Below are 57,671 nucleotides of genomic sequence, written 5' to 3'. Positions count from 1 at the left end.
AGTCTTTAAAAGTAGTTGCCAAACAAGCGGCTGATTTTGATAGAGCGAAAGGATTATCTGTTATGGAAAACATTTTGCAAGCAAATAGCGATATTAAAGCCGTGTTTGCGCATAACGACGAGATGGCATTAGGTGCACTTGAAGCATTGAAGTCTGCTGGAAAAACAGATGTAGTCGTTGTTGGATTTGATGCAACTGAAGATGCTGTGAAAGCGGTTAACGATGGGCGTATGGCTGCAACAGTCGCTCAAAAACCGGAATTAATCGGAGAGAAGGCGATGCAAACAGCAAAAGAGATAACACAAGGTAAAAAAGTGGACAAATCTATTCCGATTGAATTAGAGCTTATTAAGAAAAATAAATAAATATAAAATGAAAATTAGGAAGGAAGAATAACAAATGAAATTCTTTATTGATACAGCAAACATTAACGAAATTAAAGAGGCAAATGCATTAGGCGTAGTAGCTGGAGTAACGACAAACCCATCACTTGTAGCAAAAGAAGGCGTAGATTTCCATGAGCGTATTCGTGAAATTTGCAGCTTTATAGAAGGACCTGTAAGTGCAGAAGTAATTAGCTTAGAAGCTGATAAAATGATTGAAGAAGGAAAAGAATTAGCGAAGATTGCTCCAAACGTTGTTGTAAAAGTTCCAATGACAACAGAAGGTTTAAAAGCAGTAAAAGCGTTCTCTGATTTAGGAATTCGTACAAACGTTACATTAGTATTCTCAGCAGTTCAAGCATTACTTGCAGCTCGCGCTGGTGCAACATATGTTTCACCATTCTTAGGTCGTTTAGATGATATCGGTCATAACGGTATGGATTTAATTCGTCAAATCGCAGAAATCTTTGCAATTCATGGCATCGAAACAGAAATCATTGCAGCATCTGTACGTCACAGCGTTCACGTAACTGATGCAGCATTAAACGGTTCACATATTGCAACAATCCCAGCAAACGTAATTGCTTCATTAGTGAAGCACCCATTAACAGATCAAGGAATTGAGAAATTCTTAGCTGATTGGGAAAAAACACAAGAGAAATAATAGAAAATCAAGAATCCTAGTTTAATTGACTAGGATTCTTTTTTATTTAAAAGAATTTTCATGCAATTTTGCATATTGTCTTTTAAATTTGTTATATAAGATATTTAATATATATCACATAACTCTTTATTTTTCATATTTCGATATAAAGTGAAACTTTAATCAGTGGGGGCTTTGTTCATCAGCACACTGATTATTAGTTGAACCAAGGGATAAACAGATAGAGGGTCTGACCAGAAAACTGGAGGGCATGATTCTATAACAGAAAGTTCAATGTTTATAGAATTATGTCTTTTTATATAGGGAGGGTAGTAAACAGAGATTTCGACAAAAACGCACCGATTTATCTGAATTTTAAGTTTTATAAAAGGAGAGAAATGGAATGAGAAGAAAAGCCCCATTTAAAGTGTTGTCATCATTAGCAATTGCAGCAATTATCGGATGCACATCTGTAATGAGTGCGCCGTTAGCATATGCAGAAACGCCAGCAAAAGAGAAAGAGAATGTGTCTACAACGCCAATTGATTACAATTTAATTCAAGAAGATCGTTTAGCGGAAGCTTTGAAAGAAAGAGGAACAATTAATCCAGCATCTTCTAAAGAAGAGACGAAAAAGGCTGTCGAGCAATATATTGAAAAGAAACAAGGAGATCAGGCGAACAAAGAAATTCTTCCAGATGCTCCCTCACAAGAAACGTCTGATTTCACAAAAAAAGTAAAAGAGAAAAAGATGGAAGAAAAGGAAAATGTAAAAAAGACTGAAAAAAATATTAATCTTGAGCAAAAGCCAGAACCAAATAAAAAGCAATTGAATGGGCAAGTTCCAACTTCAAAAGCAAAGCAAGCTCCATATAAAGGATCTGTTCGATCAGATAAAGTATTAGTGCTACTCGTTGAATTTAGTGATTATAAACATAATAATATTGATCAAACACCAGGTTATATGTATTCGAAAGACTTTAGTAGAGAACATTATCAAAAGATGTTGTTTGGTAAGGAGCCTTATACATTATTTGATGGTTCAAAAGTAAAAACATTTAAACAATACTATGAAGAGCAGTCTGGTGGTAGTTATACGACAGACGGATATGTAACGGAGTGGCTAACAGTTCCAGGAAAAGCATCTGATTATGGAGCTGATGGTAGCAGTGGTCACGATAATAAAGGTCCGAAAGGTGCACGTGATTTAGTGAAAGAAGCTTTGCATGCAGCTGCTGAGAAAGGACTAGATTTATCTCAGTTTGATCAGTTTGATAGATATGATACAAACGGGGATGGGAATCAAAACGAACCTGACGGTGTAATTGATCATTTAATGGTAATCCATGCTGGTGTTGGTCAAGAAGCTGGTGGCGGTAAATTAGGTGATGATGCGATCTGGTCACATCGTTCAAAATTAGCAGTAGATCCAGTAGCGATTGAAGGTACAAAATCAAAGGTAGATTACTTTGGTGGAAAAGTAGCAGCACATGATTACACAATTGAACCAGAAGATGGAGCTGTAGGTGTGTTTGCGCATGAATTTGGACATGATCTTGGATTACCAGATGAATATGACACGAAATATACTGGAAATGGTTCACCTGTCGAAGCTTGGTCATTAATGAGTGGAGGTAGTTGGACAGGAAAAATCGCAGGAACGGAGCCGACAAGTTTTTCACCACAAAATAAAGACTTCTTACAAAAGAATATGGGTGGCAACTGGGCAAAAATATTAGAAGTAGATTACGATAAAATTAAGAGTGGTGTGGGAGTTCCTACCTATATTGATCAAAGTGTTACGAAATCAAATCGTCCAGGCGTTGTACGTGTTAACTTACCAGGTAAAAGTGTTGAAACGATTAAACCGGAGTTTGGAAAGCATGCATATTATAGTACAAGAGGCGATGATATGCATACAACGTTAGAGACACCTTTCTTTGATTTAACAAAAGGAACAAATGCAAAATTCGATTATAAAGCAAATTATGAGTTAGAAGCAGAGTGCGATTTCGTCGAAGTACATGCAGTAACAGAAGATGGAACGAAGACGTTAATTGATAGACTTGGAGAAAAAGTAGTCCAAGGAGATAAAGATACAACAGATGGGAAATGGATTGATAAATCATATGATTTAAGTCAATTTAAAGGCAAAAAAGTGAAACTACAATTCGACTATATTACAGATCCGGCTGTAACATATAAAGGTTTTGCGATGGACGATGTAAATGTAACTGTTGATGGACAAGTTGTATTTTCTGATGATGCAGAAGGACAGTCTAAAATGAATTTAAATGGTTTTGTTGTTTCTGATGGGACAGAGAAGAAAGCTCACTATTACTACTTAGAATGGAGAAACTATGCGGGATCAGATAATGGATTAAAAGCAGGAAAAGGTCCAGTGTATAATACAGGTCTTGTCGTTTGGTATGCAGATGATAGCTTTAAAGATAACTGGGTGGGGGTGCATCCAGGTGAAGGATTCCTTGGGGTTGTAGATTCTCATCCAGAAGCACTTGTTGGTAATCTGAACGGGAAACCAGCGTACGGTAATACGGGCATGCAAATTGCAGACGCTGCATTTTCATTTGATAAAACACCAGCATGGAGTGTAAATTCATTAACACGTGGCCAGTTTAACTATTCTGGATTACAAGGTGTTACAACTTTTGATGATTCAAAAGTATATAGTAACAAGCAAATTGTAGATGCAGGAAGAAAAGTTCCAAACCTTGGACTTAAATTCCAAGTTGTTGGACAGGCAGAAGATAAATCGGCAGGCGCTGTTTGGATTAAACGTTAATAACATAAAAGCACATTCTTCATATGAAGAGTGTGCTTTTTAATTTGTACAGTAAGTTATTATTTTAGTTTATGTAATACAAATGTTTATTCATGTGTAGTGTATCAAATTATGTGGAGAAAGGAAATATTTCCGAGGAAATTGTCGAAGTATCGTCGTTATTTATAAACTTTCTTTTTAAAAGAAGTAATGTATTATTGCCTTTACGGCTCAATTTATTTACATTGTTATTTGGTTATACACAAAAGTAATATATTGGGCAAAAAAGAGTTCTATTCAATATGGCTCTTTTTATACATAGAAAGGAGTAAGCGATAAATGAAAGAAGTTATTGGATGTCCACAGTGTGAAGGGGATATTACTGTACAACATATTATTGATCTCCCACATCCTTTTTCATTAAGGTGTCCACATTGTAAGGTGAAGTTGAAAGAAATAAGGGTAACGTCATGTTTAATATTAGCGATGATTTGTATAATTCCATTGTTTATTATTATTGGAGAGAGTATTAAGGAATTACTAGTAAAATATTTTTCTATTGTAGACAATGTACCAACTGTACTTATTTTCTTTTTATTTTGTTATCCATTGTATTATTTCTATGAAAAATATAATGCTATATTGTTTATTAAATATGGTTTGCTGAAAGTTAAAAGTTGAATTGAATAGGAGATTATCATTATGCTTTGGAAAATATATTTAGTTATTGTAGCAATGTTAGCTATTATTTCGTTAGTAAGGGGTATGTTTCAAACACCAATTCAAAAGTTTGACTTTGTAGTATCTATTATTACGTGGATAGGGCTCTTTGGTTTTGTATTTGATATACAAATATTAACCTCGATTGTTTGGAAATGTATCTTCTTGTTTAGCGTCATTTGGACTTTAACTGCAGTTTTTGTTTTTCGTTTATATGAAGAGCGAGATGAGCCATTACCTTTTATATTTAAATTAATTGGAATTATTCCAACGCTTCCATTATATTACGGATTATATCAATATGCATTTTAAAAAAGACAACGATGGATTATCCCATCATTGTCTTTTTTACTTTGCTTCTTACATAAATCATCCCAGCAAATGTTAATAAAAATGCTGTCCCGATAATGAAGCTGATGCTAGGTGATGCTCCGATTGCGCCGACTGTAAAGGAGCCAGCAACAACTCCTAATGAGAAGAAGGCATAAAATAATCCGAATGCCTTTCCGCGATTATCGTCTGTAGTATTTTCAACGAGTAAAGCGTTAATAGACGGAAAGAGGATTGCGAATCCAATTCCATAAATCATCATTACAATAAAGAGCATACCTTTTGTAGCAAATAATCCGAGTAAAGATAATGCGAATGCCATAACTGCAATTCCGATTAGCATTAGTTTCGAACGATTAAATCGATCGTAAATACGATTTGTTGGAAGCAAGAAGAAGAGGATAGCAGTAATACCAAATACACTTAACATCATGCCTGTTGTAGATGCTTTAAGCGCTAATGCCTCAACTTTTACTGGTAACATATAAGTGACAATTCCTTGTGAAAACATTAATGTGAAAGCACCAATATATGCTTGTAATAACGGTTCTGATTTTAACAGTTCAATCATATCTTCTTTGTTCATCATTTGCGTTCTTGATGTATCTTTTCTTGATACGTTATTTGGTAAGAAGAATAGAGATACGATTGTACCAAGAGCCATTAAAATAGAAATAGTAATGAAGACCCATTCTACGCCAGCTGTTGCTTTCATAATACCGCTGAAAGCAGGTCCTACGATTGCCGCTGTTCCAACAGCAGCACCAGATAGAGCCATTGCTTTTCCTTGTCTTTTTGCATTTGTTTGTTTTGATAAAAATGTAAAGGCAGCAGGAATTAAAAAGCCATCACTAAATCCATGCATAAAGCGCACAACTAATAGTTGTTCACCACTTTGAACAACGGTGTATAACAAGACTATGAAACTCGTAATTCCCATGCTTATATAAAGGATTTTTTTTGCACCAAATTTATCGACAGCGGCTCCAGCAATAATATTACCAATCATATTAGCGAATGAGTACATACCGACAACTAGCCCGATAATAAGAGGAGTTCCTCCAAGGCTTTGAGCGAAAGTACTCATAATAGGTAATTGTGAAAATGTATCTAAAAATGCCACGATAACGATAAAGTAAATAAAATATTTCAAGCGATATTCACCTCTCCAATGCTATTATGGCACAATGCTAATTTCACCTGCAATGAAATTGAATTAACAGATGTGGAAAAAAGTACAAAGTGACAAAATATTGAACGTTATTTGTAAAAAATTAGTAGGGATGTGATTGTTTTTTTGAAATATATGGATAGAAGTATTATAATAGATTTGTAAACTTCACCAGGTTAAGTATATACATAGAGAGGGATGTATAAAATGAAAGCACTACTTTGGCATAATCAACGTGATGTACGAGTAGAAGAAGTACCAGAACCAACAGTAAAACCAGGAACAGTGAAAATCAAAGTTAAATGGTGTGGTATTTGTGGGACAGACTTGCATGAATATTTAGCAGGGCCTATTTTTATTCCAACAGAAGAACATCCATTAACACATGTGAAAGCACCTGTTATTTTAGGTCATGAGTTTAGTGGTGAGGTAATAGAGATTGGTGAAGGAGTTACATCTCATAAAGTGGGAGACCGTGTTGTTGTAGAACCAATTTATTCTTGTGGTAAATGTGAAGCTTGTAAACATGGACATTACAATGTTTGTGAACAACTTGTTTTCCACGGTCTTGGCGGAGAAGGCGGCGGTTTCTCTGAATATACAGTAGTACCAGAAGATATGGTTCATCACATTCCAGATGAAATGACGTATGAACAAGGTGCGCTTGTAGAACCAGCAGCAGTAGCAGTTCATGCAGTACGTCAAAGTAAATTAAAAGAAGGGGAAGCTGTAGCAGTATTTGGTTGCGGTCCAATTGGACTTCTTGTTATCCAAGCAGCTAAAGCAGCAGGAGCAACTCCTGTTATTGCAGTTGAGCTTTCTAAAGAACGTCAAGAGTTAGCGAAATTAGCAGGTGCAGATTATGTATTAAATCCAGCAACTCAAGATGTGCTAGCTGAAATTCGTAACTTAACAAATGGTTTAGGTGTAAATGTTAGCTTTGAAGTAACAGGTGTTGAAGTTGTATTACGCCAAGCGATTGAAAGTACAAGCTTCGAAGGACAAACTGTAATTGTTAGTGTATGGGAAAAAGACGCAACAATTACTCCGAATAATTTAGTATTAAAAGAAAAAGAAGTTATTGGTATTTTAGGATACCGTCACATCTTCCCAGCTGTTATTAAATTAATTAGCTCTGGTCAAATTCAAGCAGAGAAATTAATTACGAAAAAAATTACAGTGGATCAAGTTGTTGAAGAAGGATTTGAAGCACTTGTAAAAGATAAAACACAAGTGAAAATTCTTGTTTCACCTAAATAAGATAGAATCGAAAAGAGTAGCCCTTTTCTAGAAATAGAAGAGGGCTACTTTTTTCTATACTGAAAGGTGATAGACTTTCCTGTAACTAAAGGTATTTTGTTTGGAAGGGGAAGTCTAATGCTTTCATTTATATTGACATTGAAACGGATGCTAAAAGCTTGTTTGCGAGCATGGAAAGATAAAGAATTTCAAGTGTTATTCGTATTAACAATTTTGACATTAATATCTGGTACAATCTTTTATAGTACAGTGGAGGGGTTACGTCCTCTGGATGCTTTATATTTTAGCGTTGTGACGCTGACTACTGTCGGTGATGGGCAATTTAGTCCCCAAACTGACTTCGGAAAGATATTTACGATATTATACATATTTATAGGGATCGGATTAGTGTTTGGATTTATACATAAGTTGGCAGTTAATGTACAATTGCCAAGTATATTATCGAATAGAAAAAAAGAGTAAAGCATGTGGGTGCTTTACTCTTTTTTTACATTAGTTTAGACAAGCCTTAATAATAGTTTATTAAAATGAAAGTGTATTCATTCATTATATTCACTGTGTATAAAGTTATAATGATATGAACATTTGCATATTTTAATTTAGTGATAGAATTTTCATGAAAGGTGGGATATTCTAGTCATAGGTTAACCGGATGACATCATAGGATCCTAACAAAATGTTTACAATAATTCAATTATAAAATGGAGGATTTTATATGAAAAAGAAAGTACTTGCTTTAGCGGCAGCTATTACATTAGTTGCTCCATTACAAAGTGTTGCATTTGCTCATGAAAATGATGGGGGACAGAGATTTGGAGTTATTCCGCGCTGGTCTGCTGAAGATAAACATAAAGAAGGCGTGAATTCTCATTTATGGATTGTAAATCGTGCAATTGATATTATGTCTCGTAATACAACACTTGTAAAACAAGATCGAGTTGCACTATTAAATGAATGGCGTACTGAGTTAGAGAACGGTATTTATGCTGCTGACTATGAAAATCCTTATTATGATAATAGCACATTTGCTTCACATTTCTATGACCCTGACAATGGGAAAACTTATATTCCGTATGCAAAGCAGGCAAAGGAAACTGGAGCTAAATATTTTAAATTAGCTGGTGAGTCTTACAAAAATAAAGATATGAAACAAGCATTCTTCTATTTAGGATTATCTCTTCATTATTTAGGTGATGTAAACCAACCGATGCATGCGGCAAACTTTACGAATCTTTCGTATCCACAAGGATTCCATTCTAAATATGAAAACTTTGTAGATACGATAAAAGATAATTATAAAGTAACGGATGGAAATGGGTATTGGAACTGGAAAGGTACGAATCCAGAAGATTGGATTCATGGAGCGGCAGTAGTTGCGAAGCAAGATTATGCTGGCATTGTAAATGATAATACGAAAGATTGGTTCGTAAGAGCAGCTGTATCACAAGAATATGCAGATAAATGGCGCGCTGAAGTTACACCAATGACAGGTAAGCGTTTAATGGATGCACAACGTGTTACTGCTGGATATATTCAGCTTTGGTTTGATACGTACGGAAATCGTTAAGTATTTGAAGAAGGTCAAATCTCAGAATAGAGTATTTGGCCTTTTTATCACTATACAATACATGGAGGTATGAAACGTGAAAGGTAAATTGCTAAAAGGTGTACTTAGCTTAGGTGTTGGTTTAGGAGCTTTATATAGCGGAACGTCAGCTCAAGCAGAAGCATCTACAAATCAAAATGATACATTAAAAGTGATGACGCATAATGTATATATGCTATCAACAAACTTATATCCAAACTGGGGACAAACTGAGCGTGCTGATTTAATTGGGGCGGCAGATTATATAAAGAATCAAGATGTTGTTATATTAAATGAAGTGTTTGATAATAGCGCATCAGATCGTTTATTAGGTAATTTGAAGAAAGAATATCCAAATCAAACAGCAGTATTAGGTCGTAGTAGTGGAAGCGAATGGGATAAAAAGTTAGGGAACTATTCATCTTCAACTCCTGAAGATGGTGGCGTTGCGATTGTCAGCAAATGGCCAATCGCTGAAAAGATTCAATATGTATTTGCAAAAGGATGCGGGCCAGATAATTTATCGAATAAAGGATTTGTATATACGAAAATTAAGAAAAATGATCGTTTCATTCACGTAATTGGGACGCATTTGCAGGCTGAAGATAGTATGTGCGGAAAAACTTCACCTGCATCTGTACGTACGAACCAATTAAAAGAAATTCAAGATTTTATTAAAAATAAAAATATACCAAATAATGAGTATGTGTTAATTGGTGGTGATATGAACGTAAATAAAATAAATGCAGAGAACAAGAATGATTCAGAGTATACATCTATGTTTAAAACATTGAACGCTTCTGTACCATCTTATACTGGACATACAGCGACTTGGGATGCAACGACAAACAGTATTGCAAAATATAATTTCCCTGATAGTCCTGCCGAGTATTTAGATTATATTATTGCAAGCAAAGACCATGCGAACCCATCGTATATAGAGAATAAGGTGTTACAGCCGAAATCTCCACAATGGACTGTTACATCATGGTTCCAAAAATATACGTATAATGATTACTCTGATCATTATCCAGTAGAGGCGACTATTTCTATGAAGTAGTTTCAAAAAGTTTCTTCGTAAAGAAGAAACTTTTTTTATTTGCAAACAGGAAAATCACACTTTCTTTCCAATATGTATAAGACATATTGAGAAGAGGAGAGAAAAATGTGGATCGAGGAATTTTTAAAGAAGTTCCATTACCGTGTGCATTTTTGGATGAAGTGGCTTTAGATAGAAATATTCAATCAATTATAGAGTTAAGTGGAAATAAGAAGATTCGTATAGCGAGTAAATCGTTACGTTCTGTTCCGATTATGCAAAAGATTTTAGCTGCAAATGATCGATTTCAAGGTATTATGTGCTTTTCACCTAGAGAGACTTTATTTTTAATAGAACAAGGATTTAATGATTTATTGCTTGGATATCCTGCTTATGATGAAAGAGCTTTGTATGAAATTAGTTTGCTAACAAAGAAAGGTTTCATTATAACTTGTATGGTGGATTGTGAAGAGCATATTGTGTATTTAGAAAAAATTGCTGAGAAATCTAAAGGATGTTTTCGTGTTTGTTTGGATATTGATATGAGTAGTCGTTTCTTTCAATTTCATTTTGGTGTACAAAGATCCCCAGTAAAAAATGTGCAGGATGCGTTGAAAGTAGTAGAAAAGGTGAGAAGGTCATCATATTTAATGTTAGATGGTGTGATGGGTTATGAAGCTCAAATTGCTGGGGTGGGAGACCATATACCGAATCAATGGCTGAAAAGTAAAGTGATTTCGTATTTAAAGCAGAAATCAGTGCTAGAAGTTAAAGAAAGAAGAGAATATATTGTAAAAGCAATACAAAAACTTGGTATTGAGCTAAGGTTTGTAAATGGAGGCGGAACAGGAAGCATAAAAACAACTGAGAAAGATAATTCAGTTTCAGAGATTACAATAGGTTCTGCTTTTTATTCTCCGAAGCTGTTTGATTATTATAAAGAGGTGAAATTTCATCCAGCGGTCGGATTTGCCTTACCAGTTGTGCGTAAACCAGTCCCGTTTATTTATACTTGCCTAGGTGGTGGATATATTGCTTCAGGAGCAGTTGGAAAAGATAAAGAGCCTGAAGTTTGGAGACCAAAGGGTGCAAAACTATTAGCTTTAGAAGGTGCTGGTGAGGTACAAACGCCAATATTTTATAACGGCGAGGAAAGAGTGGACATAGGAGAGTCCATTTTGTTTCGTCATAGTAAGGCTGGTGAATTATGTGAACGCTTTCCTTTTTTGTATCGTGTTAAACAAGGAGAGATTGTTGGGGAGTATTCAACATATCGGGGGGATGGCCAATGCTTTCTATAAAGGGACAAAGGTGGAGGAATTGGACAGGGAATGTAGAAGGGACGCCGCATTATACGATGTATCCAGAAAGTATACAAGATGTAGTAGAAGTAGTGGGGGTTGCACGAAAAAAGGGGCAGAAAATTCGTGTTGTTGGTTCAGGACACTCGTTTACACCCCTTGTGCAAACGGAAGAAGTTTTAGTTTCTTTAGATGAATTGAAGGGCATTGTGAATATTGATGAAGAGAAGATGGTCGCTGAAGTGTGGGCAGGAACAAAGTTATATGATTTAGGGAAGTTACTTGAGGAAAAAGGTTATGCGCAAGAAAATTTAGGAGATATTGATTCGCAATCTATTGCAGGAGCGATTAGTACGGGGACTCATGGAACGGGTATTACCTTTGGGAGCTTATCAACACAAGTTATAGAGATTACGGCAGTTTTATCTAATGGTGAGAGTATAGTTTGTTCGGAAGCTGAGAACGTAGAATATTGGAGAGCGTTTCAGTTGTCACTTGGAATGTTAGGTATCATTGTAAAGATAAAATTGAAGGTTATTCCAGCGTATTCACTCGTTTATGAAAGTGAAAAACAGTCATTATCTACTGTAATGAACAAACTAGAAGAGTATAAGAAGCATCGTCACTTTGAATTTTTCGTTTTTCCTTATTCTGATGAAGTACAAGTAAAACTTACGAACGAAACAACGAATACAGGCAGTGATTTGAAATGGCATAAACTAAAGGTGGAGTTACTTGAAAATAGGATGTTCTCTTTACTATCTAAAGGGTGTAAATGGTTTCCTTCTATAAGTAAAGGAGTGAGTCGATTATCAGCTAAGGCTGTACCAAACACAAAAATAATTGGCCCGAGCTATGAAGTATTTGCTACATCACGTACGGTACCATTTTATGAAATGGAGTATAGCATTCCTTCAAAGTATATGAGGACTGTGGTAGAAGAAATCTCAAATCTTATTGAAAAGAAAAAGTATAAGGTGCACTTCCCGATCGAATGCCGCTATGTGAAAGGTGATGATATATGGCTTAGTCCAGCCTATGGAAGAGATTCAGCGTATATCGCTGTTCATATGTATAAAGGTATGAAATATGCTGCTTACTTTGGCGAAGTGGAAAAAATTTTTATGAAGTATGAAGGGCGTCCGCATTGGGGGAAAATGCATACATTATCGTATGAGCAATTACAAGATATATATCCAGAGTTTCATTCGTTTTTACAGGCGAGGAAGTCTCTAGATGAACTTGGAATGTTTTTTAATCCTTATGCAGAAAAGTTATTTATCCCGCATTAACGGGCAGTAATACTCCCATCTCAAAATTCGGTGGGAGATAACCGCTCGTTTTGGGAGGGTTGATTAAAGTTTCACATTATGTATATGAAAAAGCTGACAAATAATTATTTGTCAGCTTTTTTTAGTGTAATTGCATTTCTTGTATGACTAATATGCTCATAAAATAGTAGTTTATCACGGCTAAATACATGCAGTAAAACATGAATAATAAACAGGCCGTTAATGATGAATAGGAATAACAATGTAACGAGTAATACTAAAGGTTCTGTATGATTTAACATAGAACTACTAGAAAGAATATAATTGATTCCGCCTAACGCAAAATAAAATATACCGTATCGAATAAATAGTTCTTTTAATGTAATACGATCTGATTTTCCTTTCAGGTGAATGCGAAGCAATGCTTTCCCAATTGTTTTTCCATTCGTAAAGTATGGAATAATAATAAAGTAAATAAGGATTGAACACGTAATGAAAATGAGTTCATACATATTGGTGTAAGATTGCATATTAGAAACGAAGAAAGAATTTCCTTTGTTTTTAATGACAGGTACAACGATAGATAAGAAAATCCAATCAATTTGCATCGCGATAAGGCGACGAATGAATCCGACTGGTTTCGTTTCTAAATTAATATGACTATCTAACTCGTTTGTTTTTGGAAGGAAGTACGTAAATATTGGTGCAATGATAAAACCAATTACGCCACCTAATGTATTTAAAAACAAATCATCGATATCAAATAATCGGTATGCACAATTGTATATACCGTATAATCCAGTCACTTGTGTTAGCTCGAAAAATAGTGAAAGGAAAAAGGAAATGTAAATTGTTTGTAGGAAACTACGTCGGAAATAATAACGTAAGTAAATACCGAATGGAACAGTTAATAGAACATTAAATGCAACTTGTAAAAAAGCAGACTCTTTTAATAAGTAGAAATAAGTAGCCGGTTTCGTTAAAACTGCCGATGTATGACTACTAATCTCTTGTATGAAATAAAATGGTGAGAGTTGCATGTGTTGTGTATTAGCCGATTGTAGGCTACAAGTATCAAACGTTTGTGGCAACGGCAAAATAACAAGAAAATAGGCATTTAATAAGTAAAGTAATAATGAGTATAAAATAAATGAGCGCCATTTATTTAAATAACCGTATTTTCGATAATTAAATATTAGAAAAGGGATTAAAAGAAACATTGCTAAAAAAGGAAATAAAATAAATGCTGTTTTTACTGGAAATAAATATGCAGTCAAAGTGAAACTCCTTTCAATAAAAATTCGTTTATCATTATAGCGCTAAAAATATTTAAATACAAAGTTAAAATCTTTCGAAATAGAAATAATTACTAATTTTATAGGAATTAAGTTATAATAAATTTAATATGAGGATATTATGATTATGTAAGTTGAGAGAGGGTACAAGAGATGCGATATGAACTTTTTTCTGTAAGTGGGGATCATATTACGACTTTTGAAAGTGCATGGCGTTTTCAGGAGGGAGAACAGATTTTTGTTCATGATGATCAAACAAAACGAAACTTTATTATTATTCGTCTGACGCATGATGTATTTCAACAAAATAAACATGTTATTCGTTTGTATTGTCAAGAAAAGAAAGTGTATGCATAAGAGAAGCCCTCTTACAGTATGAAAAGTAAGAGGGCTCTTTATCCCGCTATTTGTGGGAAGCACGATTGGTGAGGATTAAAGTTTCACTTTATCATTTTTCTCCTCGCAAGGAATAAAAAGAGAAGAGTTAATGCACATAGGTAGCATTTGATTTGGAAGAAAGGATATAGCCTTGTATTTTGTACTTCAAAGTTTCATGGCCTTTTCTTTGAGAAAGCCATGTATGGTAATCTTGTTGTGTTTTCCATAACATACGAAACATATATTCTGTCTTATCATTTGTACGATGAACATGTGAAAACTCTATGTTAATAAAACCGTTCGTTCCAGGGGAAGGATAATATTGTTTAAGCTCACAAAGTAGTTCACTTTCATATCCGTACTTAATGTGAATGAGTTTAGTAACTATAAGTATATAAACACCTCTTTTACGATAATAGTAGGAAAGATAGCTTTACTATAATAGTGAACTTAATAATTATTATAATATTCTGAAAATCCGAAGTGAATGATAGGTTTTAACTTAATAAAGGTATAAAAAAGCGAGTCATCTAGTGTAATAGAATGACTCGCTTTCGATTTGTAAGTTTCACTTTATAAGAAAATAAGAGTAAGTACACCTACGATAATACAATAGAAAGAGAAATACTTTAAATTTCCTTTTGCCATAATGTTCATAAACCATTTTAGTGAAATATACGTCATGATAAATGTTGCGATGAATGCAACGACATATGGTACGAATAATGTGTCTAGATTTGGATCATTTGCAATGTCTGTAATGCTTAACAATAAGCCACCTAAGCTAACAGGAATGTATAGTAAGAATGAGAAGCGAAGAGCTGTTTCTTGCTTCATACCAAGTAACATTGCTGCTACGATTGTGGCACCAGATCGGCTTATTCCAGGAATCAGTGCGCAAGCTTGTGCTAATCCGACGATGATTGCATCTTTCATAGAAAGGTCGCCATCATTTTTACGACCGCGTAAATTTCTAATAATCCAAAGGCCGACAGCAGTAATAAGAAGGGAAATCCCAACCATCTTCACACCTTTTAAGTACTGATCGATGTAATCTTTAAATAAAACACCAATAACACCTGCTGGAATGGTTGCAATAACAAGATAAATAATAAAGAAGAAATCTGATTTCGCGTCTTCTGCTCTTGTAAATATATAAGAGAGACCATTCTTCGTCAGACGAATTAAATCATTTCTATAAATAAGTAATACAGCTAATAATGAAGCTGAATTAACAAGTAGTTCGAAGCTAAATCCTTCTATTTTTAGTCCTAGCAAATGTTGTGCTAAAACGAGGTGACCACTTGAAGAAATCGGAATTGGTTCTGTTAGTCCTTGGAACAGACCGAGAATTAAATATTTTAAAACGTAGTAAAATTGTTCCATAATAACCTCCTTGTTTATTAGTTGAAAGAAACAACTTTTCCATTATAACAAAGATATGGATGAATATTGAAAAGAAATAAATATTCGAAATAAAATAAAAATCCCTTATAGCAGTATAAGGGATTTTTATTTTTAATTAAGAAGTTACTGTTCCTTGAAGACTTTTAGACAATTGAACATCGACTTTTTCAGCATCATGAATATGATTCATAATAGTAGTATTTAATTTTTGGAACATTTGTTGTGTATTAGCGAATTCTCGTAATATGTCATCATTACAAGACTTTTGGTTTTCAATAGCCTTAATAACATTTGTAGCGCCATTTTGTAACGTTTGAATCATAACTAAAATATTTTCAATTCTAGCGTTTGTATCGGCGCTCATTTCTACACCTTCATCGACTAAATGTAAATTATCTTTTGTATTATCGTATGCTTTTTCAATTTCTTCTTGAATTTTTTTCGTTAAGTTGCCGATGTTTTTTGTGCTTTCTGCTGTACTTTCCGCTAGTTTTCTTACTTCATTGGCAACGACAGCGAATCCTTTACCGTGCTCTCCAGCACGTGCGGCTTCAATACTCGCATTTAAGGCAAGTAAATTTGTTTGTGCTGCAATGTTTTGAATGACTTCTACAATTTGCTCGATTTCCTTTGAGCGTTCGCTTAGATGATTCATACTATTAGACGTGCGTTGAGATTGTTCACCTAATTTATTAATTACAATAAGTAAGCGGTGAACGGATTCTTTTCCTTCATTAGAGCAGTCAATAATTTCTGCAATAGACTGAATTAAGCTTTGTTCCTTTTGCAACATTTCATTATTTAACTCATTGGAATGTGTCGTGCGTGTTGAAACATTTTCGAAACATGAACTTAATTGTTGAACTAAATTTTGGAGTGTATTGTGTTGGTTATTTACAAGTTGATGCTCGTGTACAACGCTTTGTACACGATCGTGGATAGTCGAAATAGTCTCTTGTTTTTCAATATCTTTTTGTTTCAATTCTGCTTCTAATTCTTGTATACGCTCTTCTAATTGAGCAATTGTATGTTGGAGTGATTTCTTTTGAGTAAACATGTATTTATTTCAACCGCCTTCGAAAGTTATATTTTCTCTATATTTGGATTTTAGCATCTTTTGTATTTTTTAAATATAGGAATTGTTAAATATTTAAGAATCTATTACATTTTATTCATAATTCTCTTTTTTTTGTCACGAAAAATAAACTGTATTTAATCGTTTTGTAAACAAACTGTAAAATAAATCATGTATAACTGTATAAGAAGGGAGTCGGATTATGAACTATTTTAAGCGAATCAGCTGTCTAGTATTAGCAGGAATTATCGGTCTTTCTAGTACAGTCGCTGTTAAAGCAGAGTCAAACGACGAGAAACTTAACAACATGCAACAGCAATTGCAACAAAACGATGCAGAAATGCAAAAGAAAGAGCAAGAGAAGCAAGCTGTTAGTAAAGAAATTAAAGGTATCGAAAACGAACTACATAATTTAAATAATACAATTGCAAAAAATAAAGAGGATCAAGCTGCTATTCAACGTAAAATCGATGAAACACATAAGCAGATTGAACAAAAAAAGGAAGAAATTGTCGTTTTAGAGGATAAAGTCCTTGCTCGTAAAGACATTATGAGAAAACGTATGGTTTCTGTTCAAAACAGTTCAAATACAAGTTTAGTAGTAGAAGTTGTAGTAGAGTCAAAAAACTTTGCAGACTTCTTACAACGTATGAACGCAGTTTCTACTATTCTAGAAGCTGATAAAGAAATTTTACGTCTACAAGAACAAGATCTTCGTCAAATTGAAGAAGATAAGAAAACAATTGACGAAAAAGAAGCATCTTTAGTAGTAGACAAACAAAAATTAGCAAAAGCGCAAGCTGAACTGCAAGATAACTTGAAAAAACGTCAAGATAACTTACAAACAGTTCAAGCTAAATATAATGAGGTTGCAAGTCAGCTTAATTTAGCAGCGGAAGAGAAAGCTAAAATTGAATCAAATATGAAGGCAGTACAAGAAACAATTGCTCGTGAACAAGAAGCAGCAAGAATCGCAGCGGAAGAGCGTGCAAAAGCAGAAGCGGCTGCAAAGGCTGAGCAAGAAGCTTTAGCGAAAGCACAAGCAGAAATTGCTGAAAAGCAAAAGCAAGAAAAAGCTAGTAAACCGGCAGAACCAGTTGCTAATAATAATTCGAAGGTAGAACCTGCACAACCTTCTAAGCCAACTGCTGGTGGGAAAGAAATTTATGTAGAAGCTACAGCTTATACAGCTGATCCAGCGGAAAATGGTTATGCGTCAGGTCAACAAGTATTTTCTGCATGGGGACCAGGTGGTAAAGGTTATAATCTAACTGCAAACCCAGGAATGAAATTAATTGCTGTAGATCCAAGTGTTATTCCATTAGGCAAAACTGTAAATGTTGAAGGTTATGGAGTCGCAATTGCAGCAGATACTGGTGGAGCGATTAAAGGTAACAGAATTGATGTGTTAATGCCTGATAAAGGGTCTTCTAGTCAATGGGGAAGAAAAATCGTTAAAGTTACAATTTTAAACTAAAACGTAATCCAACTTTACAATACGTAGAGTTGGATTTATTACAATATTAATGTTAAGTTAAGTTTACATTTTGTTAAGGGTAGCATACAATAATGGTGAGAGGTGGTAAATTTGACCATTTTAAACAGAGTAAAAGAATTAAGAGCTCGTTTTAATTTTTCACAAAGTGTATTAGCAGAAAAGGTTGGAGTGACGAGACAAACAGTTGCTGCAATTGAAAAAGGGGATTACGTTCCTTCATTGTTACTAGCATTGATGATTTGTGATGTATTCCAGTTAAAGATGGAAGACGTGTTTGTTTTAAATAAGGAGGGGGAAGAGGATGAGTAGAATTGGTTTTTCTTATATTATAAATGTACTCTATACTGCACTAGCATGCTGGACATTTGTTGAATTTTATAGTGTTATTACAGAGTTAGCAGACATATTTAAAAACGAGAAATTCCCGTTTGAAGTAGCGGTTAATGGAGTACCATTTATTTTATTATTTATTGGAGCTATTATAGTTACAATTTTTTATAGAATTCAAAAGAAAAAATATAAGAATTTATCTTTTTGGATGTATCCATTATTATTTCCACTAGAAGATGAACGTGAAAAAGCGATTACGGATAAAGCTTGTCGAACAACATTTGTATCGTTATGGTTTGTGTTACCTTGTGCAGTTGGATTTTTAACTTTTTCGCCTATTATTAATGAATATCTTCCTGGATACCCATTATATATTCTATTTTCTATTTTCTTTATTCAAATGACAGTATTTCACGTATCATTATACAGAAATAAATTAGCTTAAAAAGAAACCTTCTTGCACCGGCAAGAAGGTTTCTTTTCAGCTAATACTTGTACATATGGCGATATTATTTTATCATTTTATATAGAGTAAGATTTTGTAAGGGAAAGGAATTGTATATGAATAAGCAAAGAATTTATAGTATAGTAGCAATCCTGCTATTTGTTGTAGGTGGGGTGTTAATTGGAAAGCCATTTTATGATGGATATCAGGCTGAAAAGAAACAGACTGAAAATGTGCAGGCTGTTCAAAAGATGGATTATGAAAAGCATGAGACGGAATTTGTAGATGCTTCCAAAATTAATCAACCAGACTTGGCGGAAGTAGCGAATGCATCATTAGATAAGAAACAAGTAATTGGTCGTATTTCGATTCCAAGTGTTTCAGTAGAACTGCCTGTTTTGAAAGCTTCTACTGAAAAAAACTTATTAACAGGTGCAGCGACAGTAAAAGAAAATCAAGTTATGGGAAAAGGAAATTACGCACTAGCAGGACATAACATGTCTAAAAAAGGTGTTTTATTTAGTGATATAGCTTCTTTGAAAAAAGGCGATAAAATTTATTTGTATGACAATGAAAATGAATATGAGTATGCGGTTACTGGTGTATCTGAAGTAACTCCTGATAAGTGGGAAGTTGTGGAGGATCATGGGAAAGATGAGATAACGCTTATTACATGTGTATCTGTAAAGGATAATTCTAAGCGTTATGTTGTTGCTGGTGATTTAGTAGGAACGAAGGCGAAGAAGTAAAAAAGAAGGTGAACTCTTTAAAGAGTTCACCTTCTTTTTTACTAATGTTGAGAAAAAATAGAATGTTTTGGTTTGTATTTAAGTATTCTTCTATTTATGTATAATAAAGTTATAATTCTATATTTTGGGAGGAACAAGAGTGAGACAACAGGTGAAGAAACTTCTTTTAACAACGAGTATAGCGTTATTGGTAGCTCCAATTTCAGCTTATGCGCATCCAGGGCGTACAGATGCTAATGGCGGACATACGTGTCGTACAAATTGTGAGAAATGGGGATTACAGTACGGGGAATATCATTATCACAATAAACCAGCTTCTAGTAGTGGTGCAACGAGCCCAGCTCCTAGCCAGAATAATAATAGTGCTGTAGAAGCTGAGAGACAAGCAGAAGCACAGCGTAAAGCTGAAGAAGAGAGACAACGTGTAGCCGAAGAACAAAGAAAAGCTGAAGAGGCACGTAAGCAAGAGGAAGCGCAGCGCCAAGCTGATATGGAAAAAGGTCAACTTGAAGGTCAAAAGAATGGAGAAACTGATTTTAAAGCAGGAAAAAATGATGCAGAAGTGCATGTAGCTGGAAAATCTGATGCATATAAACAAGCGTTTAAAGCGACTTATGCAGCCGCATGGTCTTTAGAAGAGCAGAAGAAAACGCATTTTGAAAAAGGAAAAGAACAAGCTGAATTAGGAGAAAAGACAGGGAAAGAACTAGCTGAAAAGAATCCTGGAAATAGAGAGAAAGAAGTATACGTGAAGGCATATGAAACAGCGTATGAAAAAGGCTATAAGTCTACAAAAAAGGCAGTAGAAAAGGCTGGCTATAAGTATGCATTTGAAAACTATAATTTAAAAGTTCCTGCTAAGTATGAAAGAAATGAATTGTTAAAGAAATGGTTTACTGAAGGGTTTAAATTGAATAAAAAAGCAGCAGAAATTCGAGAAGAAGGGTATAAAAAGGGAGACAGCTGGTTCTCATTCTTCTATAAGAGTTTCGTACCAAGTGAATATAAAGAACATAAAGAGCTGTACGAACAAGCAATAGAAAAAGGTAAAACGGCATAAAAAAAGATGAGGAGAAATTCCTCATCTTTTTTAATCCATCCATTTCACTAATTTCTTAGAAATTAATAATAAAACACAACCTAATACAATTGCCACAGCGCCAATAACCGTGAATACTTCAGCGTATCCAAGTGAGGTTGTGAAGCTTGCAAGTTGTCCGCCTAAAATGTTGGCGATACCTGAACTTGCTAGCCATACACCCATTAGTAAAGATGCTAATTTTACCGGAGCAAGCGCACTAACCATTGATAGTCCGACAGGTGATAAGAATAGCTCACCTAACGTATGGAAAAGATACGTAAAGACGATAAATAGTAAGTTTGCTTTTTCTGTAATGTTATGTTCATCACTACCTGTTTTTAATGTAGCGATAACGAGAATGATATAACCGATACCAAGCAAGATCATACCAAGTCCCATTTTAGTTGGGATTTTTAAATCACCGCGCTTGCGAGTTGCAAGTTTTGCCCATAATGCAGAAATGACTGGAGCAAGTAAAATAATAAATAATGGATTGACCGATTGGAACCAAGATGTTGGAACTTCCCATCCGAACACAGAGCGGTCTACAAATTTGTTTGTATATAATGTTAACGAGCTACCAGCTTGTTCAAAGCCAGCCCAGAAGAAGACAACGAAGCATGTTAAAATGACGATAACTGCGGTACGTTGTTTTTCTTTTTTTGTTAACGGTGTATCTCCTACTGATGGTTGTCCATCTGTTGTTTGTAAATCGCGAGTTGGTTTTTTACCGATATCACCAAGGAAGCGATTTGATAATGTTGTAAATAAAATTTGTCCAATAATCATTCCGATTGAAGCGGCTAAGAAACCGTAACGGAATCCGTAATGTACAACGCCATCAACTGTTGTTTTGAATAAATTTTCTGATAAAAACCCGCAAACGAGTGGAGCTAAAAATGACCCGACGTTAATACCCATATAGAAAATGGTAAATGCACTATCACGTTTTGGATCGTTCTCTTCGTATAATTCTCCAACCAGTGTAGAGATGTTCGGTTTGAAGAATCCGTTACCGATAATAATAAGCGCTAATCCGAGGTATAGGCCTAATTGGTTTTGCAAGGCAAATAGTGTAAGGTTACCGATTGCCATTGTTATACCACCAATTGTGATTGCTTTTCGTCTACCTAGAAAACGGTCTGTTAAGTATCCACCAATCATTGGTGTGAAATAACAGGCTCCAGTATAAAATCCGTAAATAGAGAGTGCCCATGCGGGACTAAACCCAAGACCACCGCTTACTAAAGCTGTCGTTAAATATAATGTTAATAATCCTCGTAATCCATAGTAACTAAATCTTTCCCACATTTCTGTAAAGAAGAGTAAGTATAAACCTGGAGGATGTTTCTTTTTTCTTTGTTGTTCTCTTTCTAGTTGTATCGCTGATTCCATGTTATTTTCCTCCTGACACAAACAAAAACAAAGTTAATAATTTTGTACATTTAATATTTTACTTTATTAACTATTATAAGTCAATAAAGGTTGATTTTTCAGAAGAGATTGGAAAAAGGGAATAGCTATAGAAGGGGTGTTTCTTTTGTGATAGACTATGGACTATGTTTTCTTTGTAAGGAAGCGGGTTATTGTACTTTTTTTATATGTGGAATTGATTTCATAAAAGATGAAATTAAAGAAGGAGAAAGAAATGAAATTGTTACAGAAAAAAGAAATTTTACTTATTAGTCTTATGTTATTCTCGATGTTCTTTGGAGCAGGGAATCTTATATTCCCACCTTTTCTTGGATATGAAGCAGGAGAACATGTGTGGATTTCGTTAGTAGGATTTATTATATCAGCAACAGGTCTTCCTATATTAGGTGTTATTTCTATTGCAAAAGCAGGAAGTTTTCAAACGTTAGCGGGTAGAGTTCATTCTTCATTTGCAATTATTTTTCCATGTATCGTGTATGTATTTATTGGACCTGGGCTTGGTATACCACGTGCGGGAAGTTTAGCCTTTGAAATGGGGCCAGGTCAGTTATTCCCTGAAGCAGGAAGCGGAGTATTATTGTTTTACACAGTTATTTTCTTTAGTATTGTTTACTGGTTAAGTTTATCACCATCTAAACTAATGGGGTTGTTTGGAAAAGTCTTGACGCCGTTATTATTATGTATGATTGCACTTATTTTTATAAAGAGTATGTTTACAACAGTAGGAGATATGAAAGAACCAATAGGGAACTATGGCCAAGCTCCTATGTTTCAAGGGTTTTTAGATGGATATTTAACAATGGATGCGTTAGCTGCTTTAATCTTTGGAATTGTTATTGCAAATGCATTACGTGCAAAGGGTATTGAAGATGATAAAGGTTTAGCGAAATATATGAGTATTGCTGGAATCGGGGCAGGACTATTATTATCGATTATTTATGTCATCCTTGGATATGTGGGGGCAATTAGTGGCTCATTAGGAACATTTGATAACGGTGCCAAAGTGTTAGCACAAGTTATGACTACATTATTTGGACAGGGCGGAGTCGTTTTATTAGGTCTTATTTTTACTATCTCATGTTTATGTGTTTCAATTGGACTTGTTACGTCTTGTAGTCAATTTTTTTCGAGTGCATTTCCGAAAGTATCTTATAAAGTGTGGGCATTTATAGTAAGCGTTGTTAGTATGATCTTAGCTAATTTAGGATTAACGCAAATTTTAAAAGTATCAGTACCAATTCTTGGATTTATTTATCCAATTGCATTAACGCTTATTATTCTAGGGTTATTCCATAAGTATATTGGGAAGTATGCATACGTATATACAGTAACTGTTTGGATTGTAGCAATATTTAGTGCAATTGATATTTTAAATAAAAATGTAATGATGAATCAGTGGACGTCAGTATTAAAATACATTCCGTTTTATACAGAAGGTGTTGGATGGATTGTTCCAGCTATTGTAGGCATGTGTCTTGGTTTCATCGTTAGCATTGCTTTAAATAAGAATAAATGAGTAAAAAGGTGTTTTCCTATTTTGGGAAGACACCTTTCTTTTTTTGGAAAAATACTATTGAAAATGAATAGACTAAGAGTATGATAAAGGTAATTGGTAATATATAGGTTTAATGAGAGTTACGAATAAGGGGGTAGCATATGAAGAAGGATTTGGATAAGAAAATAGAAGCACTCGAAACGGCAATTGAAACGATTCAAGAAGCACTTGCTGAATTAAAGGTGAAGCAAAGGGAAATAGAAGTAGAAAACGCTCAGCAACATGTTAGTAAGGATAAGAAAGAATATATTGAAACGGTAATGGAGGAAAAGCCAAAAGAAGAAATAGTTAAGATAAAAGAGCCTTTGCAAGAATGTGAGGTAAAACAAGTAGATATATCTGCTTTTAAACCAGAGCCATTTAATATTATTAAGTTTTGTCAAACGTGGTTACCGCGTGTATTTGTCGGTATTATGTTGCTTGGAGTGATCTGGTTATTTAAAGCAGGGGTAGATGCTGGTTTATTAACACCAGCAATACGAATTGTGTTTGGTATCGCATTATCTATCGGTTTGTATTATATAGGAGATATTCAAATTAAAAGAGAGCGGCAGGCGTTAGGATTAGTATTGGTTGGAGGAAGTATTTCGGGGATTGTTTTAACGACGTTTGCGGCACATTATTTGTATGCATTTATTCCGGCAAGTATCGCGTTTCTCTTTAATATTACATGGGTTATTTTAGGGATTTATTTAGCGAAAAGATATAACTCGGAATACCTTACTATCTTCGTAGCGGTAGGAGCGTTCTTCGTGCCATTCTTGTTAAATAGTACGACTCCTAATCCTTATATTTTCTTTGGATATGAGACAGTGTTAACACTTAGTTTATTATGGTATGGATTGAAAAATCGTTATAAATATTTATATATGATTTCTTACGCTGTTGCGGCCATTGTTCTTTTTGTCTTCTTTGCTGTTATGTCAATATTAGTAGAGAACTTGCAAATACAGTTAACGATTGTATATGGTTTGATTCATTTACTATTATTTTGGCATATGTTTACGGAGAGAAGTTTTATACCAGAACCGCGTTTGGCGATATTTAGTGCGAATGCAGTGTTCTTTATACTAGCTATTTCAAAAATACCTGATTTTACAACATGGGGATTAATTATTAGTGCAATTGTGCACGCTGTTATGTTTGTGCTTGAGTATAGGAAGAATAGACATTCTACATTTACAAATCTCTTATTTGGTTTCACAATGGGAGCATTTAGTTTAGCGATTTTATACGAGTATAGTTTAGTAAATGCAGCGATCGTACTATTATTACAAGGTTTCCTTGGAATGGTTACTTCTATTAAAGGAAAACAACAGATAAAATTGTATGTTAGTGCAACGATTTACGCGATTGGAATGATACAAACGATTTTTAGTCCGTTTGATCAATTTATTTCGGCAGGCTTTGTTGCTCATATTATTTTAATAGGAACATTCTATTATTGCATGAGACAAGCGAAAGAAGTGTTAGCGAGTTTTGGTAAGTATGTGTACTCTATAGCGCTCTACTGGTTAATGGTCATTGTATTTATTACAATTACTAGAATTGGTGAATTTCTTTCTACAGATGGAAGTATAATTAGCGTATCTGTATCGTTATTATGGATGATATATGCGTTATTTGCAGTTTGGTTTGGCCGTTATAGACAGATGAATGAAATATTATATGCTGGATTAATCGTATTAGTAGTAACGGTAGGGAAGTTATTCCTACTTGACTTACCGGAGGTTTCGATGATGATTAGGGCAGTGTTATTCCTAATCGTCGGTAGTATAGGTATCGTTATTTCAAGAATGTTTTTCTCAAAAGAAGAGAAGTGAAAAGAAGGCAATCCATGTATGGATTGCCTTTTTCATTATTTTTTATTAATCGTTACAGTTTCATTATATTTCGCTGTTGTATTTTGACGTAGACGAAGCGTTGCTTGTCCAGTTGTATTTGAATCAATCTGTACATTTACAACTTTTTCAGCAGAGCCTAAGCTGTTTGTTGTGAAAGAGAATGCACTACTATATCCGAAAGCAGATGGCCAAGTGCCGTTTGTATTTTGAACTTTTGCTACTTGTGTTCCACCAGTAGTGAATATACCTAAAGAATAGTTGTTATAAGTTGTATTAGGTAGTAAGTTGTTTACTTGAATCTTCATTTGGAAAATTTCATTGTTTGGTAGAATGCTAGGGTGTGTAACGACGTAGTCGCTTGTTGTTACCGCACCGTTATAACCGTATGAACCTGGTTTAAAAGTATTTGTATTAAACCATTGATAACCTGCATTTGGTGCACTCCAAGGTTCAGGTTGTGGTTCTGTTGATAAGCTTGGCTGTTCAAATGTTTGTAGAGCTGTAGGTGAATCAAGTTGTAAACCATTTACTTGATCTAAACTTGTAAATGTCTCTTTATTCGATAACCAATTTACGATGTTTTCTAATAAAATCGCATCGTTTTCTTCTTTATAACCATCGTAAGTTTTCTTTGTTTGGCCAGAATCTTCACGAACGTACTTTGGCGTTGCATCTTCAACAGGAGAAGAGTCACCAATAAAGGCAGCTTTTCCAAGTCCTATTTTTGCAATTGCAGCATATGGGCCTTCTGCAATACCACCGCCATTATAAACGCCACTATCAACAGCGTTATTCCATTTTGATGGATTTTCTGGAAGGTAAACAAGTCCTTTTGCTAGTTTTGGGTTTGTAATTGCTAGAGTAGAACCAGCATGCATTGCTACAGAAGAAACACCTTTTGTAATTCCGAAAGATTGTTCAGGCGATACAATTGTTTTCGCTGAAACATCACCAAGTGCATTGTAGCGGAAGCGAATACCGAAGTTGTCAGATAGCCAATCAGAGCTTTCTACTCCTTGCATAGCTTGTGAATTTGCTTCTTCATTAGACATTCCTTTTGCTGGATTATCCCAAGCACCGCGTCTATATCCATTAAATACTTCAGAAGAGTCCCAGCGATTTTTATTACGATCCGCATTGTAATGATCGGCAATAAAGAAGATACTACCACCATTTTTTACATATTGTAACATAGCGTCCTGCTCAGATTTTTTGTAAGGAATATTAGCTTCTGGAACGATAAATACATTGTAACCATTTAAGTCTTCGTACGTAATAGGTGTTGATTTACGAAGTTCTTTTACGTGATATCCGTTTTTTGCAATGCCGTTTCCGAAGTCAGAAAAGCCGCCGTCAATAACCCAGTCAGCTGTCCCAGCAGTTTGACCGTGTGTATTATCGAATAATACTTTCTTCCCATTGTTTTGATTTACAACTTTTGCAGCAATTTCAGGAGCTGGGTCTACAGAGCTTTCGGCATAAGTAGACGGTATGAACGAGGTCCCTATACTTAGTGTAATTGCTGTTGCTAAAGAAAATGTAATCCATTTTTTATTCTTCATAGAAGAATCCCCCTAATAATAAATATATGTGCTTTAATAATGTAATTTATTTTTCTGTAAAAATAAAGACGGAAAACATAAAAAATATTAAAAGATTGTAAAAATACCGTGAATTTTGTTGAGAAATATTTATATAGATATAAAAACACCCCTTCCAAGTAATAAGGAAGGGGTGTTTTGCTTAACTAATTTTTGAGTTAGGTGTTTCATCAATCTTATGAAACCCTTTCATGTAATATACGATTGCTAAGCCGATAAGCCAAATTGGGCCGACAATCAATGCAATTCGTGTATCTTCTGAATACGCCATTATACCTAGTACTAATACAAGGAAAACGAGTGAGAAATATGAGCTTAATGGGTATAAAGGCATTTTATATGATAACTTTTGTTTATTTTGAGTAGGTAAGCTTTTACGGAATTTAATTTGAGCAACTAATATAATTCCCCAAGTCCAAATTGCGCCGAAAGTTGAAATGCTAGTAAGCCATGTAAATACCTTTGCAGGTACGAGATAGTTTAATATAACACCAATGAGTAAAACGATAGCAGTTGCTACAATTCCTTGGCTTGGAATGCCGTTTTTATTTAAACGACCAAATCTTTCAGGAGCTTTTTTCTGCTGAGCTAATGTAAATAGCATACGGCCTGTACTAAATAAACCACCGTTACAAGAAGAAAGAGCTGCTGTTAATACGACAAAATTAATAATACCTGCTGCTTTTGCGATACCAATTTGCTGGAATGTTAATACGAATGGGCTTCCTTTCTCACCAAGTTCGTTCCATGGATAAATTGCCATCATAACGAATAGAGCTCCTACGTAGAACAGTAATATTCTCCAAAATACGTTATCAATTGCTTTTGCGAGTGTTTTCTTCGGATTTTGAGCTTCACCAGCTGTAACACCGATTAATTCAACGCCTAAATAAGCGAATAGTACCATCTGCATGGAGAGTAGTAACCCAGAAAAACCATTTGGGAACCAGCCACCATGTGACCAAAGGTTTGAAATACCAGTAGCGATACCACCGTTTCCGAATCCGAATAAAATAATACCAGCTCCGACTACTATCATACAGATAATTGTGACAATTTTAATGAGAGCAAACCAAAACTCAAGTTCTCCAAATACTTTTACCGATAAGAAGTTAAAAGCGCTCATTAACAATAGAGCAAGTAATGCCCAAGTCCAGCGCGGGATATCTGGGAACCAGTACTGCATGTAAATACCAGCTGCTGTAATTTCAGCCATACAAGTAACAACCCATAAGAACCAGTAATTCCAACCAGTAATATAACCAGCGAGTGGGCTGATATAATCATATGCATATTTACTAAAAGAACCGGCAACAGGTTGTTCAATTGCCATTTCCCCGAGAGCTCGCATAATGAAAAAAATAACGAGTCCGGCAATCATATAGCCTAGTAAAATAGAAGGACCGGCTAGTTTAATAGCGGAAGCGGATCCTAAAAATAGCCCAACACCAATAGCTGAGCCAAGTGACATTAAAGTAATATGTCGTTCTTTTAAACCACGATTTAAAGTTCCAGATTTGTTTGTGTGCTGCATAAGAAGAATCCCCCTTGTAGAGTGAACGATATTTGAATGCGTTTGCTAAATATTTAACTATTTCAAATTATAAAACATTTCTATCTGTTATGCTACAAAAATAATCATAATGAACTGTACTACATCTGTACTTGTCAGACTTAAACTTAAAATTCGAACTATTAGGGAATATATTGACTCTTCTTTTTATTGATTGTTAAGATTAAGTATTATATTTTCTCACATACTAGTAAGAAAAGAATGTGTGATAATAATTCAGGTGTAGGAAGGGTACATAAGCATGTTTCAATTACAAAAATATAACACTTCTGTGAAGCAAGAGTTTTTAGCTGGCATCACAACTTTTTTTACATTTGCGTATATTCTTGTCATCAATCCAAAAATATTATCTGATGCAGGTGTACCATTTGACCAAGCGTTTACAGCAACAATTATTGCCACCGTTGTTGGAACAGTAGGTATGGCAATTTTCGCGAATTACCCGATTGTTATTGCTCCAGCTATGGGAATGAATGCATATTTTGCTTATTCTGTTGTACAGAAGGCAGAAGGGATTACATATGTAGTTGCCTTTTCAGCTGTATTTGTAACGGGGATTATTTTTCTTTTATTATCTTTTACTTCGTTTAGGCAAAAGTTAATTTTAGCAATTCCTGATAGTTTAAAGCATGCAATTGCAGGTGGAATTGGACTATTTATTGCTTTTATTGGATTGCGCCTTTCTGGAATTATCGTAGATCATCCGTCTAATTTAGTTACGATTGGTGATTTTCATTCTCCAGCTGTTATTTTAACTTTAATTGGTTTAATATTAGCGGCGGTATTAATGGCATTACGTGTGAGTGGTGCATTATTTATTAGTATGATTGTGACAGGAATTATCGCCTTCTTTACAGGGCAATTGAAGTTTGCTGATAAAATTGTGGCGATGCCTCATTTGCCAGAGGGTATTATCGTTTCAAACCCAACCAATGCATTTTCAGATGTAATTGAATACGGATTATATGGTGTTGTATTTTCATTTTTACTTGTACTTTTATTCGATACAACAGGTGCATTACTTGGTTTAATTAAACAAGCAGGTTTAATTACAGACAATACAGAGAAGCGTTTTGGTAAAGCGTTTATTGCAGATGCAATTGGAGGGACTACAGGTTCTATCTTTGGAACAAGCCCAACAGCAGCGACGATTGAATCGTCAGCAGGTATTGCTGCAGGTGGGAAAACTGGATTAACAGGGATTGTTGTTGTTGGTCTAACAATTATAACGGCATTTTTCAGTCCTGTTATTGCTTCTTTATCAAGTGTGGCCGCTATTACAGCTCCTTCATTAATTATAGTAGGTAGTTTAATGGCACAAAGCATTCGAGATATTAATTGGAATGAATTTGAAGATGCGTTACCAGCATTTTTGATTTTTATAGGTATTCCGTTAACATCTAGTATTGCAAATGGAATCGCAATTGGATTTTTAGTATATCCAGTTTTGAAAATTGTGAAGGGTAAAGGAAAGGAAGTACATCCATTACTATACTTATTTACAATTTTATTTGGATGTCATTTATTCTTATAATATAGATATAGGAGAGGGAGCTTCTTATGAGAGGCTCCTTTTTTGTGTATAATAAAGTGAGACTATAGGCAGTAGGGAGGATCCCCACTGTGTATTAGCCCGCACTAATTGGAATAAGGTGAAAACTTAATTGGTTTTGTAAAATATAAATTACTTAAAGGAATATATATGTTACAATAAAGGTGGAGGAGGAACATGAATGGCTGTAAGTAAAATAAAAGTCGCGCGTGTTCAGTTAGATTTAACACAGCAACAATTAGCAGAAAAAGTAGGCGTTACAAGGCAAACGATTAGTTTAATTGAGAAGGGGAAATACAATCCATCTTTAGATTTATGTTTGAAAATTTGTTATGCAGTAGATAAAACGTTGAATGAGTTGTTTTGGGAGGAAAAGGAGTGATAGGATGAAAATCGTGAAAGATGAACGTTTAATGATTGAAGGGTTAAAACATATTAGATTGGCTTTCATCTTACAAAATATCGTCATACTAGCTATCATCTTTTACCGCTATGTCTTGCAAGAGGCAGGATATGAAAGTGTTTCGGATTTATTAATGATATTTATTGGCGGGATCGTAGTTATTAACTTCTTAAATTTAAAACATTCTGTAGAGGTATATGAGCACACAGGCGGAGTGTCACGTAGCTATTTCATGAAATTATTATTAATTCCAGTAGGTATTATTATTGGGATATTAGCTGTTTGTATCATTGTAACACCAGATATCTCGATAAAAGAAATAAGTATAACAGCACTTATTATGTTTGCTTGTTTTTTAGTTCCTAGTTTATTTATCTACATATATATGAAAAAGATAAAAAGTGAAGATTGAAATATAAGAAAAGCTTTCCCGTATTGAGGAAAGCTTTTCTTATATCTTTTTATACAAAACTTTATGAAGGCCAATCGGTTCAATTTCAAAGATTTCACCATGCTCCTGAAAGTCTAATCGCTTGTAATAGTCAGTTACAGTAATACGGCCATTACACCATAGAATGTTTGCTTTCCGTTCTTTTAAAATTTGTTCTGCCTTCTGAATTAAGGAGCTTCCAGCTCTTTTGTTCCGAAAGTTAGGTAATGTTGCCATTCCTCGTAGTCTATAATGGATACCATTTTGCAAATCAGGATATATTTCTTTTGAGAAGGAAGCGATGCTAATTAACTCATCGTTTATAAAGGCACCTAAGTGGAATGTGTCTTTTTCGTAGTCAGAAGAGTATTTACAGTCTGCTAGGGACTGATTGGGACGCAACACCGCTTGGCGTAATAAGTGTGTCTCGGATGCATCAATATACTGCACAGTAATCATATTATCATCCTTTCTTATAAACCTTTTTCTATAAGTTGTATAAAGAAGTATGCAGGTGCAGCGAGAAGGCCGAGTATACTAGCGGTTCCTAGAAGGAGTGAAAGAAAAAGGCATGAGTATTTAACTCCATTTGATTTTTTCCAACCATAGCTGCAAATTTCAATGCTAACACCGATGAGAATAATGGCGACGAGTACTTCTGCTAATAATAAGAGAGCTAAAGTTACAATAGACATAATGTAATCCATCCTCATAATATGTGATAGTAACATTTTACCATATGAAAATTAAAAAATGCCCCTCAATTATGTGGGGGGCATTTTTTTTACTCTAATATGTTTTTTAGTGTATCGATATGCTCTTTTGAACCTGTTACAAGTAATGTATCACCGTGTTGTAGTCTTGTATCACCATGTGGTATTAATGCTTTATTACCGCGGTAGATTTGAATGACAAGTACATCACCTAAAAACGGGAGGCGGCGAAGCGCAATGCCGTTATATTTATTGCTGCGCAGTTCAACTTCGCGTACTGTTTCGTTTGCTGTTGTAATTAAGCGAACGAGACTAGGTTTATCAATAAGGGCACGTAATAAAATACGTGTAGAGTTAATTGTTGAGAATACAGCGATATGTTCTTGCGTTGCTTTTTCTTGTAGAAGTGGATCTTCTACACTTGCAATAACATGTTCAACACCTAGCTCTTTTGCATGTTCTGCCAATAATAAGTTTTGTTCATCATCGCTTGTTGCAACAACGACGCGATCTGCATCAAATGCTGTTTGTTCAGTTAATGATGCAATTGTGATGTCATCTAATTTCACGATAGGAAAGTCATGTGATTTCGCTTCTTCATCATTTATTTTGTTTTGACGCATCATATATAGCGTTACGTCATAATCTTCTCGTTTTAAATCTAGTGATAACGGAAGGGTAATTCTGCTCGCGCCAATAATAGCTACTTTTGGTTTTGGTGTTTCTACTTTTGGGAACATTTTTTTAAATAATATAGGTGCAAAAATACAAGTAATAACTGCGCTTAAAATAAGAGAGGCAGATAAACTTGGACTGATAATCCCCAGTTTTTCACCAATTTGTGCAGCCGCAATAACTAAAGAAAGTGTCGATGTTAATAAAATTGCACTTCCAAGTACGATATTACGTGGATACCATTTTCGTAAGACGAGTGATGGTAAGAGTTTTGAAATAAAGAGTCCTACAATTAAGATTGGGATCATTAGCATGCTAGAAGGTTCTTTGAAAATAGACCATACCTCTAGATTTACACCAACCATTACGAAGAAAATAGGGATGAAGAAACCATAGCCGATGGAATCAAGTTTTTCAACCATATCTTCATTTGGTGATAATAACGATACAAGTACGCCTGCTAAGAAGGCACCTAAAATATTTTCTGCTCCAACAGATTCCGATAAACCAACTAAGATTAAAATGAGTGCAAAAACAGCCCGTGTATCAATTTGTACACTACCAGCTTTTAAACTATCTAAGTATGGAATGTTTTTAAAGCGTTTTGCAATAAAGTAAATGACAATACCGGCACCGAATAGAAGAAGTAAGAGCCACATACTTTGGCCGCTTTCGGAATTTAATCCGACGAAAACAGCGAGTAAAATCATTGTAACTAAGTCTGCAATAACAGCAACTAATAAAATGATTTGTCCGATTGCAGTTTTTCCTAGGTTGTTCTCTTTTAATGTTGGTACAACAACACCTAAAGAAATAGTTGAAATAATTAAAGTCATGAACATTGCATTATCTACGAATCCTAGCCATACGAATAGTAATGATAGGGCATAAGATAAGATGAAAATAAATAAGAAGATAATGCTTGCTGCTTGAAATGTATTTGGCTCGTTTGTCGTATTTTTTTTCCCTTTTTGTTTAAAGATAGAAAAATCAATTTCTAAACCGCTTAAGAACATGAGGAAGATAAATCCTAATGTTGATAAAACTTGAAGCCATATATCTGGCTCAATAATATTAAACCCACTTTTACCTACAAAGATTCCTGCAATAATTTCTGCAACGACAACAGGAAGTGCTTTTAATTTAAAGCGTTGTAACAAAAGGGGAACGAAAAACGCGATTGCAACGATAACCATAAGTGATAGAACAGAAGTATGATGTTCCATTGCGTTCTCTCCCTTCAAATAAATATAGTACCTATTTAGCCATATAATAGGTAGAAAAGCAACGCATATGGATTCGATTTCATAAAGAAAGACTTTTCTTAACATTTGTCATAATAAGTATATTTTTCATGATTCTGTTGTTAATTCCGTAATGTGGATGTAATAGGGGAGGGGATAAAAAAAGACTGCTGAGGAATCTCAGCAGTCTTTTTCATGTACATTACATTGAGAAGAAGATCCATACAGTTAAACCAACTGTTGCAGTTGCAACGAAGAAACTGTATATCATTGTAAGAATTTGAACTCTTCCTTCTCCTTCTTTTAAATGCATGAACATAATTAATTGTAACAATGCTTGCGCAACAGCCATGATGATAATAGTTGTTAAGACTGTTGAAAGTGGCAATGTTGTGTAAAGTGCCACGTATAACGCTAGAAACGTTAATGCAAGCGATAAAATAAATCCGAAAACGTGTGACCAAGGGAATCCGCTATGCGCATGCCCATTTGCTTGATTGTTGTTTTGAGCCATTTACGCCACCATCCCGTTCAAGTAAACTAGTGTGTAAATGAAGACCCAAACAAGGTCAAGGAAATGCCAGTATAAGCTGATAATGAATACTTTACGAGCTGTAACTGGTGTTAGACCTCGTTTTAAAATTTGGATAATAACACAAATTGCCCAAATGATACCGCCTGTTACGTGGGCTCCATGCGTTCCAAGAAGAACGAAGAATGCAGATAGGAAAGCACTTGTTTGAATTGTTGCGCCTTCACCAATATACATAATGAACTCTTCAATCTCGAAGAATAGGAAACCTGCACCTAAAAGTAATGTAAGGACGAACCATCCAAGCATCGCTTTTTGGTTGTGCTTACGCATTTCGTGAATTACGATACCACATGTGAAACTACTTGTTAAAAGTAGTAATGTTTGAATTAAAAGCGTTTTAAGTTCAAACAGTTGCGCTGGAGTTGGGCCATCTGCCGTACGACCAGCAAGGACTAGATAAGAGGCGAAAAGTGTTGCGAACAGCATAATTTCAGCCCCAAGAAAAATCCAGAATCCTAGGATATTCAATCTGCTTTGTTCGGATTGATATTCCAAAGGTAAGCTTTTATCTAAAGCCGCCATGTCATTTCACCTCTCATGCTATATGTTCTGTTTCTTTAATTTCATCAACACTTACGTAGTAACCATCGTCATAATCGAATGAACGATAGATTAAGCAAGCTAAAATACCAATACCACCGATTGCTGCAAGCCAGAACCAGCTAAATACTAATGCGAAACCTGCAAGACCGAAGAATAAAGACGCAATAATAGGCACACCAGAGTTACTTGGCATGTGAATTGGTTTGATATCTTCTGCTGCTGGTGTAACTGTTTCTCCGCGTTTTTTCATGTACCAGAAAGCATCAGCTTCTTTAATTTCAGGAAGCTTTGCGAAGTTGTAATGTTGTACAGGAGATTGAGTTGCCCATTCAAGTGTACGACCATCCCATGGATCTCCAGTTGTGTCACGTTCACCGTGACGTGCACTCCAAATTACGTTGTAGCAAAGAAGTAGGAAGCCAATACCCATCATTACCGCACCAACAGATGCGATTTGGTTTAGCCATCCCCATCCAAGACTTTCAGAGTAAGTGTACATACGACGAGTCATACCGTCTAAACCTAAGAAGTACATTGGGAAGAAACAGATGTTAAATCCGCTCATAAAGATCCAGAATGTCCATTTACCTAGGCGTTCATTTAACATATGACCAGTCATTTTTGGATACCAGAATGTGAATCCAGCAAGCATAGCGAATACTGTACCTGCGATTAATACGTAGTGGAAGTGAGCAATTAGGAAGTAGCTGTTATGGTATTGATAATCAGCTGCTGCCATTCCAAGCATAACCCCTGTAACCCCACCGACTACGAAGTTTGGAATAAATGCCAATGACCAAAGCATTGGAACTGTAAAACGAATACGTCCTTTATACAGTGTAAACAACCAGTTAAAGATCTTAACCCCGGTTGGAATCGAAATCGCCATTGTCGAAATCGAGAAGAATGAGTTAACCGCTGGACCTGCACCCATCGTGAAGAAGTGGTGAAGCCATACGACGAAACTTAGTAAAGAAATTGCAACCATTGAGTATACCATCGCACTGTAACCGAATAGACGCTTACGTGAGAATGTACTAATGATTTCAGAGAAAATACCGAATGCCGGTAAAATAACGATATATACTTCAGGGTGACCCCATACCCAGAACAGGTTGGCCCATAACATCGGCATACCGCCGCTCGCCATCGTAAAGAAGTGAGCATCGAATAGACGGTCAAATGTCATTAATGCAAGAGCAACTGTTAATACTGGGAAAGCGAAAATAATGATAATTGTTGTAATTAAGATTGACCAAGTAAACATTGGCATTCTCATTAAAGTCATACCAGGTGTACGCATTTTTAAGATAGTAACAAGGAAGTTAATACCGGTCATTAGCGTACCGAGACCTGAAATCTGTAATGCAATTGCGTAGTAGTTATTTCCTACGCCTGAAGTAAACTCTGTACCTGCCATTGGGAAGTAAGAAGTCCACCCAGCGTCTGGAGAACCACCGATTACGAAAGCGATGTTGAATAACATTGCTCCGACAAAGAATAACCAGAAACTTAAAGCATTTAAGAACGGATATGCAACGTCACGAGCACCAATTTGTAATGGTACTACAAGGTTCATTAATCCCATAACGAATGGCATTGCCATGAAAAGAATCATTACTGTACCATGCGTTGTAAAGATTCCGTTATAGTGTTCAGCGTTTAAATAAGTTGTTTCTGGGAATGTTAACTGTGCACGGATCATTAAACCATCCATACCACCACGGAATAACATGATAACCGCAGAAATAATATACATGGCTCCGATTTTTTTATGGTCAACAGTTGTCAACCATTCGTCCCAAAGCCATTTCCATTTTTTATACTTTGTTAGTACGAAAATGATTGCTAATGTCACAAGAACGATAGAAGCGTCTGCACCGTAAATAATCGGGTCACCTGTGACAAAGAATTCATCAAGCTTCACTGTGTTCACTCCAATCTGTTGGAATAATAGCTATTATTTTTTGTTTTTGTAGTAGTTGTAATCACAATATTCAAGTGATTTTGGATCTACATAACTTAAGTGGTGACTAGAGAACGTCATGCGTCCAACTACACCAGGTTTAATAATTTCGTTGTACTTCTCTTCGGTTAACTTATCAGCCTTTTCTTGTACTTCTTTAACCCACTTGTCATATTTCTCTTTAGTTTTTGCTTCAACTTCGAACTCCATGTGTGTGAATCCTTCACCAGAGAAGTTCGCACTACGGCCTAGGTAAGAACCTGGCTTATCAGCTTGTAAATAAAGATCCATAATCATGCCATCCATTGTGTACTTCATACCACCAAGTTCTGGTACCCAGAAAGCATTCATTGGGCCGACAGAAGTCAGTTTGAATTGAATTGGTACACCAGCTGGGATATTTAAATAGTTAACGGTTTCAATTTTTTCCTCTGGGTAACTGAATAACCATTTCCAGTTTGCAGATGTAACATAAATTTCAACTGGTTTAATATGTTTGGACTCTTTCGGAACCTCTTCCGAAGCATAAGTTGCTTTTACTGTTGGAATCGATAATGCGATAACGATAATAACAGGAACAAGCGTCCAAATAATTTCTAGTAATGTGTTACCGTGTTGTTCAGGTGGCTCATAGTCCATATTCTCTGGTTTTTCACGATAACGAATCAAGATGACTGTAAACAGAATGAATACAATTGCGATAATTAATGACATAAGCAAGAATGACCAAACAATTAAATCATACTGTGCTTTTGCAACAGGTCCTTGCGGATTTAATACTGCGAGTTTTTTATCACAGCCACCGAGGAACAGAAGTAATGATAACGGAAGAAGCGAAGCCAACTTCCAAAACGCTTTCTTTAGTTGCACGATTGAAAATCTCCTTTCTCCTTGGATTGAAACTATGCCAATAAAACAATATAAACCTATTAATTTATAGAAGGCAATAGTTTTTGATATATTGTTAAAAAATAGACACAAATGCACACTTTTTAAGGTGAATATCATTTGTAACTTGATTACATTGTAAACTATTTTCCAGAGAAAAACGTGATTGTGAAAATTTTAAGATAAATAAAGTTATACCAGGATATCCAAGAAATAGAAAAAAGCTATCTTATCATAAGAAAGATAGCTGAATATTTTGTATATTTAGTTTATTTTTGTGTGATAGTTCGTGGCTGTTCAAGTGTGACAATTTTTTTATATTTAACTTGGTATAAAATGTAACAAATAATCATAAATGGAATGCCACAATAAAGAGCAATTCTTTGATCTGGAATGAAAGCCAAACTAACAAATGTAATGAAATTGAGTAAGAACGCCACGATTGGAACTAGCGGATAGAGCGGTGTACGATATTTTAAATCATTTATGTCGCCACCATTTTTCACGAAATTTCTACGGAAGAAAAACTGTGAAGCGGCAATTGACATCCAAACGACAACGGCAGCCATTGCTGCAATAGATGTTAAAACTAGAAAGACAGTATCTGCCGCAAATACACTTGTTAATAAGGAAAGGCTAGCAAAAATCAGACTGAAAATTAATGCATTTAGCGGTACACCTTTTTTAGTTAATTTCGTAAATGCTGGGCTTGCCATTTCTTGTTTTGCCATCGCCCACAGCATACGAGAATTTGCGTATAGACCAGAGTTAGCAACGGATAATACAGCTGTAATAATAACAAAGTTCATAATGTCTGCTGCATATGGGACCCCGGCTACATCAAAAACAAGTACAAACGGACTTTCGACTAGATTAGCCTCTTGCCATGGGAGTAAACCTACAACAACTGATATCGCTAAGACGAAGAAGAAGAGAGTTCGCCAAATTGTATTTTTGATCGCTTTTGGAATTGTTTTTTCAGGATTTTCACTTTCTCCTGAAGCGATTCCGATTAATTCTGTTCCTTGGAAGGAGTAATTTACTGTAATCATCGTAAGAAGAACAGCTAATGCACCGTTTGGAAATAGCCCGCCATTTTCAGTGAAATTATGAAGCATCGGAGCTGGCTTTCCATTAAAGTCTAGTAAACCGAACATAACAGCGCCACCAAGTACGATGAAAATAACGATTGTTGCAACTTTTACACTTGCGAACCAAAACTCTGCTTCTGCATATGCTTTTGCTGATAAAGCGTTTACGAGGAAGAGCGCTGCTGCAAATGTAACGCACCAAATCCATGAAGAAACGTCTGGAAACCAGCGTTTCATTAAAATACTTACAGTTGTTAACTCTACGCCAACTGTAACAGCCCAATTTAACCAATACATCCAACCGACAACAAATCCAAAACCAGGTGAAATGAATTTGCTTGCATAGCTTTGGAATGAACCTGCTTCTGGCATAGCAACAGATAATTCACCAAGACATAACATCGTTAAATACATAACAAATCCACCGACTAAAAATGCAAGAATAGCGCCACCAGGTCCGGCATTATGGACGATTTGACCAGATCCCATAAATAGCCCGGTTCCGATAACACCACCGAGTGCAATCATAAATAGGTGTCTACTTTTCATTGTTCGTTTTAAATTTGTTTGTTCAATTTGTTGATTCATATGCCCCTCACCCCGTATTTTCTTGAATGTGTGAACTTCATTTTATTCTGAGTTTTTAATCATTAGTGGGAGATGCAACACACACTCGGTTTATTTGCTATGAAATGAATGGAGTATGTAAAAAATGAACTATGACTAAATACTCTAAGAATGTTTGTTAACATGGTGATATCTTCACCATGTTAACAATTTTGATTTTAGCAAAATATTCTGGAAATGTATATTTATTTTTCTTTTTATTAAAAATAATTAGAATTTTTATAATTAATTCTATGAGCGATAATTCACATGATCTTTCTAGCAAACTAGTAAGAAGAAGGGTACAATGATAAGAGTTGTGTCTGTAAAATAATAATTAATGGAGTTTTGTTTATAATGAAAAAGTTAAAATATCTTTTTGTTTTTGGTATTATACTTGCTGCTGCATTTTTTATAGGGAAAGATAAAATCATGCAAAAGGCGCAAGTTTTACGCTTAGAGTTTCTATCTGAAATGAAAGAAGCAGCTATGATTGAAGATGTTCCGTTTATTAAACAATTACCAGAATTACCTCGAGGATGTGAAGTGACAAGTTTAGCTATGTTGCTGCAATATAAAGGTGTACAAGTAGATAAGATGCAACTTGCTAGCGAAATTTATCGTGTTCCATTTGAACAAAATGGTTTGCGTGGAAATCCTTACGAGGGGTTTGTAGGAAATATTTATACAAAGGAAAAGCCTGGATATGGTGTATACAATAAACCAATCTTTGATTTAGCAGAAAAATATGTTCCTGAAAAAGTAATTAATTTAACAGGTAGAGACATGCAAGATATATATAAAGTAATTAGTTCTGGTTCCCCGGTATGGGTCATTATTAATACGACGTTTAAGCCGCTAGCTGAAAGTAGTTTTGAAACATGGAATACGAGTTCAGGCGAAGTGAAAATTACATATTATGAGCATAGTGCAGTAGTAATTGGATATGATCAAAACTTTGTATATGTAAATGATCCTCTGAAAAATAATCCACGTTTGGCTGTTCCACGAGCAGAATTTGAGAAAGCTTGGGAGCAAATGGGAAAACAAGCGATTACTATTTTATAATAAAGAAAAAGTCATCTTTTGGATGGCTTTTTCTTTTTGGTTTATCATATTTGAAAATTCAGAAGATTCTTTTAAAAGTTAACAATTCACGTTATAATAACATTTAACTTGGTGAAGAAGGAGTGAAGGGGTATGGATGTTGCAAAGGAACTTGTTTTGTCAAAAAATCAGTTAGTTGAGTGGAGAAGGCATTTTCATAAGTATCCAGAGTTATCTTTTCAAGAAGAAAAAACATCGCAGTTTGTGTTCGATATACTTCGGAAATGCCCATATTTAGAAGTGTCACGGCCGACTAAATATAGTGTGATGGCAAAGTTAGTAGGTAAACAGCCGGGCAAAACAGTTGCGGTTCGAGCCGATATGGATGCTCTTCCTATTCATGAAGAAAATGAGTTTGATTTTATTTCTACATATAAAGGTGTGATGCATGCGTGTGGTCATGATGGACATATAGCGATATTACTTGGGGTTGTATATAAGTTAGTAGAAGCAAGAGAGAAGATTAAAGGGGAGATTCGTTTTCTATTCCAACATGCTGAAGAAAATTTTCCTGGTGGTGCAGAGGAGATGATTGCGGCAGGTGTAATGGAAGGTGTGGATTATATCATTGGTGCTCACCTTTGGGCGTCGTTAGAGGTTGGGAAAATAGGCGTTATTTATGGTCCTGCAATGGCTGCACCGGATGTTTTTAAAATTAGGATAGAGGGAAAAGGTGGACATGCTGGAATCCCTCATGAAACGGTGGATAGTATCGCAATCGGTACACAAGTTGTTTCGCAACTTCAGCAAATTGTATCTCGCCTCACGAATCCATTAGATTCTCTCGTAATATCCGTTACTCAATTTCATGCGGGGACAACTCATAATGTAATACCAGAGCAAGCGGAGATTGAAGGGACAGTGCGAAGTTTAAGACATGAGTTACGAGGTGAAACAGAGAAGAAGATTGAGCGGATTGTGAAGCATATTACGGAATCTTACGGAGCGAAATATACGTTTTCTTATGAATATGGATATCGACCAGTTGTAAATAATTATGAAGTTACAGAGCTTATTGAACAAACGGCATTACAACTTTATGGAAGAGATAGAGTTGTTCGTTTGCAGCCGACGATGGCTGGAGAAGATTTTTCGGCGTTTTTACAAAAGGTACCAGGGACATTCTTTTTTATCGGAGCGGGAAATAAAGAGAAAGGTATTATATATCCTCATCATCATCCTCGTTTTACAATTGATGAAGATGCATTACCGATTGGAGTGGAAGTCTTTGTATCAGCCATTATGAATTTTATAAGTAAAGGAGAATGAGATGAAGAAAATATACATCCTAGCGCTTATTCCAGTTCTTTGTTTAGTAGTTGGGCCAATATTTGCGAATTCAGTTACTCCTTACGTATTAGGGATGCCATTTTTATTATTTTGGGTATTATTATCAGTGTTTATTACATCTCTTTGTATGGGGCTTGTGTACGTGTTTGATCCCGCTAATAAGGAGGATGTAAAATGACTGCATTACTTATCATTATTTTATTTTTGTTTCTCGCACTATTTTTAGGGATTCGGGCACAACATGGAAAAGATATGAATTTAGAGCAATGGTCAGTTGGGGGAAGAGGATTTGGCACTATTTTTGTTTTTCTCCTGATGGCAGGTGAGATTTATACGACGTTTACATTTTTAGGGGGAAGCGGCTGGGCGTATAGTAAAGGAGCACCTACCTTTTATATTTTGGGATATGGTGCTTTAGCTTATCTTTTATCGTATTTTTTATTACCACCAATTTGGAAGTATGCGAAAGAGCATAACCTTGTTTCGCAGTCGGATTTTTTTGCGAAGAAATATAGAAGTAAAGCGCTTGGACTTATTGTTTCAGTTGTTGGTGTTGTTTCCATCATCCCATATCTTGTTTTACAGTTAAAGGGACTGGGGATTATCGTTTCAGAAGCTTCTTACGGAAGGGTGTCACCTGTTGTTGCAGTATGGATTGGTGCTATTGTTATAACTATATATGTAATGGTTTCAGGTATACACGGTTCGGCTTGGACGGCTGCTTTGAAGGATATTATGATACTGTTTATCGTTATGTTTTTAGGTATATATTTACCGTATCATTATTATGGAGGATTTCAGCCTATGTTTGAGGCTGTAGAAGCAGCAAAGCCGGGATTTTTATCTTTACCTGAAGAAGGAATGAGTATTTCTTGGTTTGTTTCTACTATTATATTAACGGCCCTAGGTTTTTATATGTGGCCTCATACATTTGCTTCTGCTTTTTCTGCAAAAAATGAAAAAGTATTTCGTAAAAATGCAGCAATTATGCCATTGTATTCTTTAGTGTTACTTTTCGTATTTTTTGCAGGGTTTGCTGCTATATTGCAAGTTCCTGGGTTAAAGGGAGCGGATGTGGATCTTTCGTTATTCCGTCTTGCTTTACAAACTTTTGATCCTTGGTTTATTGGAATTATTGGTAGTGCGGGAGTATTAACGGCGTTAGTTCCAGGCTCTATGCTTGTTATGGCGGCTTCTACACTGTTAGCGAAAAATATTTATCGAACGATGGTTCCATCTGCTTCAGATAGACAAGTTGCTAAAGCTGCAAAGTTATTTGTACCTGTAGTAACGCTCGTAGCAGTTTTATTTACATTTAAAGGAGGAGAAACAATAGGAGCCCTTCTATTAATGGGGTACAGTATTGTTACACAACTTTTCCCTGCACTTGTATGTAGCTTGTTTCCACGTCAGGTTATTACAAAGCAAGGAGCGATTGCAGGAATGGGAATGGGGTTATTAGTTGTTGCATATATCACTTTATCGGGCTCTAATATAGCTACGATGTTTCCGAGTTTTCCGCAGTCTATAAAAGATTTAAATGTAGGTATAGTCGCATTGTTAATTAATATGATTGTGATGTTTGTAGTTAGTGGATTTACAAAAAGTGTATCTATAAAGAAAAACAGCATAATAGTAGAAAAGTAATTCGTTTATTAGAGCTATCTTTGAAAAGAGATAGCTCTTTTTTGTATATATTTTCTTCTATTAGCGGAATCTAACTAAAAACTTGTTGAAAAGGAAGTTAGGTGGGGAAATTGTTAGAGCTTGAAGGTAACTTATTTGAAGTTATGAAAGAAATTAGGGATGAGTTAGGTTCACCTAATGATTTAACAATTAGAGAAGTTGCTCTTGCTGGGAGTTTTACACGTTGTGCGGTTGTGTTTTTATGTGGATTAACAGACAAGGATAATGTTTATAAATATGTCGTTCGTACGCTGCAATACGAAGAAATTCCAAGTGAGGAAGCCGTTGTTCAAACGTTATTGGATCGTTTTATTTCTATCGCAGAAGTGGGTGTAAAGACGAAGTTTCCAGACATTATGAATGCGATTTTAGCGGGAGATACGGTTATATTAATTGATAATATTCAAACGGCTATCGTGATTAATAGTAGAGCTTGGGAAAAAAGAAGTTTAGAACCACCAGTAACTGAAGATTTAATACGTGGACCGAGGATCGGATTAAATGAAGATATTAATGTGAATAAAATGTTAATCCGACGTAGTTTACGTGATCCAAAGTTGAGGTTCCAATCTTATATTATGGGGAAGCGATCGCAGAAAGAAGTAACCCTAGTATATATAGAAGATATTATTAATCCTCACATTGTAAAAGAGTTGGATCGCCGTCTTCAATCAATAGTGACAGATGTCGTTTTGGAAACAGGTACGATTGAACAATTAATTCAGGATAATAATTTATCCCCATTTCCACAGTTTTTGAATACAGAGAGGCCTGATAATATTATAGCCTCATTAGCGAAAGGAAAGGCAGCCATTTTGGTAGACGGATCCCCATTTGCTCTTATTGCGCCACTCGTATTTGTTGATATTTTTCAATCTGTAGAAGATCATTACGAGCGCTGGGTGATTGGAACGTTATTACGATTTTTACGTATGGGTTCAGGTATAATTGCGGTTTTGTTACCAGCTATGTATGTAGCACTTGTATCTTACCATCAAGGACTTATTCCTTCTAAACTGGCTTATTCAATTGCAGGTGCTAGGGAAGGTGTTCCGTTTCCAGCGTATATTGAAACGTTAATGATGGCCTTGACTATGGAATTAATACGAGAAGCTGGAATCCGATTGCCGAAACCGATGGGACAAACGATAGGGATTGTAGGAGGTCTTGTAATTGGAGAAGCTGCGGTAAATGCAGGGATTGTAAATCCATTTTTAGTTATTATTATTGCAGTTACTGCGATTGCTACATTTTCGCTTCCTGTATATAGCATTACAATTACGTTCCGAATTTTACTTTTCGTCTTTGTATTAGCTGCAACGGCTTTTGGTTTGTATGGGATTATTCTAGCTCTGATCGCACTTGCTATTCATATTACAAATTTAACAAGCGTTGGTATACCGTATACAACTCCAATTGCTCCTGCATTTTATAAAGATTGGAAAGAAGAATTTATTCGCATGCCAAAATCGATGTTGAAAGATAGACCAGAGTACTTACAAACAAAAGATTCTACAATACGTCCAAAGGAGCGAAAATAATTGAAACCATTTGAGTATGGCGATGAAGAGATTGGATCTCGGGAAATTGGGTTTGCGGTATCATCGACCATTATTGGTATAGGAGCATTGTCTATGCCAAGAGATATCGCTAACCAAACTTTATTTTCGGACGGTTGGATTATTTTGCTTTTGGGTGGATTGATCTGTACAGTTTTAGGTTGGTTTGTGACGAGGGTGGCGATCTTATTTCCGAAACAAAATTTTGTTCAATATACGAGTGCGCATTTGACGAAGCCTGTTGCATACACAATTAGTAGTATTTTAGTATTAACGTTTGCTGCTTTGACAGCATATGAATCGCGAATGATTTCAATTATTTCTCAAACGTATTTATTTAGTGATACACCGATACAACTACTGTCTTTCTTCTTCTTGCTAGTTGTTATTTATGGAATAGCAGGATCAAGAGCAGCCTTATTAAGGTTAAATGTTTTATTCTTACCTATTGTTTTAATTGCGATAGTACTTCTTTCTTTATTGAATATAAATTTAATGGAAATAAATAATTTACTACCAGCTTTTCAAACGAAAGTAAGTCAATATGCTGTTGGAGTTAAAAATTCTATTTTTACGTTTATTGGATTTGAAGTAGCTTTATTTTATGCGGTGTTGCTGAATGATAAGTCAGCGAAAAAAGCGCCAATGGCAGTCGCGAAAGCGGTGATGGTAAACGTGTTGTCATACATTTTAATTTATGTAACTTGTATTAGTGTTTTTACGTATATGACCACACGTGGATTGACATATCCAACAATTGAATTAGGGAAAGAAATTGAAATTGGCGGAGGGTTTTTAGAAAGGTTCGATGCGATTTTTTTTACGACTTGGATTATTACTATTTATAACACTACAGCAATGTATTATGACGTCGCATCTTTATTGTTTTGTGCTATGTTTCCGAAAGTGAAGAAACATATTTTTATTTTCGTAAGTGCCCCTATTATTTTTATGGCGAATATGATACCTAGTAGTTTGAATGCTTTATCAAGTTATGGGACTTATTTAGCTTGGATAGATATGGGGTTTGTTGTGTTAGCGCCTTTGCTCGTTTTAATTGTATATAAAATAAAAAGAAGGAATGGTGGAAATGAAACACCTTCTTAAAATTATAATGGTTATGACTTTAACTGGATTTATGAGTGGGTGTTCTGAGTTAGAAGAGATAGAAGAAAGAGGATTTGTAGTAGGAGCGGCTTATGATATCGTGAAGGAGAAGAAAGCGAATCCAATTATGAAAGGGACGTATCAAATGGTACTTCCTAGTAAGTTAGCGCAGCAAGGTGGACAAGGTGATGGAGATGGCGAAAATTATATTAATGTTAGTGCGAAAGCAGATAGTGTGTTTGAACAAATAAGAATAATCGCTAAAAAAATTAGTCGTACATTATTTTTCCCTCATATACAAGTGATTATTTTCTCTGAAGAATTACTTTCACATCCATACATTTTACAAAATACGTTAGATGTATATATTCGCGATCATGAAATGAGAAGAAATATTCGTTTGTTTGTTTCAAAGAAAAATGCAGAATCTATTTTAAAACAGAGTGCAAAACCTGAAAATTTACCGGCGCAGTATATTGATATGTTAGCTGAACACCCTCCGAAAAATGCCCAAATGATTGAGGCTGCAAGAATTGGTGAGGTACAGGAAAAGATGATCTCTAACCGGAGTTTTGTATTACCTATTCTTGAACTAACAAAACAAGGGGTGCAAATGGACGGTGCAGCATTGTTTCGTGGAAAGGATAATAAGTGTGTAGGCAACTTGAGTGGGGAAGAAACATTAGGGATGAATTATATAATAGGTAAAAAAATTGGAGGTTTTTTTACCATTCGTAAAAAGGATCAACTTATTACATATGAAATTCATAAGTTGCGTCGAAAAATTAAAGTATCTACAACGAATGCTACAAAACCAAAGTTTAATATTCATTTATCTCTGGAAGGTACAATAGCTGAGTTGCATTTTAGTGATCATAAAAAGGTTTTGAATGAAAAGCGTTTAGAGAAGGATATATCGGAAGAAATGGAGAAGCGTATTCAAAAATCAATTAAACTTGTTCAAAAAAAATATAAGGTAGATGTATTAGAGTTAGGGGAAGTGTATAAGCGACATAATTATAAAGAGTGGAAAAAGGTAAGTAAGAATTGGGATCAAGGCGAAAATTACTTTAGTAAAGCTGAAATTACTGTTCATGTTCACCCGACGATTGAGCATTCAGGCTCGGCTTTACCTAAAAGAGTGAAATAAGGTGATGTAAGTTGTTTACGGGTTTAGGGATTAGTTGCACGATATTAATGGCAGTTCTTCCAGGAGCTATATATTTTATTCATAAAAAACTCACAACGTATGGAGCACAGCCGTGGAATACTGATGTACAAAAAAAGAAACCTGAATGATTTTCAGGTTTCTTTCGTGCAAAGCAAACGTGAAGGGGGATACCTTCTATGTATGCTTTGCTTTATACAAGCCCTAACCAATGTACCAATTGTGTAGAGAGGAATGTAACAACAATGGCGATAACGGTAGGGATTGCAAACGATAAGAATGTCCATTTTGCACTTTTTGTTTCTTTATATATGTTAACCAATGTTGTTCCACACGGGAAATGAAGAAGTGAGAACAACATTGTGTTTAACGCTGTTAACCAAGTCCAACCATTTTCTAGGAATAGATTTTTAATTTGATTAAAATCATCTATTTCAGTTAAAGCCCCAGTTGATAAGTAAGACATTAATAAAATTGGGATTACAATTTCATTAGCGGGTAGTCCAAGAATGAATGCAGCTAGAATAAACCCGTCAAGTCCTAACATTTTAGCAAATGGATCTAGGAAGTTTACAAAATACATAAGTAAGCTTGTGTCACCGATAAAAATGTTAGCAAGTAACCAAGTTAATGCAGCCGCAGGGGCAGCAACAACTATAGCTCGTTTTAAAACATAGATTGATTTATCGAGTGTTGCGCGAACAATTGTATTCCAAACTTTTGGCTTGCGGTACGGAGGTAACTCAAGTGTGTAGTGAGTTGGAACCCCTTTTAAGGCTGTTTTTGATAGTACCCAAGAAACAGTTAATGTCATAATAACACCAATTACAACCATTCCAACTACAACGCCAGCAGTAACCAATGTTTGCATACTGCCTGTATAACCAGCAGCCATAAATAGTGAAGCCATTAAAATTAACATAGGCCAGCGACCGTTACAAGGAACGAAGTTGTTCGTTAAAATTGCTAGCATACGTTCACGTGGTGATTCAATGATACGTGTTGACATAATGGCTGCTGCATTACAACCAAATCCCATTGCCATTGTTAAAGATTGTTTCCCGTGTGCGCCGGATCGTTTGAATAAGCGGTCCATATTAAACGCGACACGTGGTAAGTATCCGTAGTTTTCTAGTAGCGCGAACATAGGGAAAAAGATTGCCATAGGTGGTAACATAACGCTAATAACAGCTCCGATACCACGGAATAAACCAAGTATTAAAATGCCATGTAACCATTCAGGTGCATGCGCTGCTTGGAACCAAGATGTTAAATATCCTTCGACCCATCCGAAGAATTCGGCAATCATATCAGATGGTACGTTAGCGCCTGCGATTGTAAGATAAAAAATAATAGATAAAATACCGAGCATAATTGGGAATCCCCAGATTGGAGATGTGAAAATTTTATCTAGTTTTTCGGAACGATATAATTTATCAGTATTTGTATATTGGACGGATTCTTTACATATGCTTGCAGATGTTCGGTAAATATCTCCGACTATATCATCTCGTATATCTTCATTTGAAAGTGTTTGTGCATGTTGAATAATATAGTCTAATGGAAGAGCTTTACTGGCTGAGTGAGATTCCATTAATTATGACCTCCCTTACAAGTGGTTCATTATGGTGTTTTTGAAGTGTAGTTAAGAAATTTTTATCTCCATCCAATATACGTAACGCAATCCAACGTGCTGGATACGTATCACCGAACACCTTATAAATTTGTGGTTCTAATTCTTGAATCATATTTTCGACTTTTTCGCTGTAAGTAATTTTAATTGGTGTTGGAATTAGTTTTTTATTTGATACTTTTGCAATAACATTTAGTAAATGACCAATGCCTACTCGGTTACGTGCTGAAATTTTAACTACAGGTACACCAAGTGATTTTGCTAATTTTTTTTCATCAATAACAATACCTTTTTTCTCGGCTTCATCAATTAAGTTAATGCAAATGACTACGTTGTTTGTCATTTCCATCACTTGGAGTGCTAAATTTAAATTTCTTTCCATAGCAGTTGCGTCTAGGACAACTACAGTTACTTCTGGTTTTTCAAATATAATATAATCCCTCGCCACTTCTTCGTCCGCGGAATTTGAGTATAATGAGTAAGTTCCAGGTAAATCTATTAATGTATAAGTACTTCCGTTATGTTCATATTCTCCTTCAGCTTTTAAAACAGTTTTTCCTGTCCAATTTCCAGTATGTTGTTTTAAACCTGTCAAAGTATTAAATAATGTACTTTTCCCGGTATTCGGGTTGCCAGCTAAAGCAATACGATGTTTGCTCATCTGAAATCATCTCCTATTAATACCCCGAAAATAAGGGAACTTTCTTCTTTTCGCAGTGCAATAGTTGTGTTGCTCACTTGATAGGCGACCGGATCTCCAAGTGGACTGCGTTGCAATACTTTAATCGTTGCCCCAGGGATAAATCCCAAATCTAATAAACGTCGTTTCATAGTTCCTTCTAATTGTATCTTCTCAATTTGTACAAATTCCCCTGTTTTAAAATCGGAAAGGGGTTTAGTATTAGCCGATACCATAAAAGTTACCTCTTCTCTATATTGTTAGTGTTAGTTTAAAAAGTTTCCTTAGGTAAACTTTTTGTTAGTAATATAGTAGACTACATTGGATGATGCTGTCAATTAGTACTTTAAAAATATTCATTTAATTTTAGAATTGTTCCAATTTATTTAGTTGTACTAAAAAATATTACTGAAATTCTTTTTAATGTGCATAAATTAGGCGTGTAAAAGTTACAAAATACAGCGGAATTGTAAATATAACTTTAACTAAAAGGGAAAAAGAGAGAAAAACATTTACATTGAATTTACATTGTTAAGAATAAATTTACATTACAGCATAGTTAGTGTGGTTTTTGTTGGATTCTTTAACTGCAAATGTTGGGATTCATAGATTTTAAGGGTTATTATCGTCATTTACTTAAAATTAAAAATTGCTTAACACTCACATAATATTGTTGTCCTACAATGAATTTGTGTTCGAAAGAAAATGAATTCGAAAAGTGATAATCCAAATGGGGGTACAAGACATGGTTATGAAAAAAGGTATTAAATTCTCTTTAGCAGCTTTAGTGGTAGCAGGAGCATTAGTTGGGTGTGGAAAAGCAGAAGATACAACTAGTAAAGAAACTGCTAAAGGAAGCGATAATACAAAACAAGAATTATCGGGTACGATTGCAGCAGCTGGTTCTACAGCTCTTCTACCTCTTGCGGAGGAAGCTGGAAAGAAATTCATGGAGAAAAATTCAAAAGTTTCTATTCAAGTTCAAGGTGGCGGTAGTGGAACTGGGATTAACCAAGTAGCATCTGGTGCAGTGCAAATTGGTAATTCAGATGTTCCGTCCGGAGATAAAATAAAAGATGCTGAAAAGGCGAAAGAATTAGTAGATAACAAGGTAGCGGGTATTGCATTCGCTCTTGTTGTAAATAAAGATGTAAAAGTTGATAACTTAACAGTGCAACAAGTACAAGATATCTTCACTGGAAAAGTAACAAACTGGAAAGAAGTAGGCGGAAAAGATGAAAAAATCAACGTAATTAATCGTCCAGCTTCATCTGGTACACGTGCTACATTCGAAAAAACAATTATGAAAGACGCAAAAATCAATGATGGAACTGGAACAACACAAGATTCTAACGGTGCAGTAGAGCAAGCTATCAATTCTACTCCAGGTTCAGTAAGCTATTTAGCAATGTCTTACATGGTGGGTGATAAAAAAGGTGCACTGCAAACAGTGAAAATTGATGGTGCTGATCCAAAAGTTGAAAACATTGCGTCTGGTAAATATCCATTCTGGTCTTACGAGTATATGGTAACAAAAGGTGAAGCGAAAGAAGCAACAAAAGCTTACATCGATTATGTAAAAGGTAAAGACTTTGAAAAGCAAGTAGAAGATATGGGCTACATTCCAATGTCTAAATTAAATAAGTAATCAAATTTATGGGGCTGGCTGCAAGGCCAGTCCTGTTCATTTCAATCTGTGAAGTGGGGTCTGTCCTGTGATGAAGGGGAAAAAACAAATTAATTACGTGAAAAGTGAATATATAGGAAGATCACTTGTTACGTTTTGTGGTATTTTTATTGTTTTAATTACATTAGCTATTATTGCGTTTATTTGTGGCAAAGGAATTCAATCTTTTACACAAAGTGGTATCTCGTTTACTGAGATGTTAACATCGACAAAATGGAATCCAAATGCTGATCAAGGATCTTTTGGGGCTTTAATTTTTATTGTAGGTTCAACAGTGGTTTCGTTAGGTGCGGTTATTATTAGTGCACCAATTGCTATAGCTCTGGCTATATTCATGAATTTAATTTCGCCGAAGTTTGGAAATAAAGTATTGAAGCCTGTTTTAGAATTATTAGTCGGTATTCCGTCAGTAGTATACGGATTATTAGGGGTTACGATTTTAGTTCCGTTATTACGTGATTCGTTCGGGGGAGTGGGCTTTAGTTTAATTGCGGGTATCGTTGTATTAAGTATTATGATTTTACCTACTATTGCTAGTATCGCTTCTGATGCAATACGCTCTGTTCCATTTGATTATTTAGAAGCTTCTTATGGCCTAGGATCAACGAAATGGCAAGCAATTAGCCGAGTGATTGTTCCTGCTGCGAAAAAAGGAATTTTAACAGGGGTTGTTTTAGGTTTAGCGCGAGCTTTTGGTGAAGCGCTAGCCGTTCAAATGGTAATCGGGAATACGATTAAATTACCAGAAGGAATATATAGTCCGACAGCAACGTTAACTGGTATTTTGACAATGGACATGACAAATACATTGAACGGAACTGCTTGGAATAATGCGCTATGGACTTTAGCGATGATTTTACTTGTTATTTCATTCCTGTTTATTTTAGTAATTCGAGCGATTGGGCAAAGAGGTGAGCGATAATAATGAATGCAAGAACGGTAAATAAAGTTTGGACGGGTATCTTTTATGCGGTTGCGGCTTTGGTCGTAGCTATGCTAGTGTTCTTAGTGTTTGAAATTTTACAAAAGGGATGGGGTTTTTGGGATCCTAATTTCTTGTTTGGAGAACCAAGTAATACAAGAGCTGGTGGTGGGATTGGTCCGCAGTTATTCAATTCATTCTACATGCTTGTTATAACGCTTATTATATCTATTCCTCTTGGACTAGGTGCTGGAATATATTTAGCAGAGTATGCAAAACAAGGGCGCTTTTTAAATTTTGTTCGTTTATGCATTGAGACAATGGCGTCTTTACCATCTATTGTTGTTGGTTTATTTGGTTTGTTAGTGTTCGTTACAATGACAGGCTGGGGATACACAGTAATGGGTGGTGCTCTTGCTTTAACTATTTTAAACTTACCAGGTTTAACACGTGTTTGTGAAAATGCTATTTCAGAAGTGCCTCATAATGTAAAAGAGGCAAGTCTTGGATTAGGTGCAACAAAGTGGCAAACGATCGTTCGTATTATTATCCCATCGTCATTACTGCAAATTATTACAGGGATTATTTTAGCGGCGGGTCGTATATTTGGGGAAGCGGCAGCATTAATTTACACAGCGGGTTTAACATCTCCGATTTTAAATTCAGCAGCGGACTTCTCGAGTCCTGCGCATCCTTTAAATCCGTTTAGACCAGCTGAAACGTTAGCAGTTCATATTTGGAAGTTAAATTCTGAAGGGTTTATTCCAGATGCGAAGTTGATTGCGACAAAATCTGCAGCTGTATTAATTATTATGGTATTACTATTCAATGTCATTTCACGCTTGATAGCATCTGTATTGCATAAGCGCTTTACAGGAACGAAAAGAAAAAGTAAAACGACGAAGAAGATAAAAGCGGCATAAGTTACAAAGGAGAACTCTCTATTTATAAGTAGAGGGTTCTTTTTGCATTTTAATATAGAAGGAAAAGGTATAGCGATTGTTGAATTTGTAATTCGTTATATAGATAAAGAGGTGAAAATGAGGGAGTGGATTTAATTTGTTTTTTCTGCAAATGTCAGGTTTTCCAGGGGCGGGAAAATCCACAGTTTCTAAGTATATAGCGAAGTTAACAGGTGCTATAATTGTAGATCATGACGTTTTGAAATCAGCGTTGTTAAAATCACTAGAAGTGAAAGGTATTGAATCAACGATAGTTGGTGGACTTGCATATGATGCTGAATGGGCATTGATTGATTCTTATTTAGAACAAGGGCATAGTGTTATATTGGATAGTCCATGTTTATATGAGGGAATGGTTGAAAAAGGGATTAAATTATCAAATAAACATGGTGTGAAATATAAATATATTGAGTGTTATCTTAATGATATGGAAGAGATTAATGCGAGACTGCAAACACGTAAGCGTATGATTAGTCAAATTGAAAAAGTGAGGTCGGAAGTAGGTTTTAAAAAGTGGTTAAATGGTAGTAAGAAACCTTTAAATAGTGAATATCTTATTGTGGATTCTAGTGAACCTCTAGAGCGGTATGCGGAAAACATGATAGATTATATGAGTAGATAGAGAAAAGGCGTTATCTTCATTCGTGAAGATAACGCCTTTTGGTTTTAAATATCGGGTGTTTCTGTAGAAGTGCTTATTTTTCTACGGGAGCGCCTTTTTTTTTCGATTTTATCTAATAGTTCATACATAACTGGAACGACTACTAATGTAAGAACAGTTGAGACTGCTAAACCACCGATGACAACTACGGCTAAACTTTTTGATACCATACTTCCTGCTTGCGATTGACCGAATAAGAGTGGTAGCATAGCGACGATTGTTGTTATAGCCGTCATAATAATTGGACGTAGTCTAGTAGAACCTGCTTCCAGTAAGGCTTCTCTCGTTTCCAGTCCGTGTTCCCGATTTTGTTGGACCCTTTCTATTAATACAATAGCGTTTGTAACGACAATCCCGATTAACATTAATGCACCGATTAAGGAATTTACATCAACAGGTGTTCGTGAAATGATTAATCCTAAAATACCACCGACAGCAGCTAATGGCAGGGAGAATAAGATTGCAAAAGGAGCACGTGCTTGCCCGAAGGTGATAACCATAATTAAATATACAATCCCGATTGCGATCCCCATAATTTTAAATAAATCTGTAAAATTCTCTTGCATAGATTCAGTAGCTCCTGCGATATTTACTTTTGCACCGCTAGGTAAATCTAAGTCATTTATCGCTTTATTTACTTCTGTGTTTACTTTACTTAAATCTTTATTTGAAGCTTCGGCGGTAATTTGAATTGTTTCTTTTCCGTCTTTATGGAAAATTTCTGTTTGTGTTTGTTTTTCTGAAATAGATGCGATGTCTTTTAAAGGAATTGGTCCATTAATAGGTGATAGTAAGTTTGTGTTTAAAATATCGTCTTGTTTATTTATGTTTTCCTTTTTGTGTTCTATCATAATAGTAGTTTTTTCATTATTAATTGTAATTTCGCCAATAGGTGACTTCTTCATAAGGAATGCTACTTGTTGCGCAGCTATTTCTGGTGTTAAGCCTAGTTGTTCAGCCTTTGTTTGATCAATATGAATTTGCCATTCTTTCTTAGAGTATTCTAAATTCGTTTTTACTTTAGAAAGATTATCCATGCTTTTTATTTTTGTTTCGACGATAGTAGCCGTCTCTTTTAAATTCCCTTCGTTAGTAGCTGTTATGTTAAATTGCAAATTGTTTCCGCCGCCAGAGCTTGAATAACTTGTTTTTATATAATCAAGTTCAGCAGGCTCGAAAGTTTTATTTTCCTTTTTTAACTCTTTAATATATTGATCAATATCAGAACCTTTTTTAAAGACTACAAATATACTAGCAAGGTTATTTTTAGTTGTTTGCCCCCATTGTGCATCTTCTGCGCTAGATCCCATTCGTAAAATAACGTCTGTTACATCTGAATTAGAAAGTAATTTCTTTTCGAAATCGAATGCTTTTTGTTTTTGAGCTTCAGCATTATAATCGGCTGGAAATGTCATGTTAATAGATAACATTGTGTCGTCCTCAGATTTTATGTTTGCTTTCGGTAGTAATATATAGGCTGCAATTGATCCTGCAAATAATAAAAATGCAGTAAGTAGAATAATGAATTTATGAGAAAGAGACCACTTTAAGGTAGCAACATATCGTGATGAAGAACTTGGCTTTCGATGCTTTGTTTTTTTGAGTAGTAAAAAAGCCATAAGTGGAACAACTGTTAGTGCAACGATTAAGGATGATAGAATAGAATATACAACTGCTAATACCATAGGTAACATTAATTTTCCGATTGCTCCTGATACGAGGCCGATAGGTAAAAAAACAGCGACCGTTGTTAAAGTAGAAGAAGTAATTGCGACGGCGACCTCTTTCGTTGCATCAAGAATAATATTTTTAGAGAAAGAATCTTTTTGTAAACGGCGGAAAATATTCTCGATGACAACGATACTATCATCGACGAGACGTCCAACCGCAACAGCTAAACCACCAAGGGTTAAAATGTTAAGTGTGATGTTAGATTGATGTAGTAAAAAGAGTGTTAATAAAATAGATAATGGAATACTGACAACAGCGATGAGTGTTGTTCGGAAGTTACGTAAAAAGATTAAGATAATTAGAGTTGCAGCGATTGCTCCAAGTATTACTTCTTTTCCCATGCTAGTAACAGCATTTTCAACTTGTTCATGGGTTGAAGCCAAAAGTTTAATAGAAAATTGATCTTTATATTCCTTATTTATCTCTTTAACTTTTTTATCAATCTCTTTTCCGATGGCAACTGCATTTTTACTCGGTTTTTTCATGATGATTAACCCTGTGCCTTCTTCGCCGTTTATATGTGAGATTGTATCGTAGTGTTGTTTGATTTCGATTTGAGCAATGTCTTGTAATTTCACTTGGGGTGCCACAGTGATGTTTTTAATGTCATTTACATTTTTTATGTCCCCGATGACGCGGAGGTTGTATTCTTCCTGATTAACAGTAATTGCCCCGGCTGGAGTAGAAGTTTCTTTTCCTTGTAAAACAGTTAGTACCTGCTGTGATGTTACGTTTTTGTTTTTTAATTGGTTCGGATCAAGTACGATAGATAATTCAGAGGTTGATTTTCCGAAAAACATAACGTTGGCAACACCATCAATGTTTTCGAGTTGTGGTACGATTTCTTTTTCAATTTGTTTTTCATCTGCTTTTGAAAAACCGTTTTGTTTCTGGATAGTAATTTGGGCGAGTGGAATCATAGAAGTGTTTAATTGACTAACTACGGGCTTGGTTACATCTTTAGGTAATTTAATTGTATTGACGGCTTTTTCGACTTCGCGTGCTGCATCTTTCATGTTTGCTTTTGATGTATATGCAATGTCGATACGTGATAATCCCTCGTGCGTAGAAGAAGTGATGGTATCGATATGTTCCAAATTACGAAATTGTTTTTCGAGAGGGTCAGTTACGTCTTTTGTCATCGTTTCAGCGTCAAGTCCCTGAGATAAGGTTGTGACGGTGATTGCTGGATTATCGATACTTGGCAAAAATTCCATAGGTAATTTAGAGCCGGAATAAACACCGAGTATGGAAATGAGAAAAACCATGATGATAATGGCGGAGCGGTTTTTTAATGAAAACTTTGTTAACCTATCCATAAAATAATTCCTCCATTGCTTTATTTATAGTTGAATACGTCCTTTCTTACTATATAACAAAAAATGGATATCTTTCATTAATTAAATGTAAAAAAATTCTAATAATATTCTTAAGTTTATATTTGCGTTGGAATGTTGTTATTTGTAGGGAATTAAATTTTTGAATGGGAAGGAAGGGATTAATGCGTGTGGTTGGCTATTTAATTGGGATGTAATTTTTTCTTACGACTAATTTATATCGCTATTCTATAGAAGGATAATTATTATAAATTTTTATATAGAAGAGAATGAAAATCTGGGAAGGTATTGTGAAATGCAATTTGGTTGAATGAAGTGTAGTAGTATACAATCAGAATAACTATTTTTAGTAGAAAGGATAACAGTTCTTTTTATAGAAAAAGTAGGATAGATAATTTTTTGTGTTTTTTATAAAAAACACTTGTTATTTAAAAAACATGATGGTATATTAATAAACGTCGCTGATGCGGAAACGCAGAAAAACGACAAAAAATAAATTTTAAAACTTAGTTGACATCGAAAAATGAAGATGTTAATATGATGAAGTCGCTTCTGAAGCGGTGGACAAGTTCTTTGAAAACTGAACGAAACAAACAACGTGAAACGTCAATTTTTATTTTTAGATGCTAGACAAACTAACTTTATTGGAGAGTTTGATCCTGGCTCAGGATGAACGCTGGCGGCGT

General features: G+C 35.2%; 54 protein-coding genes (1 of these 54 running past the window's edge). 34 read left to right on the top strand and 20 right to left on the bottom strand.

Features of this window, described 5'->3' with window-relative positions:
* The 5 genes from rbsB to ASE54_RS30900 form a co-directional block, all read left to right on the top strand.
* Positions 1-365: the end of a ribose ABC transporter substrate-binding protein RbsB gene (gene rbsB / locus ASE54_RS30920; protein WP_000758984.1), read on the top strand. The gene continues 562 nt to the left of window position 1, outside the view; only the last 365 of its 927 coding nucleotides appear in the window; its start codon lies off the left edge, out of view; it ends in the stop codon at positions 363-365.
* Positions 366-399: 34 nt separating this feature from the next.
* Positions 400-1,047 carry a fructose-6-phosphate aldolase gene (gene fsa, locus ASE54_RS30915; protein WP_000667667.1) on the top strand — a complete coding sequence of 216 codons (648 nt, stop codon included), beginning with the start codon at positions 400-402 and terminating at the stop codon, positions 1,045-1,047.
* A 382-nt stretch (positions 1,048-1,429) separates the two neighbouring features.
* Positions 1,430-3,829, top strand: a complete 2,400-nt coding sequence (gene inhA2 / locus ASE54_RS30910; protein ID WP_014895180.1) for a M6 family metalloprotease immune inhibitor InhA2 — start codon at positions 1,430-1,432, stop codon at positions 3,827-3,829.
* A 318-nt stretch (positions 3,830-4,147) separates the two neighbouring features.
* The gene (locus ASE54_RS30905; protein ID WP_000665762.1) at positions 4,148-4,489 is read left to right on the top strand and encodes a hypothetical protein; all 342 of its coding nucleotides are present in this window, start codon (positions 4,148-4,150) and stop codon (positions 4,487-4,489) included.
* Between the two features lie 21 nt (positions 4,490-4,510).
* Positions 4,511-4,840: a hypothetical protein gene (locus ASE54_RS30900; protein WP_000964465.1), complete on the top strand. Its 330-nt coding sequence runs from the start codon at positions 4,511-4,513 to the stop codon at positions 4,838-4,840.
* A 16-nt stretch (positions 4,841-4,856) separates the two neighbouring features.
* Here ASE54_RS30900 and ASE54_RS30895 read toward each other — a convergent pair whose 3' ends face one another.
* A complete protein-coding gene (locus ASE54_RS30895) occupies positions 4,857-6,011 on the bottom strand; it encodes an MFS transporter (protein WP_000873268.1) in 1,155 nt (384 codons plus the stop codon).
* Positions 6,012-6,236: 225 nt separating this feature from the next.
* Between ASE54_RS30895 and bdhA the strand changes: the two genes are divergently transcribed.
* The 6 genes from bdhA to ASE54_RS30865 all read left to right on the top strand — a co-directional run bounded on the left by bdhA (position 6,237) and on the right by ASE54_RS30865 (position 12,506).
* Positions 6,237-7,289, top strand: coding sequence for a (R,R)-butanediol dehydrogenase (bdhA, locus tag ASE54_RS30890; RefSeq protein ID WP_000645827.1), 1,053 nt, complete (start codon positions 6,237-6,239; stop codon positions 7,287-7,289).
* 117 nt (positions 7,290-7,406) lie between these two features.
* Positions 7,407-7,751, top strand: coding sequence for a potassium channel family protein (locus tag ASE54_RS30885; RefSeq protein ID WP_000948035.1), 345 nt, complete (start codon positions 7,407-7,409; stop codon positions 7,749-7,751).
* A gap of 253 nt (positions 7,752-8,004) precedes the next feature.
* A complete protein-coding gene (gene cerA, locus ASE54_RS30880) occupies positions 8,005-8,856 on the top strand; it encodes a phospholipase CerA (RefSeq protein ID WP_000730997.1) in 852 nt (283 codons plus the stop codon).
* Positions 8,857-8,932: 76 nt separating this feature from the next.
* Positions 8,933-9,934, top strand: a complete 1,002-nt coding sequence (sph, locus tag ASE54_RS30875; protein WP_000676787.1) for a sphingomyelinase C — start codon at positions 8,933-8,935, stop codon at positions 9,932-9,934.
* Between the two features lie 107 nt (positions 9,935-10,041).
* On the top strand, positions 10,042-11,214 hold the full coding sequence (locus ASE54_RS30870) for an amino acid deaminase/aldolase (protein ID WP_000373749.1): 1,173 nt from the start codon (positions 10,042-10,044) through the stop codon (positions 11,212-11,214).
* Positions 11,202-12,506 (top strand): D-arabinono-1,4-lactone oxidase, encoded by a 1,305-nt coding sequence (locus tag ASE54_RS30865; protein ID WP_000948964.1) that lies wholly within the window; start codon positions 11,202-11,204, stop codon positions 12,504-12,506. The genes ASE54_RS30870 and ASE54_RS30865 overlap by 13 nt, the downstream gene beginning before the upstream one ends.
* 104 nt (positions 12,507-12,610) lie before the next feature.
* Here the strand turns inward: ASE54_RS30865 and ASE54_RS30860 are convergent, their stop codons facing one another.
* Positions 12,611-13,762, bottom strand: coding sequence for a VanZ family protein (locus ASE54_RS30860; protein ID WP_000128031.1), 1,152 nt, complete (start codon positions 13,760-13,762; stop codon positions 12,611-12,613).
* 171 nt (positions 13,763-13,933) lie between these two features.
* Between ASE54_RS30860 and ASE54_RS30855 the strand changes: the two genes are divergently transcribed.
* A complete protein-coding gene (locus ASE54_RS30855; protein WP_001268332.1) occupies positions 13,934-14,137 on the top strand; it encodes a hypothetical protein in 204 nt (67 codons plus the stop codon).
* Between the two features lie 127 nt (positions 14,138-14,264).
* On the opposite strand, the gene ASE54_RS35460 is transcribed toward ASE54_RS30855, so the two are convergent.
* The 3 genes from ASE54_RS35460 to ASE54_RS30845 all read right to left on the bottom strand — a co-directional run bounded on the left by ASE54_RS35460 (position 14,265) and on the right by ASE54_RS30845 (position 16,622).
* Positions 14,265-14,552: a hypothetical protein gene (locus tag ASE54_RS35460; protein ID WP_043333453.1), complete on the bottom strand. Its 288-nt coding sequence runs from the start codon at positions 14,550-14,552 to the stop codon at positions 14,265-14,267.
* A gap of 179 nt (positions 14,553-14,731) precedes the next feature.
* Entirely contained in the window at positions 14,732-15,544 is an 813-nt protein-coding gene (locus ASE54_RS30850; RefSeq protein WP_000434794.1) for an undecaprenyl-diphosphate phosphatase, read from the bottom strand.
* Between the two features lie 136 nt (positions 15,545-15,680).
* Positions 15,681-16,622, bottom strand: coding sequence for a methyl-accepting chemotaxis protein (locus ASE54_RS30845; protein WP_000495030.1), 942 nt, complete (start codon positions 16,620-16,622; stop codon positions 15,681-15,683).
* 220 nt (positions 16,623-16,842) lie between these two features.
* Here ASE54_RS30845 and ASE54_RS30840 point away from each other — a divergent pair, with 220 nt between their 5' ends.
* The 5 genes from ASE54_RS30840 (at position 16,843) to ASE54_RS30820 (ending at position 20,722) form a co-directional block, all read left to right on the top strand.
* Complete coding sequence (locus ASE54_RS30840; RefSeq protein WP_001105781.1) at positions 16,843-18,117, top strand: 3D domain-containing protein; 1,275 nt, start codon at positions 16,843-16,845, stop codon at positions 18,115-18,117.
* Positions 18,118-18,234: 117 nt separating this feature from the next.
* Complete coding sequence (locus ASE54_RS30835; RefSeq protein ID WP_164468886.1) at positions 18,235-18,447, top strand: helix-turn-helix transcriptional regulator; 213 nt, start codon at positions 18,235-18,237, stop codon at positions 18,445-18,447.
* Positions 18,440-18,913, top strand: a complete 474-nt coding sequence (locus ASE54_RS30830) for a hypothetical protein (RefSeq protein ID WP_000086544.1) — start codon at positions 18,440-18,442, stop codon at positions 18,911-18,913. Before ASE54_RS30835 ends, ASE54_RS30830 begins: the two co-directional genes overlap by 8 nt.
* A gap of 116 nt (positions 18,914-19,029) precedes the next feature.
* A complete protein-coding gene (locus tag ASE54_RS30825; protein WP_001041729.1) occupies positions 19,030-19,662 on the top strand; it encodes a class A sortase in 633 nt (210 codons plus the stop codon).
* Positions 19,663-19,801: 139 nt separating this feature from the next.
* Positions 19,802-20,722: a YHYH domain-containing protein gene (locus ASE54_RS30820; protein WP_001249806.1), complete on the top strand. Its 921-nt coding sequence runs from the start codon at positions 19,802-19,804 to the stop codon at positions 20,720-20,722.
* A 30-nt stretch (positions 20,723-20,752) separates the two neighbouring features.
* Here the strand turns inward: ASE54_RS30820 and ASE54_RS30815 are convergent, their stop codons facing one another.
* Positions 20,753-22,138 (bottom strand): peptide MFS transporter, encoded by a 1,386-nt coding sequence (locus ASE54_RS30815; RefSeq protein WP_000443141.1) that lies wholly within the window; start codon positions 22,136-22,138, stop codon positions 20,753-20,755.
* A 253-nt stretch (positions 22,139-22,391) separates the two neighbouring features.
* On the opposite strand from ASE54_RS30815, the gene brnQ reads away from it, so the two are divergent.
* Together brnQ and ASE54_RS30805 are read left to right on the top strand one after the other, a co-directional pair.
* Positions 22,392-23,693 carry a branched-chain amino acid transport system II carrier protein gene (brnQ, locus tag ASE54_RS30810; RefSeq protein WP_000771705.1) on the top strand — a complete coding sequence of 434 codons (1,302 nt, stop codon included), beginning with the start codon at positions 22,392-22,394 and terminating at the stop codon, positions 23,691-23,693.
* Between the two features lie 140 nt (positions 23,694-23,833).
* Positions 23,834-25,555 (top strand): DUF2339 domain-containing protein, encoded by a 1,722-nt coding sequence (locus tag ASE54_RS30805; RefSeq protein ID WP_000710906.1) that lies wholly within the window; start codon positions 23,834-23,836, stop codon positions 25,553-25,555.
* A 35-nt stretch (positions 25,556-25,590) separates the two neighbouring features.
* Here the strand turns inward: ASE54_RS30805 and ASE54_RS30800 are convergent, their stop codons facing one another.
* Together ASE54_RS30800 and ASE54_RS30795 are read right to left on the bottom strand one after the other, a co-directional pair.
* Positions 25,591-27,138: a DNA-binding protein gene (locus ASE54_RS30800; protein ID WP_000791516.1), complete on the bottom strand. Its 1,548-nt coding sequence runs from the start codon at positions 27,136-27,138 to the stop codon at positions 25,591-25,593.
* Between the two features lie 181 nt (positions 27,139-27,319).
* Entirely contained in the window at positions 27,320-28,711 is a 1,392-nt protein-coding gene (locus ASE54_RS30795) for an amino acid permease (protein ID WP_001164901.1), read from the bottom strand.
* Between the two features lie 280 nt (positions 28,712-28,991).
* Between ASE54_RS30795 and ASE54_RS30790 the strand changes: the two genes are divergently transcribed.
* The 3 genes from ASE54_RS30790 (at position 28,992) to ASE54_RS30780 (ending at position 31,117) form a co-directional block, all read left to right on the top strand.
* Entirely contained in the window at positions 28,992-30,284 is a 1,293-nt protein-coding gene (locus ASE54_RS30790; protein WP_000487187.1) for an NCS2 family permease, read from the top strand.
* 199 nt (positions 30,285-30,483) lie between these two features.
* On the top strand, positions 30,484-30,684 hold the full coding sequence (locus ASE54_RS30785) for a helix-turn-helix transcriptional regulator (RefSeq protein WP_000301184.1): 201 nt from the start codon (positions 30,484-30,486) through the stop codon (positions 30,682-30,684).
* A 4-nt stretch (positions 30,685-30,688) separates the two neighbouring features.
* Positions 30,689-31,117, top strand: coding sequence for a hypothetical protein (locus tag ASE54_RS30780; protein WP_000706625.1), 429 nt, complete (start codon positions 30,689-30,691; stop codon positions 31,115-31,117).
* A gap of 39 nt (positions 31,118-31,156) precedes the next feature.
* Here the strand turns inward: ASE54_RS30780 and ASE54_RS30775 are convergent, their stop codons facing one another.
* The 8 genes from ASE54_RS30775 to ASE54_RS30740 all read right to left on the bottom strand — a co-directional run bounded on the left by ASE54_RS30775 (position 31,157) and on the right by ASE54_RS30740 (position 39,438).
* Positions 31,157-31,594: a GNAT family N-acetyltransferase gene (locus tag ASE54_RS30775; RefSeq protein WP_000633847.1), complete on the bottom strand. Its 438-nt coding sequence runs from the start codon at positions 31,592-31,594 to the stop codon at positions 31,157-31,159.
* Between the two features lie 14 nt (positions 31,595-31,608).
* Positions 31,609-31,866 (bottom strand): DUF4022 family protein, encoded by a 258-nt coding sequence (locus ASE54_RS30770; protein ID WP_003260542.1) that lies wholly within the window; start codon positions 31,864-31,866, stop codon positions 31,609-31,611.
* Between the two features lie 53 nt (positions 31,867-31,919).
* Positions 31,920-33,749, bottom strand: coding sequence for a monovalent cation:proton antiporter family protein (locus tag ASE54_RS30765; RefSeq protein ID WP_000399955.1), 1,830 nt, complete (start codon positions 33,747-33,749; stop codon positions 31,920-31,922).
* A gap of 220 nt (positions 33,750-33,969) precedes the next feature.
* Positions 33,970-34,281 carry a cytochrome aa3 quinol oxidase subunit IV gene (gene qoxD, locus ASE54_RS30760; protein WP_000068425.1) on the bottom strand — a complete coding sequence of 104 codons (312 nt, stop codon included), beginning with the start codon at positions 34,279-34,281 and terminating at the stop codon, positions 33,970-33,972.
* Positions 34,282-34,884, bottom strand: coding sequence for a cytochrome aa3 quinol oxidase subunit III (gene qoxC / locus ASE54_RS30755; RefSeq protein WP_000729316.1), 603 nt, complete (start codon positions 34,882-34,884; stop codon positions 34,282-34,284).
* A 13-nt stretch (positions 34,885-34,897) separates the two neighbouring features.
* Complete coding sequence (gene qoxB / locus ASE54_RS30750) at positions 34,898-36,832, bottom strand: cytochrome aa3 quinol oxidase subunit I (RefSeq protein ID WP_000762373.1); 1,935 nt, start codon at positions 36,830-36,832, stop codon at positions 34,898-34,900.
* Between the two features lie 33 nt (positions 36,833-36,865).
* Positions 36,866-37,741 (bottom strand): cytochrome aa3 quinol oxidase subunit II, encoded by an 876-nt coding sequence (locus ASE54_RS30745; protein WP_001176164.1) that lies wholly within the window; start codon positions 37,739-37,741, stop codon positions 36,866-36,868.
* Positions 37,742-38,028: 287 nt separating this feature from the next.
* Positions 38,029-39,438 (bottom strand): amino acid permease, encoded by a 1,410-nt coding sequence (locus tag ASE54_RS30740; protein WP_001075765.1) that lies wholly within the window; start codon positions 39,436-39,438, stop codon positions 38,029-38,031.
* A gap of 375 nt (positions 39,439-39,813) precedes the next feature.
* Here ASE54_RS30740 and ASE54_RS30735 point away from each other — a divergent pair, with 375 nt between their 5' ends.
* The 8 genes from ASE54_RS30735 to ASE54_RS36635 all read left to right on the top strand — a co-directional run bounded on the left by ASE54_RS30735 (position 39,814) and on the right by ASE54_RS36635 (position 47,504).
* Positions 39,814-40,524, top strand: coding sequence for a C39 family peptidase (locus tag ASE54_RS30735; protein WP_000734493.1), 711 nt, complete (start codon positions 39,814-39,816; stop codon positions 40,522-40,524).
* A 132-nt stretch (positions 40,525-40,656) separates the two neighbouring features.
* Positions 40,657-41,832 carry an amidohydrolase gene (locus ASE54_RS30730; protein WP_000382123.1) on the top strand — a complete coding sequence of 392 codons (1,176 nt, stop codon included), beginning with the start codon at positions 40,657-40,659 and terminating at the stop codon, positions 41,830-41,832.
* A 1-nt stretch (position 41,833) separates the two neighbouring features.
* The gene (locus ASE54_RS30725; RefSeq protein ID WP_000725525.1) at positions 41,834-42,031 is read left to right on the top strand and encodes a DUF3311 domain-containing protein; all 198 of its coding nucleotides are present in this window, start codon (positions 41,834-41,836) and stop codon (positions 42,029-42,031) included.
* Positions 42,028-43,500, top strand: coding sequence for a sodium:solute symporter (locus ASE54_RS30720; protein ID WP_000125940.1), 1,473 nt, complete (start codon positions 42,028-42,030; stop codon positions 43,498-43,500). Before ASE54_RS30725 ends, ASE54_RS30720 begins: the two co-directional genes overlap by 4 nt.
* A gap of 101 nt (positions 43,501-43,601) precedes the next feature.
* On the top strand, positions 43,602-45,080 hold the full coding sequence (gene gerLA, locus ASE54_RS30715) for a spore germination protein GerLA (RefSeq protein WP_003309092.1): 1,479 nt from the start codon (positions 43,602-43,604) through the stop codon (positions 45,078-45,080).
* Positions 45,081-46,205: a spore germination protein GerLB gene (gerLB, locus tag ASE54_RS30710; protein ID WP_000802019.1), complete on the top strand. Its 1,125-nt coding sequence runs from the start codon at positions 45,081-45,083 to the stop codon at positions 46,203-46,205.
* Entirely contained in the window at positions 46,189-47,355 is a 1,167-nt protein-coding gene (gene gerLC / locus ASE54_RS30705) for a spore germination protein GerLC (protein WP_000681639.1), read from the top strand. Before gerLB ends, gerLC begins: the two co-directional genes overlap by 17 nt.
* Positions 47,356-47,366: 11 nt before the next feature.
* Complete coding sequence (locus tag ASE54_RS36635; protein WP_000493991.1) at positions 47,367-47,504, top strand: hypothetical protein; 138 nt, start codon at positions 47,367-47,369, stop codon at positions 47,502-47,504.
* 62 nt (positions 47,505-47,566) lie between these two features.
* Here the strand turns inward: ASE54_RS36635 and ASE54_RS30700 are convergent, their stop codons facing one another.
* From ASE54_RS30700 to ASE54_RS30690, 3 genes are read right to left on the bottom strand one after another with little or no spacing between them, the layout of a single operon-like run.
* Entirely contained in the window at positions 47,567-48,967 is a 1,401-nt protein-coding gene (locus ASE54_RS30700; RefSeq protein WP_000443622.1) for a nucleoside recognition domain-containing protein, read from the bottom strand.
* Positions 48,945-49,667 (bottom strand): FeoB small GTPase domain-containing protein, encoded by a 723-nt coding sequence (locus ASE54_RS30695; protein ID WP_000033874.1) that lies wholly within the window; start codon positions 49,665-49,667, stop codon positions 48,945-48,947. The genes ASE54_RS30700 and ASE54_RS30695 overlap by 23 nt, the downstream gene beginning before the upstream one ends.
* Positions 49,664-49,921, bottom strand: coding sequence for a FeoA family protein (locus ASE54_RS30690; protein WP_000252988.1), 258 nt, complete (start codon positions 49,919-49,921; stop codon positions 49,664-49,666). The genes ASE54_RS30695 and ASE54_RS30690 overlap by 4 nt, the downstream gene beginning before the upstream one ends.
* Positions 49,922-50,430: 509 nt before the next feature.
* Between ASE54_RS30690 and ASE54_RS30685 the strand changes: the two genes are divergently transcribed.
* The 4 genes from ASE54_RS30685 (at position 50,431) to ASE54_RS30670 (ending at position 53,878) form a co-directional block, all read left to right on the top strand.
* Positions 50,431-51,333 (top strand): phosphate ABC transporter substrate-binding protein PstS family protein, encoded by a 903-nt coding sequence (locus tag ASE54_RS30685; RefSeq protein ID WP_000245111.1) that lies wholly within the window; start codon positions 50,431-50,433, stop codon positions 51,331-51,333.
* 70 nt (positions 51,334-51,403) lie between these two features.
* Positions 51,404-52,294, top strand: coding sequence for a phosphate ABC transporter permease subunit PstC (pstC, locus tag ASE54_RS30680; protein ID WP_000676676.1), 891 nt, complete (start codon positions 51,404-51,406; stop codon positions 52,292-52,294).
* 2 nt (positions 52,295-52,296) lie between these two features.
* Entirely contained in the window at positions 52,297-53,217 is a 921-nt protein-coding gene (pstA, locus tag ASE54_RS30675; protein WP_000994150.1) for a phosphate ABC transporter permease PstA, read from the top strand.
* A gap of 136 nt (positions 53,218-53,353) precedes the next feature.
* Positions 53,354-53,878 carry an AAA family ATPase gene (locus tag ASE54_RS30670; protein WP_000465748.1) on the top strand — a complete coding sequence of 175 codons (525 nt, stop codon included), beginning with the start codon at positions 53,354-53,356 and terminating at the stop codon, positions 53,876-53,878.
* A gap of 44 nt (positions 53,879-53,922) precedes the next feature.
* On the opposite strand, the gene ASE54_RS30665 is transcribed toward ASE54_RS30670, so the two are convergent.
* A complete protein-coding gene (locus tag ASE54_RS30665; protein ID WP_000375605.1) occupies positions 53,923-56,967 on the bottom strand; it encodes an efflux RND transporter permease subunit in 3,045 nt (1,014 codons plus the stop codon).
* Positions 56,968-57,671: the final 704 nt, after the last annotated feature.

The organism is Bacillus sp. Root131 (assembly GCF_001429475.1).
Classification (GTDB): domain Bacteria; phylum Bacillota; class Bacilli; order Bacillales; family Bacillaceae_G; genus Bacillus_A; species Bacillus_A thuringiensis_S.
This window is presented reverse-complemented; position numbering and strand designations above follow the sequence as displayed.

Excerpts from the sequence above, each read along its gene's own strand:
- ASE54_RS30720 (WP_000125940.1), top strand. The coding sequence starts at position 42,028 with ATGACTGCATTACTTATCATTATTTTATTTTTGTTTCTCGCACTATTT.
- qoxD (WP_000068425.1), bottom strand. The coding sequence starts at position 34,281 with ATGGCTCAAAACAACAATCAAGCAAATGGGCATGCGCATAGCGGATTC.
- ASE54_RS30780 (WP_000706625.1), top strand. The coding sequence starts at position 30,689 with ATGAAAATCGTGAAAGATGAACGTTTAATGATTGAAGGGTTAAAACAT.
- ASE54_RS30735 (WP_000734493.1), top strand. The coding sequence starts at position 39,814 with ATGAAAAAGTTAAAATATCTTTTTGTTTTTGGTATTATACTTGCTGCT.
- ASE54_RS30770 (WP_003260542.1), bottom strand. The coding sequence starts at position 31,866 with ATGTTACTATCACATATTATGAGGATGGATTACATTATGTCTATTGTA.
- ASE54_RS30845 (WP_000495030.1), bottom strand. The coding sequence starts at position 16,622 with ATGTTTACTCAAAAGAAATCACTCCAACATACAATTGCTCAATTAGAA.
- ASE54_RS30885 (WP_000948035.1), top strand. The coding sequence starts at position 7,407 with ATGCTTTCATTTATATTGACATTGAAACGGATGCTAAAAGCTTGTTTG.
- inhA2 (WP_014895180.1), top strand. The coding sequence starts at position 1,430 with ATGAGAAGAAAAGCCCCATTTAAAGTGTTGTCATCATTAGCAATTGCA.
- gerLC (WP_000681639.1), top strand. The coding sequence starts at position 46,189 with ATGAAACACCTTCTTAAAATTATAATGGTTATGACTTTAACTGGATTT.
- ASE54_RS30855 (WP_001268332.1), top strand. The coding sequence starts at position 13,934 with ATGCGATATGAACTTTTTTCTGTAAGTGGGGATCATATTACGACTTTT.
- ASE54_RS30700 (WP_000443622.1), bottom strand. The coding sequence starts at position 48,967 with ATGGAATCTCACTCAGCCAGTAAAGCTCTTCCATTAGACTATATTATT.
- ASE54_RS30815 (WP_000443141.1), bottom strand. The coding sequence starts at position 22,138 with ATGGAATCAGCGATACAACTAGAAAGAGAACAACAAAGAAAAAAGAAA.
- ASE54_RS30830 (WP_000086544.1), top strand. The coding sequence starts at position 18,440 with ATGAGTAGAATTGGTTTTTCTTATATTATAAATGTACTCTATACTGCA.
- bdhA (WP_000645827.1), top strand. The coding sequence starts at position 6,237 with ATGAAAGCACTACTTTGGCATAATCAACGTGATGTACGAGTAGAAGAA.
- ASE54_RS30900 (WP_000964465.1), top strand. The coding sequence starts at position 4,511 with ATGCTTTGGAAAATATATTTAGTTATTGTAGCAATGTTAGCTATTATT.
- ASE54_RS30850 (WP_000434794.1), bottom strand. The coding sequence starts at position 15,544 with ATGGAACAATTTTACTACGTTTTAAAATATTTAATTCTCGGTCTGTTC.
- fsa (WP_000667667.1), top strand. The coding sequence starts at position 400 with ATGAAATTCTTTATTGATACAGCAAACATTAACGAAATTAAAGAGGCA.
- ASE54_RS30775 (WP_000633847.1), bottom strand. The coding sequence starts at position 31,594 with ATGATTACTGTGCAGTATATTGATGCATCCGAGACACACTTATTACGC.
- pstC (WP_000676676.1), top strand. The coding sequence starts at position 51,404 with ATGAAGGGGAAAAAACAAATTAATTACGTGAAAAGTGAATATATAGGA.
- ASE54_RS30765 (WP_000399955.1), bottom strand. The coding sequence starts at position 33,749 with ATGGAACATCATACTTCTGTTCTATCACTTATGGTTATCGTTGCAATC.
- ASE54_RS30840 (WP_001105781.1), top strand. The coding sequence starts at position 16,843 with ATGAACTATTTTAAGCGAATCAGCTGTCTAGTATTAGCAGGAATTATC.
- ASE54_RS30740 (WP_001075765.1), bottom strand. The coding sequence starts at position 39,438 with ATGAATCAACAAATTGAACAAACAAATTTAAAACGAACAATGAAAAGT.
- ASE54_RS30690 (WP_000252988.1), bottom strand. The coding sequence starts at position 49,921 with ATGGTATCGGCTAATACTAAACCCCTTTCCGATTTTAAAACAGGGGAA.
- ASE54_RS30665 (WP_000375605.1), bottom strand. The coding sequence starts at position 56,967 with ATGGATAGGTTAACAAAGTTTTCATTAAAAAACCGCTCCGCCATTATC.
- pstA (WP_000994150.1), top strand. The coding sequence starts at position 52,297 with ATGAATGCAAGAACGGTAAATAAAGTTTGGACGGGTATCTTTTATGCG.
- ASE54_RS30685 (WP_000245111.1), top strand. The coding sequence starts at position 50,431 with ATGGTTATGAAAAAAGGTATTAAATTCTCTTTAGCAGCTTTAGTGGTA.
- brnQ (WP_000771705.1), top strand. The coding sequence starts at position 22,392 with ATGAAATTGTTACAGAAAAAAGAAATTTTACTTATTAGTCTTATGTTA.
- ASE54_RS30800 (WP_000791516.1), bottom strand. The coding sequence starts at position 27,138 with ATGAAGAATAAAAAATGGATTACATTTTCTTTAGCAACAGCAATTACA.
- ASE54_RS30795 (WP_001164901.1), bottom strand. The coding sequence starts at position 28,711 with ATGCAGCACACAAACAAATCTGGAACTTTAAATCGTGGTTTAAAAGAA.
- ASE54_RS30695 (WP_000033874.1), bottom strand. The coding sequence starts at position 49,667 with ATGAGCAAACATCGTATTGCTTTAGCTGGCAACCCGAATACCGGGAAA.
- ASE54_RS30725 (WP_000725525.1), top strand. The coding sequence starts at position 41,834 with ATGAAGAAAATATACATCCTAGCGCTTATTCCAGTTCTTTGTTTAGTA.
- ASE54_RS30785 (WP_000301184.1), top strand. The coding sequence starts at position 30,484 with ATGGCTGTAAGTAAAATAAAAGTCGCGCGTGTTCAGTTAGATTTAACA.
- cerA (WP_000730997.1), top strand. The coding sequence starts at position 8,005 with ATGAAAAAGAAAGTACTTGCTTTAGCGGCAGCTATTACATTAGTTGCT.
- ASE54_RS30730 (WP_000382123.1), top strand. The coding sequence starts at position 40,657 with ATGGATGTTGCAAAGGAACTTGTTTTGTCAAAAAATCAGTTAGTTGAG.
- ASE54_RS30825 (WP_001041729.1), top strand. The coding sequence starts at position 19,030 with ATGAATAAGCAAAGAATTTATAGTATAGTAGCAATCCTGCTATTTGTT.
- ASE54_RS30905 (WP_000665762.1), top strand. The coding sequence starts at position 4,148 with ATGAAAGAAGTTATTGGATGTCCACAGTGTGAAGGGGATATTACTGTA.
- ASE54_RS30790 (WP_000487187.1), top strand. The coding sequence starts at position 28,992 with ATGTTTCAATTACAAAAATATAACACTTCTGTGAAGCAAGAGTTTTTA.
- ASE54_RS30865 (WP_000948964.1), top strand. The coding sequence starts at position 11,202 with ATGCTTTCTATAAAGGGACAAAGGTGGAGGAATTGGACAGGGAATGTA.
- qoxC (WP_000729316.1), bottom strand. The coding sequence starts at position 34,884 with ATGGCGGCTTTAGATAAAAGCTTACCTTTGGAATATCAATCCGAACAA.
- ASE54_RS30805 (WP_000710906.1), top strand. The coding sequence starts at position 23,834 with ATGAAGAAGGATTTGGATAAGAAAATAGAAGCACTCGAAACGGCAATT.